This window comes from Nocardia speluncae NBRC 108251 (genome assembly GCF_001613245.1).
Taxonomy (GTDB): Bacteria; Actinomycetota; Actinomycetes; order Mycobacteriales; family Mycobacteriaceae; genus Nocardia; species Nocardia speluncae.
This window is the reverse complement of sequence record NZ_BDBZ01000006.1, coordinates 1-57,091: the sequence shown is the minus strand read 5'-3', so window position 1 is coordinate 57,091 and position 57,091 is coordinate 1. Positions and strand designations below refer to the sequence as shown.

General features: G+C 66.9%; 56 protein-coding genes, 1 tRNA gene and 1 riboswitch (1 of these 58 cut by a window edge). Of the genes, 21 read left to right on the top strand and 36 right to left on the bottom strand.

The window, feature by feature from the left end; all coding sequences use genetic code 11:
• Positions 1-324 carry the 3' portion of a TetR family transcriptional regulator gene (locus NS6_RS08535; RefSeq protein WP_068039177.1) on the top strand. The gene continues 261 nt to the left of window position 1, outside the view, so only the last 324 of its 585 coding nucleotides appear in the window; its start codon lies beyond the left edge, outside the window; it ends in the stop codon at positions 322-324.
• A 62-nt stretch (positions 325-386) separates the two neighbouring features.
• Here NS6_RS08535 and NS6_RS08530 read toward each other — a convergent pair whose 3' ends face one another.
• Positions 387-1,079: an NAD(P)H oxidoreductase gene (locus NS6_RS08530; RefSeq protein WP_084470852.1), complete on the bottom strand. Its 693-nt coding sequence runs from the start codon at positions 1,077-1,079 to the stop codon at positions 387-389.
• 120 nt (positions 1,080-1,199) lie between these two features.
• Between NS6_RS08530 and NS6_RS08525 the strand changes: the two genes are divergently transcribed.
• On the top strand, positions 1,200-2,132 hold the full coding sequence (locus tag NS6_RS08525) for an AraC family transcriptional regulator (protein WP_218024253.1): 933 nt from the start codon (positions 1,200-1,202) through the stop codon (positions 2,130-2,132).
• 58 nt (positions 2,133-2,190) lie between these two features.
• Positions 2,191-2,586, top strand: a complete 396-nt coding sequence (locus NS6_RS08520) for a VOC family protein (protein WP_068039173.1) — start codon at positions 2,191-2,193, stop codon at positions 2,584-2,586.
• A 358-nt stretch (positions 2,587-2,944) separates the two neighbouring features.
• Here NS6_RS08520 and NS6_RS08515 read toward each other — a convergent pair whose 3' ends face one another.
• The 5 genes from NS6_RS08515 to NS6_RS08490 form a co-directional block, all read right to left on the bottom strand.
• Positions 2,945-3,277 (bottom strand): hypothetical protein, encoded by a 333-nt coding sequence (locus tag NS6_RS08515; protein ID WP_157112663.1) that lies wholly within the window; start codon positions 3,275-3,277, stop codon positions 2,945-2,947.
• A gap of 430 nt (positions 3,278-3,707) precedes the next feature.
• A complete protein-coding gene (locus tag NS6_RS08510; RefSeq protein WP_210747329.1) occupies positions 3,708-5,087 on the bottom strand; it encodes an alpha/beta hydrolase family protein in 1,380 nt (459 codons plus the stop codon).
• Between the two features lie 8 nt (positions 5,088-5,095).
• On the bottom strand, positions 5,096-5,677 hold the full coding sequence (locus NS6_RS08505; RefSeq protein WP_068039167.1) for an ArsR/SmtB family transcription factor: 582 nt from the start codon (positions 5,675-5,677) through the stop codon (positions 5,096-5,098).
• 215 nt (positions 5,678-5,892) lie between these two features.
• Entirely contained in the window at positions 5,893-6,501 is a 609-nt protein-coding gene (locus NS6_RS08500) for a hypothetical protein (RefSeq protein WP_068039164.1), read from the bottom strand.
• A 451-nt stretch (positions 6,502-6,952) separates the two neighbouring features.
• The gene (locus tag NS6_RS08490) at positions 6,953-7,423 is read right to left on the bottom strand and encodes a DIP1984 family protein (RefSeq protein ID WP_068039158.1); all 471 of its coding nucleotides are present in this window, start codon (positions 7,421-7,423) and stop codon (positions 6,953-6,955) included.
• 429 nt (positions 7,424-7,852) lie between these two features.
• Between NS6_RS08490 and NS6_RS08485 the strand changes: the two genes are divergently transcribed.
• Positions 7,853-8,782: a DUF3048 domain-containing protein gene (locus NS6_RS08485; protein ID WP_068039155.1), complete on the top strand. Its 930-nt coding sequence runs from the start codon at positions 7,853-7,855 to the stop codon at positions 8,780-8,782.
• A 476-nt stretch (positions 8,783-9,258) separates the two neighbouring features.
• On the opposite strand, the gene NS6_RS08480 is transcribed toward NS6_RS08485, so the two are convergent.
• The 3 genes from NS6_RS08480 to NS6_RS08470 are packed head-to-tail and all read right to left on the bottom strand — an operon-like array spanning position 9,259 to position 11,227.
• Positions 9,259-9,582, bottom strand: a complete 324-nt coding sequence (locus tag NS6_RS08480; RefSeq protein WP_068039153.1) for a hypothetical protein — start codon at positions 9,580-9,582, stop codon at positions 9,259-9,261.
• A 16-nt stretch (positions 9,583-9,598) separates the two neighbouring features.
• Positions 9,599-9,994, bottom strand: coding sequence for a hypothetical protein (locus NS6_RS08475; RefSeq protein ID WP_068039151.1), 396 nt, complete (start codon positions 9,992-9,994; stop codon positions 9,599-9,601).
• Positions 9,995-11,227, bottom strand: coding sequence for an amidase domain-containing protein (locus NS6_RS08470; RefSeq protein WP_068039148.1), 1,233 nt, complete (start codon positions 11,225-11,227; stop codon positions 9,995-9,997). It abuts the gene before it with no gap.
• A gap of 398 nt (positions 11,228-11,625) precedes the next feature.
• On the opposite strand from NS6_RS08470, the gene NS6_RS08465 reads away from it, so the two are divergent.
• From NS6_RS08465 to NS6_RS08455, 4 genes are all read left to right on the top strand, one after another.
• Entirely contained in the window at positions 11,626-13,152 is a 1,527-nt protein-coding gene (locus NS6_RS08465) for a helix-turn-helix domain-containing protein (protein WP_157112662.1), read from the top strand.
• Positions 13,153-13,174: 22 nt separating this feature from the next.
• The gene (locus NS6_RS08460) at positions 13,175-14,290 is read left to right on the top strand and encodes a hypothetical protein (RefSeq protein ID WP_068039146.1); all 1,116 of its coding nucleotides are present in this window, start codon (positions 13,175-13,177) and stop codon (positions 14,288-14,290) included.
• 72 nt (positions 14,291-14,362) lie between these two features.
• Positions 14,363-14,701: a glycosyltransferase family protein gene (locus NS6_RS33740; protein ID WP_245669201.1), complete on the top strand. Its 339-nt coding sequence runs from the start codon at positions 14,363-14,365 to the stop codon at positions 14,699-14,701.
• On the top strand, positions 14,698-15,414 hold the full coding sequence (locus tag NS6_RS08455; protein ID WP_068039143.1) for a hypothetical protein: 717 nt from the start codon (positions 14,698-14,700) through the stop codon (positions 15,412-15,414). Before NS6_RS33740 ends, NS6_RS08455 begins: the two co-directional genes overlap by 4 nt.
• 936 nt (positions 15,415-16,350) lie before the next feature.
• Here NS6_RS08455 and NS6_RS35705 read toward each other — a convergent pair.
• The 5 genes from NS6_RS35705 to NS6_RS08425 form a co-directional block, all read right to left on the bottom strand.
• A complete protein-coding gene (locus NS6_RS35705; protein WP_245669200.1) occupies positions 16,351-16,623 on the bottom strand; it encodes a hypothetical protein in 273 nt (90 codons plus the stop codon).
• Positions 16,624-16,989: 366 nt separating this feature from the next.
• Positions 16,990-18,015, bottom strand: a complete 1,026-nt coding sequence (locus NS6_RS08440) for an alpha/beta hydrolase (RefSeq protein WP_307647238.1) — start codon at positions 18,013-18,015, stop codon at positions 16,990-16,992.
• A 469-nt stretch (positions 18,016-18,484) separates the two neighbouring features.
• Entirely contained in the window at positions 18,485-20,029 is a 1,545-nt protein-coding gene (locus NS6_RS08435; protein WP_068039137.1) for an AMP-binding protein, read from the bottom strand.
• Between the two features lie 67 nt (positions 20,030-20,096).
• The gene (locus NS6_RS08430) at positions 20,097-21,224 is read right to left on the bottom strand and encodes a DUF5938 domain-containing protein (RefSeq protein ID WP_068039134.1); all 1,128 of its coding nucleotides are present in this window, start codon (positions 21,222-21,224) and stop codon (positions 20,097-20,099) included.
• Between the two features lie 31 nt (positions 21,225-21,255).
• Complete coding sequence (locus NS6_RS08425; protein WP_068039131.1) at positions 21,256-22,059, bottom strand: SDR family NAD(P)-dependent oxidoreductase; 804 nt, start codon at positions 22,057-22,059, stop codon at positions 21,256-21,258.
• Between the two features lie 195 nt (positions 22,060-22,254).
• Here NS6_RS08425 and NS6_RS08420 point away from each other — a divergent pair, with 195 nt between their 5' ends.
• Entirely contained in the window at positions 22,255-22,890 is a 636-nt protein-coding gene (locus tag NS6_RS08420; protein ID WP_068039128.1) for a TetR/AcrR family transcriptional regulator, read from the top strand.
• 57 nt (positions 22,891-22,947) lie between these two features.
• Here the strand turns inward: NS6_RS08420 and NS6_RS08415 are convergent, their stop codons facing one another.
• A complete protein-coding gene (locus tag NS6_RS08415; protein WP_068039126.1) occupies positions 22,948-23,904 on the bottom strand; it encodes a LysR family transcriptional regulator in 957 nt (318 codons plus the stop codon).
• A gap of 97 nt (positions 23,905-24,001) precedes the next feature.
• Between NS6_RS08415 and NS6_RS08410 the strand changes: the two genes are divergently transcribed.
• On the top strand, positions 24,002-25,207 hold the full coding sequence (locus tag NS6_RS08410; protein WP_068039124.1) for an MFS transporter: 1,206 nt from the start codon (positions 24,002-24,004) through the stop codon (positions 25,205-25,207).
• A gap of 146 nt (positions 25,208-25,353) precedes the next feature.
• On the opposite strand, the gene NS6_RS36425 is transcribed toward NS6_RS08410, so the two are convergent.
• Positions 25,354-25,608, bottom strand: a complete 255-nt coding sequence (locus NS6_RS36425) for a TetR-like C-terminal domain-containing protein (protein ID WP_371859316.1) — start codon at positions 25,606-25,608, stop codon at positions 25,354-25,356.
• Between NS6_RS36425 and NS6_RS08405 the strand changes: the two genes are divergently transcribed.
• The 3 genes from NS6_RS08405 to NS6_RS08395 all read left to right on the top strand — a co-directional run bounded on the left by NS6_RS08405 (position 25,603) and on the right by NS6_RS08395 (position 30,844).
• Positions 25,603-26,817, top strand: a complete 1,215-nt coding sequence (locus NS6_RS08405) for an SGNH/GDSL hydrolase family protein (RefSeq protein WP_068039122.1) — start codon at positions 25,603-25,605, stop codon at positions 26,815-26,817. The two genes, NS6_RS36425 and NS6_RS08405, sit on opposite strands and share 6 nt — an antisense overlap.
• A gap of 244 nt (positions 26,818-27,061) precedes the next feature.
• Positions 27,062-29,392, top strand: a complete 2,331-nt coding sequence (locus tag NS6_RS08400) for a M28 family peptidase (RefSeq protein ID WP_068039119.1) — start codon at positions 27,062-27,064, stop codon at positions 29,390-29,392.
• A 222-nt stretch (positions 29,393-29,614) separates the two neighbouring features.
• On the top strand, positions 29,615-30,844 hold the full coding sequence (locus NS6_RS08395; protein WP_245669199.1) for a serine hydrolase domain-containing protein: 1,230 nt from the start codon (positions 29,615-29,617) through the stop codon (positions 30,842-30,844).
• A gap of 134 nt (positions 30,845-30,978) precedes the next feature.
• Here NS6_RS08395 and NS6_RS08390 read toward each other — a convergent pair whose 3' ends face one another.
• The 3 genes from NS6_RS08390 to NS6_RS08380 form a co-directional block, all read right to left on the bottom strand.
• On the bottom strand, positions 30,979-32,181 hold the full coding sequence (locus NS6_RS08390; RefSeq protein WP_174552574.1) for an FAD-dependent oxidoreductase: 1,203 nt from the start codon (positions 32,179-32,181) through the stop codon (positions 30,979-30,981).
• Positions 32,182-32,593: 412 nt separating this feature from the next.
• The gene (gene ahpD, locus NS6_RS08385) at positions 32,594-33,133 is read right to left on the bottom strand and encodes an alkylhydroperoxidase, AhpD family (protein ID WP_068039112.1); all 540 of its coding nucleotides are present in this window, start codon (positions 33,131-33,133) and stop codon (positions 32,594-32,596) included.
• A gap of 16 nt (positions 33,134-33,149) precedes the next feature.
• A complete protein-coding gene (locus NS6_RS08380) occupies positions 33,150-33,737 on the bottom strand; it encodes a peroxiredoxin (protein ID WP_068039109.1) in 588 nt (195 codons plus the stop codon).
• 121 nt (positions 33,738-33,858) lie between these two features.
• Between NS6_RS08380 and NS6_RS08375 the strand changes: the two genes are divergently transcribed.
• A complete protein-coding gene (locus NS6_RS08375; protein WP_068039106.1) occupies positions 33,859-34,767 on the top strand; it encodes a hydrogen peroxide-inducible genes activator in 909 nt (302 codons plus the stop codon).
• A 163-nt stretch (positions 34,768-34,930) separates the two neighbouring features.
• On the opposite strand, the gene NS6_RS08370 is transcribed toward NS6_RS08375, so the two are convergent.
• Positions 34,931-36,376 (bottom strand): MFS transporter, encoded by a 1,446-nt coding sequence (locus NS6_RS08370; RefSeq protein WP_068039104.1) that lies wholly within the window; start codon positions 36,374-36,376, stop codon positions 34,931-34,933.
• An 85-nt stretch (positions 36,377-36,461) separates the two neighbouring features.
• Between NS6_RS08370 and NS6_RS08365 the strand changes: the two genes are divergently transcribed.
• Positions 36,462-36,851 carry a MarR family winged helix-turn-helix transcriptional regulator gene (locus tag NS6_RS08365; protein WP_068039101.1) on the top strand — a complete coding sequence of 130 codons (390 nt, stop codon included), beginning with the start codon at positions 36,462-36,464 and terminating at the stop codon, positions 36,849-36,851.
• 89 nt (positions 36,852-36,940) lie between these two features.
• On the opposite strand, the gene NS6_RS08360 is transcribed toward NS6_RS08365, so the two are convergent.
• Complete coding sequence (locus NS6_RS08360; protein ID WP_157112660.1) at positions 36,941-37,189, bottom strand: hypothetical protein; 249 nt, start codon at positions 37,187-37,189, stop codon at positions 36,941-36,943.
• Positions 37,190-37,397: 208 nt separating this feature from the next.
• On the opposite strand from NS6_RS08360, the gene NS6_RS08355 reads away from it, so the two are divergent.
• On the top strand, positions 37,398-38,021 hold the full coding sequence (locus NS6_RS08355; RefSeq protein ID WP_068039095.1) for a class I SAM-dependent methyltransferase: 624 nt from the start codon (positions 37,398-37,400) through the stop codon (positions 38,019-38,021).
• Between the two features lie 23 nt (positions 38,022-38,044).
• Here the strand turns inward: NS6_RS08355 and NS6_RS08350 are convergent, their stop codons facing one another.
• Complete coding sequence (locus tag NS6_RS08350) at positions 38,045-38,914, bottom strand: LysR family transcriptional regulator (RefSeq protein WP_068039092.1); 870 nt, start codon at positions 38,912-38,914, stop codon at positions 38,045-38,047.
• Between the two features lie 79 nt (positions 38,915-38,993).
• Between NS6_RS08350 and NS6_RS08345 the strand changes: the two genes are divergently transcribed.
• The 3 genes from NS6_RS08345 (at position 38,994) to NS6_RS08335 (ending at position 41,797) form a co-directional block, all read left to right on the top strand.
• Complete coding sequence (locus NS6_RS08345; protein WP_068039086.1) at positions 38,994-40,223, top strand: MFS transporter; 1,230 nt, start codon at positions 38,994-38,996, stop codon at positions 40,221-40,223.
• Positions 40,224-40,262: 39 nt separating this feature from the next.
• Positions 40,263-40,901, top strand: a complete 639-nt coding sequence (locus tag NS6_RS08340; protein ID WP_068039083.1) for an NAD(P)-dependent oxidoreductase — start codon at positions 40,263-40,265, stop codon at positions 40,899-40,901.
• Between the two features lie 269 nt (positions 40,902-41,170).
• Positions 41,171-41,797, top strand: coding sequence for a formylglycine-generating enzyme family protein (locus NS6_RS08335; protein ID WP_084470881.1), 627 nt, complete (start codon positions 41,171-41,173; stop codon positions 41,795-41,797).
• Here the strand turns inward: NS6_RS08335 and NS6_RS08330 are convergent.
• Together NS6_RS08330 and NS6_RS08325 are read right to left on the bottom strand one after the other, a co-directional pair.
• The gene (locus NS6_RS08330; RefSeq protein WP_068039074.1) at positions 41,794-42,711 is read right to left on the bottom strand and encodes a DUF5995 family protein; all 918 of its coding nucleotides are present in this window, start codon (positions 42,709-42,711) and stop codon (positions 41,794-41,796) included. The two genes, NS6_RS08335 and NS6_RS08330, sit on opposite strands and share 4 nt — an antisense overlap.
• A 428-nt stretch (positions 42,712-43,139) precedes the next feature.
• The gene (locus NS6_RS08325) at positions 43,140-43,775 is read right to left on the bottom strand and encodes a TetR/AcrR family transcriptional regulator (protein WP_068039072.1); all 636 of its coding nucleotides are present in this window, start codon (positions 43,773-43,775) and stop codon (positions 43,140-43,142) included.
• Between the two features lie 113 nt (positions 43,776-43,888).
• On the opposite strand from NS6_RS08325, the gene NS6_RS08320 reads away from it, so the two are divergent.
• Positions 43,889-44,617: a hypothetical protein gene (locus tag NS6_RS08320; protein WP_068039068.1), complete on the top strand. Its 729-nt coding sequence runs from the start codon at positions 43,889-43,891 to the stop codon at positions 44,615-44,617.
• Between the two features lie 60 nt (positions 44,618-44,677).
• On the opposite strand, the gene NS6_RS08315 is transcribed toward NS6_RS08320, so the two are convergent.
• From NS6_RS08315 to NS6_RS08305, 3 genes are read right to left on the bottom strand one after another with little or no spacing between them, the layout of a single operon-like run.
• Complete coding sequence (locus NS6_RS08315) at positions 44,678-45,688, bottom strand: ABC transporter substrate-binding protein (protein WP_068039065.1); 1,011 nt, start codon at positions 45,686-45,688, stop codon at positions 44,678-44,680.
• A 1-nt stretch (position 45,689) separates the two neighbouring features.
• Complete coding sequence (locus NS6_RS08310; protein WP_068039062.1) at positions 45,690-46,460, bottom strand: ABC transporter ATP-binding protein; 771 nt, start codon at positions 46,458-46,460, stop codon at positions 45,690-45,692.
• Entirely contained in the window at positions 46,460-47,515 is a 1,056-nt protein-coding gene (locus NS6_RS08305) for a FecCD family ABC transporter permease (RefSeq protein ID WP_068039059.1), read from the bottom strand. The genes NS6_RS08310 and NS6_RS08305 overlap by 1 nt, the downstream gene beginning before the upstream one ends.
• Before the next feature lie 109 nt (positions 47,516-47,624).
• Positions 47,625-47,839: riboswitch (cobalamin riboswitch) on the bottom strand.
• A 153-nt stretch (positions 47,840-47,992) separates the two neighbouring features.
• On the opposite strand from NS6_RS08305, the gene NS6_RS08300 reads away from it, so the two are divergent.
• Positions 47,993-48,069 (top strand) — tRNA-Met (locus NS6_RS08300).
• Positions 48,070-48,220: 151 nt separating this feature from the next.
• On the opposite strand, the gene NS6_RS08295 is transcribed toward NS6_RS08300, so the two are convergent.
• The 9 genes from NS6_RS08295 to sucB all read right to left on the bottom strand — a co-directional run.
• Positions 48,221-49,855, bottom strand: coding sequence for a SulP family inorganic anion transporter (locus tag NS6_RS08295; RefSeq protein WP_245669198.1), 1,635 nt, complete (start codon positions 49,853-49,855; stop codon positions 48,221-48,223).
• Positions 49,852-51,729 carry a phosphoenolpyruvate carboxykinase (GTP) gene (locus NS6_RS08290; protein ID WP_084470880.1) on the bottom strand — a complete coding sequence of 626 codons (1,878 nt, stop codon included), beginning with the start codon at positions 51,727-51,729 and terminating at the stop codon, positions 49,852-49,854. The genes NS6_RS08295 and NS6_RS08290 overlap by 4 nt, the downstream gene beginning before the upstream one ends.
• A gap of 103 nt (positions 51,730-51,832) precedes the next feature.
• Positions 51,833-52,165, bottom strand: coding sequence for an ArsR/SmtB family transcription factor (locus NS6_RS08285; RefSeq protein ID WP_068039053.1), 333 nt, complete (start codon positions 52,163-52,165; stop codon positions 51,833-51,835).
• Positions 52,166-52,321: 156 nt separating this feature from the next.
• Positions 52,322-52,609, bottom strand: coding sequence for a putative quinol monooxygenase (locus NS6_RS08280; protein ID WP_068039050.1), 288 nt, complete (start codon positions 52,607-52,609; stop codon positions 52,322-52,324).
• 293 nt (positions 52,610-52,902) lie between these two features.
• A complete protein-coding gene (lipA, locus tag NS6_RS08275) occupies positions 52,903-53,925 on the bottom strand; it encodes a lipoyl synthase (protein ID WP_068039048.1) in 1,023 nt (340 codons plus the stop codon).
• Positions 53,922-54,695 (bottom strand): lipoyl(octanoyl) transferase LipB, encoded by a 774-nt coding sequence (lipB, locus tag NS6_RS08270; RefSeq protein WP_084470879.1) that lies wholly within the window; start codon positions 54,693-54,695, stop codon positions 53,922-53,924. The genes lipA and lipB overlap by 4 nt, the downstream gene beginning before the upstream one ends.
• Before the next feature lie 2 nt (positions 54,696-54,697).
• Positions 54,698-55,225, bottom strand: coding sequence for a GNAT family N-acetyltransferase (locus NS6_RS08265; protein ID WP_068039045.1), 528 nt, complete (start codon positions 55,223-55,225; stop codon positions 54,698-54,700).
• Complete coding sequence (locus NS6_RS08260) at positions 55,222-56,112, bottom strand: TIGR01777 family oxidoreductase (protein ID WP_068039043.1); 891 nt, start codon at positions 56,110-56,112, stop codon at positions 55,222-55,224. The genes NS6_RS08265 and NS6_RS08260 overlap by 4 nt, the downstream gene beginning before the upstream one ends.
• Before the next feature lie 10 nt (positions 56,113-56,122).
• On the bottom strand, positions 56,123-57,091 hold a 969-nt coding region (gene sucB / locus NS6_RS08255), incomplete at its 5' end, for a 2-oxoglutarate dehydrogenase, E2 component, dihydrolipoamide succinyltransferase (protein WP_068039040.1).

The window sequence follows — 57,091 nt, the reverse complement described above, 5'->3', positions numbered from 1 at the left end:
AATGCCGTGCAAGAAGCAACGACAGCGCTGGTCGACGCCTTCGATACCGCCGGGGTCGACGAACTGGCCGACCTGCGCACCGAAATGATCCGCGGTGCCCAGGGGCTGCCCGCCTCGCTCATGGTCCGGCTGCAATCCGTGCACACCACCCTGGTGACCCTGATCCGGCAACGATTCCCGGATCCGGCGCTGGGGCCGGAGATCAGCGCGCACCTAGGGGCCTGCCTCGGCGCTGTCGCCGCCACCGCCTTCAGTGCGCATGGCGCGCGCCGGGCGCCCGCCATGCGCACCGCTGTCCAGCAGGCCGGGGCCGGATTCCGCTGAAGAGGCGGGGCCGGCGGGCCCGCTGTTTCCGTGGTCGATGTGACGCCGTGACCGTGAGCGCCTCAGGCGGCAACCCTGTCGCCGGCAACGAAGTCGTCGACGAAACCGGTCGCCTTCGCCTCCAGCGCGGCGTAATGAGCGTCGCGCGTGGCCCCGGTCAGGGCCTCGTCGAGCCGCAGATTCCCCTCGGCGTCCACCCGCTGCGGTTTTTCCTCCGCGCCGGCCAGTAGTCCTACCGACGAGTGCGCCATACCGCAGTAGTAGGCGATACCGTCGTCGAGTTGTGCGCTCAGCGACTGCTGCATGATGCCGACCAGCTCGTCGTCGTCCGCCGCTCCGGCGAGGCCGAGCCACAGCATGCGTTTACCTGCCAGCCGGGGCTTGCTGCGACCGTAGGCGAACCCGTAGTTCCACACACGGTCGATCCAGCCTTTGAGAATCGCCGGAGCGTGCATCCAGTACACCGGGAATACCGCGACGATCACGTCGGCGGCGAGGACGCGCCGCATATGGCTCTCGACCTCGGGGGAGTAGGTTTTCTCCCGGTTGTTCCAATCCGGTAGATCGGCCTCGGTCATCCGGGGATCGAAACCATCGGCGGCCAGATCGAGCAGATCGATCCGGTAACCCGCGCCGGTGAGCCGGCGGGTGGTGAGCCGGGCGATATGGGCGGTGAGCGAATCGGGGCGGGGGTGTGCGACGACGACCAGTGCGGTGCGGTCGGTCGCGGTGTCCTCGGATGGGGTGTGTGGCACGTAATCCTCCAGGGTGATCCGATGTCTCGGTTGATGTCCTGTTCCATTCCACCCGGAATCGCATGGACGATCTATGGATGAAAGTCCACAATGGATAGGAGTTCGTCTACTCTCGTTACGGTGGACCCTTTGAGTAAATTGCTGGGCGGTATCCGGGCCGAGAGTGCCGTACTCACCCACGCGGTCCTGGAAGCGCCATGGACCATCCGATTCGCCGACCGCGCACCTCTGACGATGATGACCGTGCTCAGTGGGGGCGGCACCCTCCTTCTGGCCGATGGTTCCGAACGCCGCATTTCCGCCGGTGACACCGCGGTAGTGCGTGGTTGCGACCCCTTCCTGCTCGCCGATCGCGCCGATTCGGTCGCGCTGCCGCACGCCGAATACGAGATCGCCTGCTTCACCGAGGGCCCGAAATGCGAAGCGCCGCTCGGGGAAGGGCGCTGGGGTAACGACCCCGCGGGCGAAACCTCCCTGATCGTCGGCGCCTATCGCGCCTCGGGCCGCCGCCACGAACGGCTCGTGCGCGCGCTACCACCGGTCCTGGTGGTTTCCGACGACGCCGAGGTCTGTGCCTGGATGGCCTCCGTCGCCGGGGATGCGGCCGCCCGCCCGGCCGGCGCCCAGGCCATGATGGACCGCCTGCTCGACTGGGCACTGGTATGCACCCTGCGCGACTGGTTCGACGCCCAGGACGCCGACGCCCCCGGGTGGTATCGCGGCCCCGCCGACCCGGTGGTCGGTCCCGCCCTCGAAGCGATGCACAGCAATCCCGACGCAGGCTGGACGGTGGCCACCCTGGCAGCGAAAGCCGGTGTGTCCAGGGCGCTGTTCGCCAAACGCTTCACCGAAGTCATGGGCCAATCGCCGCTGGCCTACCTCACCGAATGCCGCATGGACGAAGCCGAGGAACTGCTGGCCGATCGTGACCTCACGGTCGCGCAGGTGGCCAAGGCCGTCGGCTACGCGGACGCCTTCGGTTTCAGTGCCGCCTTCAAACGCCACCGCGGACTGCGACCCAGCGATTTCCGGGGCAAGGTCGCCAGTTTCTGACCTCGCAGGAGACAAATCTCCAAGCCGGTGCGTATCGCTGCTGCCCATACTCACCTCCATGAGCATTGAGCAGATCACCCCGAAACTGGTCGTCGAGGGAGCCGATAAGGCGATCCGATACTACGGCGAGGTCTTAGACGCCGAGCTCCGGCGGCGGGACGAGGCCGGCGGCCGGGTCGTCTTCGCCGAACTCGGACTTCCCGGTGGGGCGAGTTTCCAGCTGAAGGATGCCGACGCGGTCGACAAGGATCCGTTGCGGCTCGGCGGCCGCGGCCTGTTGCTCACGGTGGTGGCCGAGGATCCCGACCGGCTCGCCGAGCGGATGGCTGCGGCCGGCGGAGAGGTCGTTTTCGAGGTCGCGGACCAGCCGTACGGGATGCGGCAGGGCCGGGTGCGGGACCCATTCGGTCACGAATGGATCGTCGGCCGGCCGATCCCGCAAGACGGCGGGTAGGCCAGATTCTCGACAACGGCCGGAACTCGGTCACGGCGTGGGGTACGGATGCTCCGCGCGATCCTTCGACGGCGGTTTCGGTGGCTGCTCTCGTCGCAGCGAACCGCAGTGTGCGCAGTAGCTTTCCGGTAACCCCCAGGTGAATGCGGCGACCGAGACGCGGCCGCGATCGAGATACGGGCTGGAAAGACCGAACCCCGGACCGCTGGAAAGCGATCCGGGGTTCGGCAGCTCGGGAATCAATCGACCTGAGCCTACGCAGATTTGGGGTGGTGCAGTACGTCCCTCGCTGAAGTGGCCGCGCCGGCGACCCGGGGCCGAAATCGTCCATGGAGGTTCGTACGGGGGTGTTACTTACTTACGGCTGCACAGGAGTCTGGGCGCCGGAGGATCCGGTGGCCAGCAGCTCCAGCAGGGGGCCGAGCGACTCGGCGGAGCCGGTGCCCGGAGCGGGGACAGTGTCGTCGATATGCGCGGCAGTGGGGTCCGCGGTGCCGGCCGATCCGGTGGCCAGCAGCTCCAGCAGGGGGCCCAGCGACTCGGCGGAGCCGGTGCCCGGTGCAGGGGCAGTATCGTCGATGGGGGCCGCTTCGGTGACCTGCACCGGCGCGGCGGAAGCCACGCCTGCGGCGGCGAGGCCGGCGGCAGCGATCGATACGGCAGCGGCAAACGTGCGAAGACTATGTCTCACACCTGTTCCTTTCAATGATGTCCCACGATGGGACTGTTGTGCTTACGCTCGCTTATGTCTGAGAGAGTGCGAAGTGTTACATCAATTTCTCGCGAATTTTTCCGGGCAAGACCTTGCTGCTGATCGCGCAACGATCGTCAAAAGCTCCGTCTCTCAGCAAAACCCGGCTAGGGTCCGCCGGTGAGGCGACATCTGCGATCGGATCGCTCGGCGGACGATCCTGTGGCGGTGCCGTGCCGGGCCGCGAAGCGGGCATCGGCGGCTGGTCGCGACCGCCTCGCCCGGCGTATGGGGAGGCGGTCGTGATCGTTTTCGAGAGGCGGATCAGTCGTACAGGGTGCGTCGAGGTCGGGTGCGGGATCCGTTCGCTCACGACTGGACCGCCGGGAGAGCGAACCCGTAGGGCGGGGCTGCGCGCCGGGCTGTGAAGTCAGGGGAGTAGCAGGCCCCAGTAGATCGCCCAGAGCACGAACCCTGTTCCACCGACAACCGATACCGCCCATCGGGTCCACGCACCTTTCGACATTGTGGCCGGGGAGCGGGGCGTGCGCACCACGAGGTAGCCCAGCGCGACCACCGCGCACACGGCAACGATCTGCAACGCCAGCCACGGCAAGGTGCGTCCGAGTAGTAGCGGGCCGAAGGACGTCGCGCGGCTCATGAGGATATAGCCGAGCTGGACCACCGTGCCGACGATGCCGATCACGGCCGTCGATAGGAGAATGCGGGCGGGGCGCCGGTCCGGTAGTTGCCATGCCCGTACTGTGCCGGTCAGCGCGTAGCCGCCGAACGCGAGCGCGATCACGGCCAGCAGCAGCAGGTTTGCGGGAGCGGATTCCCACCGGGCCACCGCGTCGAGGTCACGCACCGGATGTCCCTGCGCCGCAGGTAAGTCCACCCGTGGGACGGAGGCCGAGTGGGGCAGCCCGGTGATCCACTCACCCATGAGTTCGCCGTATCCCGGCGCAAGTCCGGGCAGCCTGTCGAAGCCGTCGGTGGTCGGTTGCCCACCGTGCTGGGCGCCGGGCAGCGTTACCAGCGTGTAGTTCCGCTTCCCGACGCCGTCGAACGCGGCCTGGAAACCGCGCAGGCTGTCCCCCGGCGGGGTCAGCCGGTCCTTGTCTCCCCAGATGGCGAGGACCGGCTGGGTGATCTTTTGCAGCACCGGTATCGGATCGTAGTCGGCCTGTGCGAACATTCCGGCGCCGACGAGCTGCCGAACCCCGTTGCGCGCCAGCACATCGACCATTGAGCCACGCACGCCGCCCGCACCGAATCTGGTCTCGTTCGCCCATGCCTGCTGGGCGGCCGGCGGGCCCGAGTTCGCGCCGATCGTGATCAGGAATGCCGCCTCGGCCGACCGCGAAGCGGCGAGCGGCGCAACCCACCCGCCCTCGGACAATCCCCACAGACCCACTCGGGCGGGATCGACTTCCGGCCGGCTCCGTAATGCGGCAAGACCTGCCAGCGCGTCGTCGGCCAGTAGTGAATAGTCGCGGTGTGCCGGTGTGTATCCCTCGGTTCGCTTGTCGTAGCTCAGCGCCACGATTCCCGAGCGGGCGAAGGCATCGGCGGTGAGGTCGTAGTGAGAACTGCGGCCGTCGCCCGAGCCGTGGACGAGGACGACGCCCGGTCGTCCGGTGGCGCCGGCCGGTGCGTGGACGGTGCCGGTCGTCGTGGTGCCGTCGCCGCGACTGAACGTGATATCCACCGTGGTGGTGCCGTCTTGTGCGTATGCGGCCGGCGTTCCGTAACAGACAGCGGCGATCATGGCGGTGAGAACCGCGATACGTCGAACGATCGAGAACATCGTTGGACCTACCCGGCCGAGGTGTCGCCGGGCGCCGGGAAGGCGAGAAACCGAGTCAGTACGCGGCGGGTGCCGGGCCGGCCCTGTCGATGGGTCGCTTGAAAACGCTTGAGCAGTGTCAGGTAGTCCTCGAAGAATTCCTCGATTTCCGCGGGCGTCGCATAGACCGCTCCACGCGAGAAGGGCATGATGTCCGCCCACTCGCCCAGCTCGGCGCGCTGCGCCTCGAACTGCTGGAACATCTCGATGTCCTCGGCGAGGTGCTGCGCGAACAGTCCTTCCAATAGTTCGCGCACTTCCGGTGATTGTTCGCGGTCCATCCGGTAGCGCAGATCCTTGGGCGGCGAACGCCACCACCGCTCCTTCCCTTTGGCCAGCTCCGGCGCCTCCTCGATGAATCCGTATTCGGCCAGCTGTCGCAGGTGGTAGCTGGTGGCTCCGGTGTTCTCCCCGAGTAGGGCGCCGAGCGCGGTGGAGGTGGCCGGGCCGTTTTCGGCGAGGGCGCGCAGGATGCGCTGGCGCAGCGGGTGCGCCAGCGCACGGAGTGCGGCCGGGTCGGTGATTTCTCTGGGAGGTATCTCCGCGGACATTCTTACAGAATAATCTTTGCAAACTAATATATGCAAAGGTTTCTTTGTAACAGCTGCGACCAGTGGGCTTCGTCGACTCGGCGGGTGGCATGAGGTCCTTCTCGCTGCCGCGGCGCGAGACATGGGTGAGTTCGGGTAGAGCACCGGAGACGGTCGGTAGTGGCCAGGAACTCGCGGATCGGCGTCGGCTTACCGGTGCCGGCTGCCGGTGATCGTCACATATCGCCGTCGGCGGGGGTGTACCCGAACGGCGGTTCGGGTTTGACGCGATCGGCGAACACCGTGGGGAATACCGCGATGGCCGGGCTGTTCAGTTCCTCGGGCATGATCCACGGGGTCTTACCCGACTTCGGCGCCACAGTCCGCCGGACCCGCTGCTCCTCGGTGTACAGCCACGCCGACCAGACTTCACCCACGTAATCGGCGACCGCCAAGGCGCGGAATTGCGGTGCATCCCGTTTCGGTTCGGTCGGCGTGGGGATCGGCGGGAAGCCCGGCACCACCAGATTCGTCTTGTTGCGCTGGGAGTAGTCGTCGACCGCCCGGCAGATACGCTCCTGCTGGGCCGTGGTCTGTTCGATCAGATCCACGAATACGCCGATCCGGTTGGCATGCGTGAAGGGGAGCGGCGGGCCGGTGCCGTCGGTGAGAACGACGAAATGCTCTGCCGTGAGCGACCGGATCTTCCTGTCGTGGTCCGGATCGTCGTGCCGGATCACCGCCGCGTTGGTGTTGCGGACGATGGTGGTGTCGATACGACTGGTCAACCAGACTGCGGTGGCGTCGGCAGTGGGTTGTTTGTCGACGATTGCGAACCCGAGCATATGTCTCCCGTCCGAAGCGGCGATGAGCAGTGCTGCTGTGCCGGGGCATGTTCGAGCCGGCCCCGACATCCGTGCTCTTCGTTCACGGGCCGGATTGTGTTACACATCACGTAAAAACGGAGGTCGAGCCCACATCTATGGGCTCTGCCCGCGATGTCCGGCCGGCTTGCCCGGCAAGTTCCAGGCCCGCGATTTCGGCAGCGCCGGGTCTTCTCGCACGACTACAAGATTTCAGTGGAGTACCCCGTACCCGCCCTCACCGTGACGGATCCGCACCCGGTTGTGTGTTGTGCACTGTGCACTTTCACCTGTGCGCGTTGCTGGGCTGCGATGTCGATAGAGGAGTCGAACCCCTCGCACTGCCCTTCGTGCGCCAGGAGGTGACCGAATGCCCGTCGGTCCAGCGGGTCGGTGCGCGCCTCCGTGCCGGCTACCTGCTCCACTGCTGCGCTCAATCCAGGAGGTCGACCTCCCAATTGGCGCGCTGGATCCGCACATCCAGTTCACGTAGCTGTGCGGCGAGCCCGTCGGCCTGTGCGCGGAGTTCGGCGACCGGCAATGCGGACAGGATTTTCAGCTCCGACCGCAGCTGCCGTGTGTAACCGCCGCGGTTCCTGCCCACGGCGGCGTCGGCCGCGTCGGTGATCACCGAATGCTGAAGCCGTAATGTGTCGCGGCGGGCGAGCGCATCGGTGAGGGTGCCGTCCGCACCGATGGTCGTGGCGGCATTGGTGCGGTTGATCCGGCGGATCAGTGCTTCGTACTCGGCGAGCACCTCGCCGGCTTCGCCGAGTAGCGCCGCGGCGTTCTCGGCGGGTTCCTCGCCCTCCTGGTACCGGGCGTTGCCCACGATCCGGGTGCGCAGTTGTTCGATTCGGCGCACCGCGTCCGCACGCAGCGACAGAGCTTCTGCCAGCTTCACATCCCCCTACTTTCTGTCGCGACAGGAAGATTCGATTATGGACCAAAGGTGCCGGGTGGTCTATTCGGTAAATGTGCGGCGCGACCACAAGCGCCCGGCACGTCACGGGTACTTCGTCGTCCAGCGGCCCGAGCGAAGGACAGCTACGGATTCCACGATCCCTGCTCGTTCGAGTACATCCTCGGCCGGTCGGGTTGCGCCGGGAATCTGCGATCTGCATGGGCACATGCCCGTACTGGTCGGTCGTCGATACCGATCTGTTCGGGGGAGGAAACCATCGGGGCTCTTGGCTTCGACCTGCCATGGGGTGTCGGTAGGCGCTGCTGCCGTCAGCGTCCGCCGGAGCGTAGCCGCGGCCCGCGGCCGGCTCGACTACTCCTGCCACGGTCGGGTGCGGCGTAAAATCGGGTGCGTTAGGGAGTTGCCTCTATGCGACAGCGATGGTGGGTATGGATTGCCGCATTCCTGACGACACTGGGAATGTGCGCCGTGGTCGCGTGCGGTAACGGCACCCGACCCGAGAGCGCTACATCTTCCCGGGTAGGGGTGCCCGTGCTGGTCGCGAAGATAGACAACAGCCCGCAGGCCCGGCCACCGGTCGGCCTCGGAGCCGCCGATGTGGTCTACGTCGAGCCGGTCGAGGGCGGTTTGAGCCGGTTGGCTGCGGTGTTCTCGACCGACAAACCCCCGGTGATCGGACCGGTCCGAAGTGTGCGGGAAACGGATCTGACGCTGTTGGACCAGTTCGGCAACCCGACGTTGGCATCCTCTGGTGCCGCACCTGAGCTGGTCGCCTCCGTCGACAGCTCATCGCTCCAGAACGCCTCGGCCGATCGGCAACCTGCGGCGTACTACCGCGACTACAGTCGCGAGGCTCCGCACAACCTGTTCGTCCATTCGGACCAGTTGCCCGTGGGCGGCGGCTGGCCTTCTGCGTCACAACTACATTTCGGTCCGGCGCCTGCCGGCGGCATGCCCACGCAGTATCAGGAAGCGCGGTATCCGGGCACGGTGTTCGGTTTCGACTGGTCACCCGAACAACAGCGGTGGCTGGTGTCCATGGACGGTGCCGCCTACACCGTTGCCGATACCGGACAGCTCATGGCGAGTACGGTCGTGCTGCAGAGTGTGCAGGTGCAGAACTCGGCCGTCAGCGATATCGCGGGCAGCGTCTCACCCCTGGCCCAGACGACCGGTAACGGTCCGGCACTCGTCCTTCGTGACGGTCAACAGTTCCCGGCCGAGTGGTCCCGGACCTCCCCACAGGTAGGCACAACCTATACAACCCCCACCGGAACAGCCATTCCCTTCGCGCCGGGGCAGGTCTGGATAGTCCTGATTCCCGCGCAGCTCTGGTGACTGAGGCCGCGCTGCCTCAACGTCCTGCCGGCACGCCGTCGAGGCCTTCGGGATCGGATGTAGTCCGTCTCGCCGACTGTGATGACCCATTCCGGGTCGACGATAATCGAGAGCGTGCAGGGTGTTCCGGACGGCGACTACATCGCCTCGAGCCCACTGGTGCGCACCATCACCGACCGTGTAGATATCCAGGACCTCTCCCGAACACACTGCTGCGCCGTCGGCCGGCGCCTGTCAGCGTGGCGTCCGCAAGTAACACAGAGTTCGATCACGCGACCTGAACCGCGAGCCGGTTGGCCTAGCGGGGAAGGTGAAATCGCCCAGGTCGGGTTGTCGGTGCTTCTCGGGCGGGGACAGGTGCCGTGCCTCATGTGCCGACTCCGCTGTCCGGCCCTGCGGCCCAGCAGAGCCGAGCCTTTCATATCGCATCATCCGCGCATCTCGGTGGACTCCGCTGCCGGTCGAATCGAGGAGACCTACTGGGACATCGCGTCCACCGCTTTGCCGACGCGATCGAGACTCGTAGCGTACCGTTCGTCGACGGTCATCCGGCTCGTTACGACCTCCACGATTTTCTGGCCTATGCTATCGAGCTCTGCCAGGCTCGACAGTATGTCCGTCTTGCGCATTTGAGCGAAATCAGCCAAGGCAGCTCCGGTCTGCCAACCGTCGTTGGCCTGCTTCGCGGGTTCGATTTCGTCGAATTGTTGTTCGAGACGGAGGCGGGAATCGTTGCTATCGGTGGAGATCGCCGTCCCGGCCTGGCGGGCCGATTCGGGATCGATGCATATTTCGCCCATGGTGAATCCTGTTCTGTCAGAAGCGGCCGGTGCACGGATGGTATTCGGTCGAGGTCGGTTCCTCGGAGCCCGGATCGACGAGTGCGGACCCGACAAGCAGCGCGTAACCGACGGTGATAACGAATGCGAGGCCCCCCATCATAATGGCCGGTACTTTGATTGCGATGGATTCGAACCGGAGGACCGAAATAACGAATATGATCGCCGCGGCTCCCGCGACGAGTAATAGGATCGTGGCCGACCAGTTGAAAACTATTGCCGCCATCGGTACGTCGATATCTCGTGCGCAATGGGATTCGAGCAGAGCTTCCGTCCGCTCGTCCAGTTTTCCGTCTGCTGCAACGAGCAAAAGTACAGCAGAAATGAAACTCACAGCAACGACCAGGGCGGAGGACAGAGCGAGGCGTTTCAACTACCAGGTCTCCTTCGGGCGGATGACGCGAACGTTCTGTGTGCCGCCGTCCTGATCGGAGAATCCCATCCGGTTGGTCAAGCTCAAGTCTCTTCCGTTGGTGGTGTGCTGGGAGTACAGGACATCTCCGTTGGGCAGCACCGCAGTGACCACCGCAGTGTGGTGGGCTTCACCGGCGTTGTAGTCGCCGACCTCCTGCGTATGTTCCCAATAGAGCACGTCGCCCGGTCTCACGCCGCCCAAACCGACGTCCTCCGCACCGTTGTCGAGAAAGAGGTTCTTCTGCTTTTCCGCATTGAACCACGTGTCGGTGTAACTCAGGCCCTGAAGGGAGCCCGGGCCCGGAGGGTCGAAGTCGATCCCCGCCGTTCGGCTCCGGTTCCAGCCGTCCGAATCAGTGGTCATGTCGCCCTTGGGATCCAGGCCGGCGGCTGCCAGCGTCGTGGACACGAAGTGTGCGCAGTTGTTCTCGAATATGTCTATCGAGGTGTCGTCCGCATGTTCACGGGCGAACTCCACCGCCGCGACTGCGTTGTAGCCGTTCGATCCTTCGAGTTCTTTCTTGACACTCTCGGGGATGCCCTCGAGCCCATGGAGTTCGACCGGCGTCGCCGACATGAGTTGCTCTCGTCGTTCAACGGAGAGCGAATTCCACCATGCTTCGACTACATCGGGCGGCTGGCCTTGGGGGAGGGTTTCGCGGATTGAGTCCAAGGCATCGGCCACCGCAGCGGATTGTTGGGCGGTTGCATCCTCCAGTGAGGCGGTGTCGACATTGATGCTCAGCTTCCGGAGTGCATCCGCGACTTCCTGATCGGCGCGATTTGCTGCATCGATCGCATCCTTGATCAATGTATTGTACCGGTTGCAGTCGTCCAATGCAGTATCCGGATCATGATGACCGTCGGGAACGACCAATACGTCGACTTCGAGTCGCAGACCCGCGACAGCACCGGCGGAAATCGCGGAGCTTGCCTGCCCCTGAGCAATTCGGGCGGTGTCTTCCAATGTGTCCAGTGCCGTTACAGCTCCGCGCAGCAGTACCGCGACTTCTTCCAGTTTGCCGGTGACGTCTGAAATCCGATTCCGAGCGATGTTGCCCAGGTAATCCGTCCATGATTCCTCGAGGCGGCGAGAGCCGTTCGCGTGGATCGCAGCGACGGCCTCCTCACAGTCCTTGGCTGCGGCGAGCAGGTCGTCAGCTGCTGCTTGCCACTTGCCTGGATCGGCCATTCGGAGTTGATGTAGATCCACAGGCCCCCCTTCTGCTCCCGGCCGCACCCAGCATAGGGCTGGCGATCGACACACATCAAGCCCGGGGGATCGCTGTATTCTCGCTGGTGGTGGGGATGGAACATGGCTTGCCCCGCGTTCGGGGAGGGGTCCAGCCACGACCAGGACGGCCAGTGGCAGGCCGATTGCGATGGCAAATCCGAGCGCGATCACTGTCGACGTGAGCCGCTCATGGTCGACGGTTGTGCATCAGGTATGCCGATTCAACGTCCGGCGAGCATGAAGATCCATATGGGAGGTGTCGAAGGAGTACGTGACACGGCTCCCGGATCGAGCCACGACCTGAGCGTGTCGGCGATGGACCGGAGCAATCGGGCGGTCGACGGACTCGTCGTCGGGTGAGTCCTACCAGATGTGTCATCGAGGTAGGGAAGTTCGTGGATATGGTCACCGACCGCAACAGTTTCGGGAAGGATTCGACCGTGGACGGCACTGAGGAGTTCGCGTGGCTGCGACGCAGCGATGGGCCGAGCTCGGACCGTCGGGTAGGCCCGTTGGTTCGTGAATACCGACTAGCGAAAGGGCTGAAACAAGCAGCGGTTGCCCGTGACCTGGGAATCACACAGCAGTTCCTCAGCCAGGTGGAGACCGGTGCGCGGAACCTTACGCTGGATCAGCGTCAGGGATTCGTGCGCGTGCTGGGGATTCCCGCCGAAGAGCTCGGTCTCGCCGGCCGAAGACGCAGTGGCCCCATGCCGCGGGAAACTACCGCGGCCGTGGCGGAAAGCCGGGGGCGGTGGCGAGTTCAGCGCCAGTGGCTCAATCAGCATCGCGCCGAGCTCGGAAATATGGCCGTCGAATGGCATGCCGGTGAGAATCCGGTAGCCAGAACGGCTCTCATTACGGGAGAAGACTGGCTGGCCGACCGGCCGGTGGAGCTGGGCTCGGTGCGGCTGCGTTTGGACGAACGACCACAGCCGGCCCACCTCACCGGAGCCGAGTCGGTGACTACACCGATACGGCCGCTACGAACCCCGGACGCGGCGTTCGAAACCTACTCCTCGGCGGTGAAGCACCTGGATCCCCCCGAGCTGTTCGAGTCCAGACCGAGCTACCGGTACCTCGGCGGTTCGGTATCTGCACCTGAGATGCACTTCGGATTGGCCGCATATTTCGACAAGATCGACGTATCCGAAGCGCTCGCGCACGAGTTGGCCGCAGCAACCATGGACGGCTCTGTGCAAGACGCGGCCGCGCTACGGGGAAACCTGCCCTTCCGAGAGCTGATCGGTGACCCTTTCGATGCAGCGCGCAGGGCGATCATTCCCGCAATCACGACCTTGACCGTGCGTTTGCGTCGGTATCCGGCCGAACCGTCGTTCCTACTGCATTGGCGTGATCCCCATCGTGTGGCGACCGCTGCCGGTATCTACGATGTTGTTCCGGCCGGCGAGTTCCAGCCTTCCAGCGTCGCATTGTGGGACCGGGAAAATGACTTCTCGCTGTGGCGAAATATTGTTCGCGAGTTTTCGGAGGAACTGCTGGGGCGGCCCGAGCACGACGGTAGTCGAAGCGCGCCGATCGACTACGTTCGATGGCCGCTGTATCAGCAGCTGGGCGCCGCGCGGGGCCAGGGGAAATTGACGGCATTCGTTCTCGGCATGGGATTGGACGCCCTCACTTTGGCGGCAACGATCCTGACAGTAGTCGTCATAGATGACGATGTTTTCGAAGAGGTGTTCGGTGCGACGGTGCGGTTCAACGAGGAAGGCGAGGTCGTCGCGTTCGGCGACGGCTCTGCTGCCGACGGCATACCGTTCACAGCCTCCGCTGTCGACCGGCTTCTCGACAGGGAACCGCTCGCGGCGCCGGGAGCCGCGTGCCTGGCCCTGGCATGGAAGCATCGGCACAGTCTGTTCAGCTGAGACCGAGCCTCAGGAGTATGAGATGAGCGTGAGCGGGACCGCACGTCAACTGACCGAGAGCGAGCGTGCATGGATAGAAACACGCTCCTACCTGCGTGAGAACCGGACGATGCTCGACGCCGCCGCCGCGCGGAGATACCCGGCGCTTCATCGGGTAGCCGACTCCGCGTTACTCGCGGACACCGAATGGCTCCCGGTTGCTCCGTTCAGACTAGAAGATCTGGTACTGGAGCTGGCCTCGAGCACTGAACAGGCGGAAACCCATCTCGTAACAGTGAGTTCCGCTGTTCCGGCTCGCGCGACGGGCGAGCGGTACGCGGGCTACGCCGAGGCCATAGGAGAACTGGTTGCACCCGCAGTCTTCGAGGACCGGCCGACCTACCGGCTTCTTGCGGCCGACCTCACCGCTGAGTCACCGTGGATGCGATTCGGGCTCGGGACATATTTCGACAGCATCGACGTCGGAGAAGCGGCGGCACATGAATTCGTTCTCGACCTGCGAGGAAATTGTGGCGTTCCCGGGGTACGGTCGAGCATCGATAACCCGTGTGACCCGAAACAGCGGCCGGTGAACCTGGCGATTACGACTGTTACCATTCGTCGGGACCCGGCCTCCGACGAGAAGTCGTTCCTGCTGCACTGGCGTGACCCCCGAAAGGTCGGCCACGCCGGGGGCATGTATCAGGCTGTACCTGTCGGTATTTTTCAGCCTTCGGGGTACGCGACATGGAATATCGAGAACGACTTCTCCCTGTGGCGCAATATGACTCGTGAGTTTGCCGAGGAGCTGGCGGGCGCCGGGGAAGATCATGGGAGCGAGAACGCACCTATCGATTACGAGGCATGGGAGTTCGCGGCCACTCTCGATCGGGCTCGGCGGGACGGAACTGTGACCGCCTACTGCCTCGGACTCGGTGCCGACCCGCTGACCTTCGCAACCGACCTGCTCACAGCGGTCGTTATCGACGGGCCGGTGTTCGATGCCCTCTTCGGTGATGTGGTGAGCGGTAATGACGAAGGCCAGGTCCTGGAATGGCAGCCCTTCGCTGCCGAACACGTGCAAGCTCTTATCGATGAGTACCCGGTGCAAGCGGCGGGCGTCGCGGCACTGAGGCGGGCGGTCTCGCTTCTGTGCTGAGGCGATACAACCCGCTGTTGTACAGCTTGTAGTTGTTGGAAGCGACGTACGGGTACAGGCGACTCTGCTGGTATGAAGTCCACCGATCAGTCGGATGACCAACGCCGTGCAATCGGGTTCGTCCGGCGGGATATCCCCTTTCATGGAGTAGATCTGGACGCGCTCGCCCGCCGTCACGGATGTCGTTTGGTATTCACAGTTATCACGGACACGGGTCCGGTGATATCAGGCATTGTTGTGGCGCAGCATTTGAGCGAGTACGCCGCCGACGCGGTGGTCGTGCCAGGGTTTGAGCACGGCGAACCGATCCGGTGCCTCATTACTGATCTCGCTGTACTCATCACACCGATGCGAGTGTATCCACTCGGCTACCGCTGGCCGGTCGTCGGACGCGACAGTGGCCCGCGATGATCTGGGATTTGCAGCTGGTTCTGTTGGCCTTCGCATTGCTATGCCTGACGGCGGCACTCTTCTGGCCCGTGCTCGTCGATCGGCCCGATGGCTTCGACGTGGACTCGCCTCGTCCGCCGTGTGCTGCCGGTGTGCGGAAGCACTCGATCGGCCATGCGATGCCATCATGGTCGTGCTTGGAGACGGATGGGTTCGTGAACGGGAACAACGACAGCAGCGGAGGCCTCATCGTGGAGAGCGACAACCAGCTCGGGTTCGACATCGACTTCGATGACAAAACCCAGGCATGGCTGGATTGGGTGGCGCCCGAACGTATGGAGTTGGGCATCCGAGCGTTTCTGGCCGAAGTGGCTCCCGACGTCACCCCGGATTCGCTGTGGTGGAAACCGCCGTTGTCCACGAAGGTGCTGGAGGCAGCGGAAAAACTCTTCGGTGACTGGGCAGGTTTCGTAGCACCGGAAAACTGGTATGTCGCTGATGGTTTCGTTCGCTTCCTGGGAGAGTGCTACGTGCGGCGCTCTGGAATGACCTGGGCGAACCGTCCAGAGTGGGGAGTTTTGCTGTACTCCGATTTCGGGCCGGCGGTGCGGTACGGCGACGACATTCGGGATGTGGTCGCGATGTCGGAGACCTTGTTCAGAAAGAATTACGGCCCTCGAATGGTCGAATACAACATGACCGACGCCGGTCCGCAGGGCCGGAATTCCACATAATTCCCCATTTCTGCGGGAGATTACGCCCTTTCACACTGTAATTCCGATTGATGGGGGTGGGTGCTCCTGTGCCCGAATACGATGCCGTGCGGCGGCAACTGTCCAGATATGAACGAGGTTTGTACTTCGAGCTCGGCCGGGCTCGGGAGCGGGGGGAAACGGCTGAGAAAGGCTGGGTACGCCAGTTTGCCTTGGTCACCGGCAAAGGTGCGCGTGTTCTGGATTCGGCGCGGTCGGACGGCCGCGGAACTCGAGGCGTCGAACGGAAATCCGGCCGAATCAACGAACGGGAGGCGTTGCGGCAGCTCGAGCGCGAGCGTTCCGGGCTGTCGTCCGGCCAACTCACACACAGCCGGTGGGAAACTGTGGCCGGCGAAAAAATTCCGGCCACAGTACACGACGAAATGCAGGCTATGGCCCGCGATTTTCCCGGCCGGTTTCATCATGAGATGGTCTCCCGAGCGGATGCACTGCGTGCGATTCGAATGGGTCGATCGCTGGCGAGTAAGCAACTCGAGCTGGTGCGGATCCATGAGTTGGATCGCGCGGATCGTGCTCGTAAACGGCTGGAAAGGATCAGGGAAATCGCCCGAGAGCGGGAGGCCGAACAACGGTCGAGAGATCAGGCGGTGGCGTGGCAGCGACAGCGGGAAGCCGCGCAACGGGTGGCGGAGTCCGCACGTCAGGCACGGGAAGCAGCACGAAATGGGAAGCATCTACCCATGACCGGCCGTGAGGCGGCAGATCTATTGATCGTCAACAGGCCCACCCCCGGGATCGCCTCACCTCACCGCCAACCACCGTCACCGGAGAGGACTGGGCGAGGGCGGGACGAGCGTGGCCGTGATCGTGGGATCCAGTGTGAGCGGTGAACGAAGTATCGGAAACGATCAGGGGGCGGACGATCGAATCCGCCGCCGCAGCCCGGACTCGGTGCTACTCGTTGAGGGTGAACCAGGCCATGCCCGAGAGTTGTTCCAGTTCAGGATGCTGTGGGTACAGGTCGGCCGTGGCGACAATGGTGGCCTCCACCCGCCCGACCCCGGGTCCCAAGCCCATACCCGTGATCACACTGTCGGGGCCGGTCTCGATTACACCGTTGGCGCCGACCTTCTGGGATTGCCCGCCGGTGGTGCCGCTGTCGAGGTTCTTCCACCGGATCGCCACCCGGTAGGGCTCGCAGGACGACCCGGTCTGCGTGATCTTCACCCTGACCCCGAGATGCCCCGCCTGCGGCTGCGGGGCCGTTTCGGCGTTGATAATGGCCGAGCAGCCGTTCCCGGTATCCGGGCGAGTGCGGAGTTGAACTGCGTGACCTGATTCCACGGCACCGCCGCCGCCGAGCCACTGAACCCGGTGAGTGCGGCGGCAGCCGCTGCCGCGGCCACTCCCACCAGGGTCGAAATCGGCTTACCACGTGTGCGTTTTCAGATTCATGATTGATCTATCGGGGTTCACGGAGCTTCGTTGATGGCTGATCCGTTTCGGAACGGCAACGGCTTGTCTTCCTGTCGGTCATACCGTTTCGAGCGCTTGGCCGGCCCTCCTCTGGTGTGCTCCACCGGCTGCCGCCGCTCAGGCGGTGATCCCCAGCGAGCCGGCGAGGAACGGCCAGGAGTGGTGCAGGTCGTCCTCCCAGTAACCCCAGGAGTGGGTGCCGACCGGCCGATCGTGCAGTGTCACGGGAATGTTCAGTTCCTGTAGCCGGTTGGTGAGGTTCATCGTGCAGTGCTGAATGGCCGCTTCGATGGGCGCGCCGAAGACGATCTGGACCGGGAGCGGGATCCGGCCCTCCTGGACCCGTTTGTCCGCGGGAGTGTCGTGCGGTGCTGCGGGGATACCGCTGCCCGTGCTCAGATAAATGGCGGTGCCGCGCAGCCGGTCCGCGTGTACCAGTGGATCATTCGCGCGCCACAGTGGTCCGTTGCGTGGGCCCCACATGTTTTCGACGCTCTGCCCGCCACCCCAGTTCTCGACGGTGATCCGGACGAATTCCTGCCCGATCGGGTCGGAGGTCTGTGCGCAACCGCTATAGGACGCCACGCTTTTCCAGAAGCCGGGTTTGGCGATGGCGAGGTTCAGGACGGAGGTGCCGCTCATCGATACACCCGCCAGCGCCCGGTTACCGTCGGCGCCCAGGAATTCCTCGATCACCGGGGGTAACTCTTCGTTGAGGAAGGTCTGCCATTTGTTGCGGCCCAGCGCGGCATCGTCGCGGATCCAGTCGGTGTAGTAGGAGCTGGCACCGTCGAACGGGGTCACCACATTGACGTTCTTGTCGCGCAGGAAGCCGACGGCGTCGGTTTGCACATCCCAGCCGCTGCCGCCGGGGCCGCCCTGCGAACCGTTGAGCAGGTACAGCGTGGGGTGCGGTCGTGAACCGTCGGCGGCGCGGATCACTTGCAGCTGGATCGGCCGGTTCATCGCCGGTGAGAACACCGATACCAGTTGCTGCCGGTCGTTCACCTGCTCCACCGAGACCACGGCCGCCGCGTCCGGGGCCGCTGTCGCGGTGCTGCCGGTGCCGATCAGGCAGGCGGTGGCCAGGGCGGCGGCGAGGGTGCAGCGTGCTGCGGTGGTGCGTAGGGATCGCGTTGTCAAAGTCGGGGCCTTTCGTATGCCTCGCGCGGTCACTGTCGGCGATGACGCCGGGGCCGCCGTGTTCGCCGGGGGTCCGGATCGACATCGGAAGGGGTTCGTGCTGCCACGGTCTCCGGTTTGGTGCGACGCGATTTCCGGCGAAAAGTGCAGCCGGACAGACCGCGCGGCCGGTGCCGCCAGGCGAACGTAGCCTTACCGGCGGCGGCCTGTGGATGTGCCGCGCCGGGAATCGCCGAGTAACTGCCGTCCGGTCCCGGTGATCGATATGCCGCACGTCCAGCACGTTCGAGGTGTGCGGCCGGTGGACCGTGCGCCGACGGGGATCGAATGAGCTCGGCCGCGCAGCGGCGCCGGTTACCGACTTCGAAGGGGGAGTGCTGAACGGTGACTCGACGGGCGCGCGCCGGACCTGAGGCAGCTCGCGCGACAACCGGGGTTGCTGCGCGAGCTGCGCCGCCTGCCGGAGTGACTACTGGGTGTGAGGGGCCAGCGTCTTCCGGATCTCCGGCTTGAGAACTTTGCCGACCTTCGAACGTGGCAGGTCCGGCCAGATCTCCAGCTGCTTGGGCGCTTTCACACTGCCCAGCCGTTGTTTCACGAAGTCGATCAGTTCCGCGCTCGTGGCCTGCTGTGCAGGGCGCAGCTGGACCACGGCGGTGACTCGTTCGCCCCACTTGTCGTCGGGCAGGCCGAGGACGGCACTGTCCTGGACTGCGGGATGCGCGGACAGCGCGCGTTCGACCTCGGCCGAGTACACATTGAAACCGCCGGTGATGATCATGTCCTTGGCCCGGTCGACGATGTAGAGGAAGTTGTTCTCGTCCAGGTATCCGATATCGCCGGTGTGGTGCCAGCCGTGCGTGCTCACTGCCGCGGTGGCCTCGGGATCGTTGTGATAGCCGGCCATCACCAAGGGGCCGCGCACCACGACCTCCCCGCGCTCGCCCCGGTCCAATAGATCGCCGGCCTTGTTCATCACCGCGACCTGGGTCAACGGGGTGGGCCGGCCGGCGCTGGTGAGCCGTTCGGTGGCGATCGTCCCGTCGGGACGGAAATGCTCGGCGGGAGCGAGAGTGGAGATCATATTGGGTGCTTCGGTCTGCCCGAACAACTGTCCGAGCACCGGGCCGATCCGGTGCAGCGCCTCCTCCAGGCGCGTCGGTGACATGGGCGCGGCCCCGTACCAGAGGCAGCGCAATGAGGTCAGGTCGGTCGTCTCGAGGTCGGGATGATCCAGCAAGCCGTAGATCACTGTCGGCGGCAGGAAGGCGTGGGTGATGCGGCAGCGCTCGATCAACCGGAGGAACGCGCCGAGGTCGGGAGCAGGCATGATCACGACCTCCCCGCCCAGCGACAGAATCGGGAAGGTGAGCACCCCGGCGGAATGAGTGAGTGGTGCGAGCGCGAGGTAGCGAGGCCGGTCGCCGAACGGGTAACTCATCAGTGCGGAGGCAGTGGAGACGGCCATATTGGTACCGGTCAGCCGGACACCTTTCGGTTTTCCGGTGGTGCCACCGGTTCCGGCGAGCATGCAGACCTCGTCACCACCTGGCACGACCTCCGCCAAGGGGCCCTCGGGAGCGGCGGCGATCCAGTCGGCGAAGGTGAGCGCACCGTCGACCGTGCCGTCGAGGCAGACCAGGGTGGTCAGCGCGGGCAGCGCGGCACGGATGGCGGTCACCAGCGGCGCGAACTGTTCCTGGAACAGCAGGCAGCGGCAGCCGAACAAGTCGAGCAGTTGCCGGTTCTCCTCGGCCTCGTTGCGGGGGTTGACCGGGCACCATACGGCGCCGCGGCGGGATATTCCGAAAACGCAGGTCAGTGCCATGGGGTCGTTACCGGAAAGGATGGCGACCCGGTCGCCGCGGCCGACACCGGAGGCATGGAGTGCAGCGGCGATCCGCCGGGACGCATACTGCACCTCGGCGTAGGTGAGGGACGCACCGTTCATGGTCAAACAGGGGGCGTCGGCGCCCAGGGAAACGCCCTTGTCCAGGTAGTCGGCCAACCGCACGTTTCTGTACCTCGCTGTAGGAGTGGGGAACCCGGGCCGGCCGCCGGGTGACGGCCGGCCGGGCGGATCAGTGGTGGACTTCCAGCTTCGGTTCCAGGACGAGTCCGAACGCGCGCAGCGTGCCGAGCAGTTCCCGGTGCCCGAAAGCCTGGCAGCTGGAGGCGAAACCGGTCCTGCGCGGACGGGTCTGCAGCAGATGCGCTGCCGCGTGCGCGTTGAGCAGCGCGGTCTGCTTGTAGTTGCAGTTGCCGTGGATCACACAGTGCGCGCGGCCCAGCGGGCCGGAGGCATGGACCGAATCGAGTGAGGTGTTGATCCGCGGGTTCTCCCGCGGCGGCATCTCACTGCGGACCTGCGCCGACTGTTCGTCGATGATTCGGTACTTCTCCTCGGTGGTGCGGCCCTCCATCTTTGCCAGGGCCCCGGCCACGATCTGCGGTACGGCCTGCATCAACGGACGGTTGAACACCCCGCCGAGGGCACGCACATTCGCTACCCGAGGGTCGTGGCGGAACCACACCGGATGCGAGGTGCCCCCCCACGGCAGTGCCAGGCCGAGTTCGTGCTGCCCCGGGACGACGAGCTCGTAGAGCCCGCCGTCGGCCGGCCATTCCACGTACTCGTTCTGTTCCAGGTAGTACGCCGCGGCGAAGGCCGCGTTGGTCAGGATCGTATTCGTGGAGGCCACCGTCGGATGGCCCTTCCAGAACACCTCGATATCGAGTGTGTCCAGTCCGGGAGTCTCCAGGCAGATATTCGCCGCGATCTCGCCGATCGTGTACATCTGGGCCAGGCCGGGAGTGAGGACGAGTTCGCGGGCGGTGAACTCGGCGCCGTAGCGTTCCTCGGCGTCGAGCATCCAGTTCTGTTCGCCGTTGGTATCGGTGTAGTGCGCCCCGATCTCCAAGCACGCCTGCACGACTTCGTGCCCGAACCGCGCGAACGGGCCCACGGTATTCAGTACGACCTGCGCGCCGCGGAACGCCTCGGCCAGCGCGGCCGCGTCGTGCTCGACCTCGGCCACCTCGTACTCGACGGTATCGATACCGGGGACCGCGGCGACGGCCTCCTGTACGCGGGCACGGTTACGCCCGGCCGCGAGGAACGGGATGTTGTACTCGCGCAGATATTCACAGATCAGACGGCCGGTGTAGCCGGAGGCGCCGTAGACGACTACTTTTTTGTCGGTTGCCACGGGGGTTTCCTTCCATTCGAGGGGAGAGTGCTCACATGCCCATGCCGCCGTCGACCGGAAGTCCTGCCCCGGTGATGAATTTGGCGGCGTCGGAAGCCAGGAACACCACCGCGTCGGCCATATCGTCGACCTGTCCGAGGCGTCCTTGCGGGGTCAGTTCGGTGACGGTCGCGACGGCGTCCTCGGGCGAGGCGAACAGCCCGATTTCGGCGCAGTCCACGGCGAGCTGGGTGCCCATCGCGGTGGGTGTGAGTCCCGGGTAGATGCAGTTGACCCGGACGCCGTAACCGAGTTTGCCGGACTCGGCGGCGGCTACCCGGGTGAGCCGGTCGATACCGGATTTGGTGGCCGAGTAGCCGGCGATACCGGGAAACGCGATGGTCGCGGCGACCGAGGCGATATTGATGACGGCGCCGCCGCCACCGGCCGGGCCGCCGGGGCGCATGGCCCGGAACGCGTGTTTGAGGCCGAGCGCGGTGCCGAGCACATTCACCTCGAGCATGGTGCGCAGGCCGGCCGGGTCGAGATCGGCGAGCAGGCTGGTGATCTCGACGCCGGCATTGTTCACCACCAGATCCAGACCGCCCAGCGCATCGACGACCGCCGGTACGGCGGCGGCCCAGCTCGTATCGTCGGTGACATCCAAGGCGACGAACTCGGCGGTGGCGCCTGAACTCCGCAGGGACTGCACGGTCTCCGTCCCGGCTTCGGTGAGCACATCGCCGACGGCCACCGCGGCGCCCGCAGCGGCCAATGCCTCGGCCATTCCCGCACCCAACCCGCGTGCGCCTCCTGTGACCAGGGCCTTTCGGCCTGTCAAGTCATAGCTCGTCATCCGGAACCTCCTCGTCGAGAAACCTGAATCGCCGGGCTCGCCAGGGCGAGAATGCGGCGTGGATCACACAGTAACAGCGTTTGGACAGTCGTCAAGATTTTCTTTGACAGTTGTCAAGATCGAGGGAAATGGTGCACGATAGACTGCTGCCGGGTACCGCTGCCACGAGTTGTACCGAGCTGACGGGACGAGTGGGTGACCGAGGTCGTCGAGACGAAGCAAGAGCGAATAGCGCGCCGCCAGGTCGACAAGTTCGATGCGCGGCGAACCGAACTCGCCATCGCTACGCTGCACACACTCGCCGATCTGGGCTACGCCCGCACCAGCCTGCGGGAAATAGCGCAGAATTCGGAATTCACGCACGGAGTCCTGCACTACTACTTCGCCGATAAACGCGACCTCATCACCGAGGCGGTCCGTCAATACGAAGCCGTCTGCGTGACCCGCTACGACGAAGTCGTCGCCGGGGCGGAAACGGCAGAACGGCTGCGTGGCGAATTCACCACGATGTTCTTCGCCACCCTGGACGCCGACGCGCCGCTGCACCGGCTCTGGTACGACCTGCGCAACCAGAGCCTGTTCGACGAAACCTTCCGCCGCGACGTCCTGGAAATCGACGAACGTCGCGAAGCCATGATCTGGCGAGTGGTGAGCCGGTACGCCGAACTCGCCGGGACGGCGCCGGCGCTCTCGTCGGCAGCGGCATACGCCCTGCTGGACGGGGTTTTTCAACGAGCACTGCTCTACGTGCTGTCCGGGATGCCGGACGCGGCCACACAGCTGCGCGAGGAGCTGCCGGGATTGTTCGACCTGATGGTGCCCCACCACTGACAACTCGGCGCCGAACCTTCCGGCCGGCGACTGCCAGGGCCTGTGCCGACCGCCTCGTCAGGAAACCACCGGCAGCGGCGAGCTCGCCGGGGCGAACAGGTCGGCCGGTTCTGCCGGGGCGCCGGGAAGTTCGCGCAGCAGCGCCGCCAGATTCGTCAGCTCTGCCCGGCGGTGGCCCGAACGCCAGATCAACGCCATTCTCGACTCCTCGTCGAAACCGGTGACGCGGACGTAGCGCAGGTCGGCGCGCTGATTGCGCTCCGCGACCGGGCGGCAGGTCAACAGGGCGTACCGGCCGGTGGCGGCGAGAGTCATCCCCTCCTGGAGGGTCGCCACCCGGGTCGTCGCCGTGATCGGTGCGCCGAGCGGTGTGAAGCGAGGGAAATGTACGTCCCGCCAATACTCGGGTGCAGGCCCCGCCGCGGAGACGAGGTCCACGGTTGCGAGCGCTTCCGCATCGATGCGTTCGGCTCCCGCCAGCGGATGGCTGTGTCCTACAGCCAGCATTCGTGGCGCGTGCGGGAACACGAACCCGACCGAGAGTCCCGGCTCCCGCACCGGGAGCAGTGCCACCGCCGCGTCGACGCGCCCGTCGAGCAAGGCCCCGAAGGGATCGCCGAGCGGTATTTCGTGCAACGACAGGCTCACGTCCGGGTTCTCGCGGGTGAATCTGTTGAGGGTCCAGGTGACGGTTTCGTAGGCGATGCCCTGGAAGCCGAGGCGGATCGGGGCGGGCTGCTCGCGCCGGGCTTCACGCCGCGCGCCACCGACAAGATCGGTCAGCTCGGTGTATACGGGCCGTACGCGTTCCACGAACTCGGCACCGAAATCGGTGAGAGCGACCCGGCGGCTGGTGCGGTGCACGAGTTGCGTGCCGATGCTGCGTTCCAATGCGGCCACGAGCTGGCTCACCCGGCTCTGCGAAACCCGCAGCCGCTCTGCCGTCCGGCCGAAATGCAGCTCCTCGGCGAGTATCAGCAGACATTCCAGCTCGCGGACAGGTAGGTCCGGCATGCCGCTCCTCCCGGTCACCGCGATCGATCAGTTCAGCTGATCGAACAATGAGCTGATCACTGTTGTTCCGCGATACCGCGCAACATTGACTGGATTCATGTCCATAGTGAGTGAATCGCCGCCGCCCGCGGCCGAACCCGCGCAACGCTGGTCGTCGGTCGCCGTGCTGGCGCTGTCCACATTTCTCGTCGTGACGGCGGAAATGCTGCCGGTCGGCATTCTCACCCCGATGTCGGAGGGGCTCGGTATCTCCCCGGGAACCGCGGGGTTCAGCCTGGCCGTCACGGGTGTCGTGGCCGCGTTGGCCGCGCCCTTCGTCGCGCGGGCGATCGGTGGCCTCGACCGCCGCCGCGTTCTGGTGGCGGCCGCGCTGCTGCTCGCCGCGGGCAACCTGATCACCGCGGTAGCGCAAGGGTTCGCGGTGCTCGCCCTCGGCCGGGTTGTGGTCGGGCTTGCCATGGCGACCGTATGGGCGCTGGCGGCCGCGCTGGTCACGCGGCTGGTGAGCGAACGCCGCGCGAGTCTGGCGGTGACGCTGGTGGTGAGCGGTGTCGCGGTCGCGTCCGTACTGGGCGTGCCCATCGGGACCGTGCTGGGCGATATCGCGGGGTGGCGTAGTGCCTTCGGGTCGCTTGCGCTGGCGGCTCTGGTGCTTGCCGCGGGGCTTGCAGTGCTCCTGCCTCCGCTCCCCGCACAATCGGAGGTGACCGGCAACGCGAAGACCGGATCGTTACTGGCGATTCCGGCGGTGCGAAGAGGGCTGGTCGCGGTAAGTCTCCTCGTCACGGCGCATTTCGCGGCCTATACGTATGTGCGGCCCGCGTTGGAGGAGTTGTCCGGTGTCCACGGTATCGCGATCTCGTTGCTGCTCCTGCTCTACGGGCTCTGCGGGATCGTCGCGAATTTCGCGGCGGGCGCAGCGGCCACGCGACGAATTCGTTCGACCTTGCTGGTCCTGGCGATCGGGATCGCCGTCGCCCTGCCGGCTCTGCTGCTGCTCGGAACCACCCCGCTCGGCGCCGCCGCGGTACTCGTGCTGTGGGGAGTGTCCTACGGAGGTGTCTCGGTGTGTGCCCAGCTCTGGGCTGTCCAGGCCGCGCCGGATCGGCGGGAAGCCGTCACCGGCCTGTATGTCGGTGCCTTCACCGGAAGTATCGCGCTGGGGTCGTTCGCGGGCGGCGTGATCCTCGACGGCGCCGGGTTGACCGTGTTGCTGTGGGGGGCGGCCGCGGTGGCTGCGGTGGCTGCGCTGGCCACGGTCTCGGGTAGTGCCGGCAAGGGGTCGCCGCCGAGCACGAAGTAGGCGCGGACCTCGAACGGCTGCACGGCCCTGGCGTACCGCCGCTGGTATGGCGAACACGTAACCGACGAGGACTGCGATGAGCGCCGGGACTGCTCACCTCGTGAGTCTATCGACGCAACGATGGAGAGCCCGGCCCGTGACGGGGTCTACTGCTGTTGGACCGGCCAGTTGGTCAGGGTGAAATCGAGGACCTCGAGCAGCCGTGACCAACTGGCCGCGGCGGAAGGTTCACTGTGGTCGAAGCCGCCGCTGAGTTCCAGGGCGGGGTAGCCGTGGAAAACGCTGCCCAGTAGGCGCACCGCATGCGCCCGGAAATCTACTATGGCCTGTGCTGAGCGCCGCGAGCCCGTTGTGGGGTCGGCGCAACCTCCGAGAACCGATGTACAGGTGAAACCATGCACTGCGACGCCGAGTGGACAACGACCGCGATCACTGCGGAGATCGTCCGCGGGGCCCTCGAACTAGAGCGCACCGAACGCGGCATCCTGCCGCATCGGCTGCCGGCCTGGGCCCGTGCACAAGGCGACGGGCAGCTGGTGACGGCAGAGACCCAGCCTTCGGGTGTCCGGCTGGTGTTCGGTACCTCGGCCACGACGATCGAACTCGACACCGTGGCCACCCGGCTGGGGTACGCGGGCGCTGCCCGCCGCCCGGCCGGCGTCTACGACCTACGTATCGATGGCCGATTGGCCGCCCAGGCCCATGCTCCGGGCGGCGATACCGTGACCATCGATATGGCCACCGGAAGCACCACCCGGCTACCGGGTCCGGTGGGTACCGTGCGTTTCGCCGAGCTCCCCACCGGATTCAAGAACGTCGAAATCTGGCTGCCGCACAACGAAATCACCGAACTCGCCGGTTTGCGCACCGATGCGGCCGTCGAACCGGTGCCCGACGGCGGCCGCGGAGTCTGGCTCCTGTACGGCAGTTCGATCAGCCAGGGGTCCAATGCGGGTAGCCCGTCCACCACCTGGCCCGCGCTGGCGGCTGCCCGCGGGGAGGTCGAACTGATCAATATGGGGCTGAGCGGCGGCGCCATGCTCGACCCGTTCGCTGCCCGGATAATCCGCGATACACGGGCCGACCTCATCGGCCTCGAGATCGGCATCAACCTCGTCAACGCCGACGTGATGCGGATGCGTGCCTTCGGGCCGGCCGTGCACGGTTTCCTCAGCACGATTCGCGACCGCCATCCCACGACGCCGCTGCTGGTGATCTCGTCCATCTACTGCGCTATCCACGAGAACACTCCGGGGCCCGGGGCGTTCGATCTCGAGGCCCTGAGTGCGGGAGAAATGCGCTTCGTCGCCACCGGAGACCCGGCCGAACAGACGGAAGGAAAGCTGACGCTCCGCAGCATCCGCGACGAGCTGTCCCACATCGTGGCCCAGCGCTCGGCGACGGATCGGAATCTGTTCTATCTCGACGGTCGCGAACTGTACGGCGAAGCCGATGCCGCCGACCACCCGTTACCCGACCGCCTCCACCCGGACCCCGCGACGCACCACCTGATCGGCGAACGCTTCGCCGAGCGGGTCTTCGACGCCGAGGGCGTATTCGGCGCCTGCCGAGGGAGGGTGCACAGCCCGGCCGCCGGTGTCGGGGGCTGAACGTAGGAATCCCTGGTCGCCGTGACCGGCGCGCCGGTGGGCGGGGCGATCGGATTCCGTCTCACCGAGGCGCCGGGGCGGGGGCCTGGGCGCTGCTGTGACATCGGGCAACAGGTGCGGGTGCTCGATCGTTCACCGAAACCCGCGGGTGAAAGGCGTGTGGCAGGTGTTCATCCACTGTGTCTCGACCGCCCCACAGTACCGGGGGCGTGACCTCGGTCGTCGGGACCTCTAACGTCTGATCGTGGTTCGAAAATTGATCGGCACGCAGCATCGCGTGCTGGGCGCCGTGGTGCTACTGGTTCTCGCGGGCGTGGCGGCGCTGGCGGTCCGGGCAGAAGGCAACGACCGGGAACTGGTCGCTGCCGCGCAGCCCGGGCAGTTCAGTGCCGAACGGGGGCTCGCGCACCTCGCGCGGTTCGCGACCGAACCGAGACCGCTCGGCAGCCCGGCAAGCGACCGGGCCGAGGACTATATCGCCGGGGAGATGCGGGCCGCCGGGTTCGCGGTGGAGATCCAGCACGCGGTCGGATCGCGGGCGGCGCCGGGCCTGGTGACCTTCGGCCGGGTCGACAATGTGATCGCGACCCTCCCGGGCCGCGACCCGACCGGAACCGTGGTGATCGCCGCGCATTACGACTCCGCCACCACCGGGCCCGGAGCATCGGACGACGGGGCCGCGATCGCGGCGATGCTGGAGGTGGGGCGGCTGGCCGGTGCGCAAGGCGGGGCACGCAACGATCTGGTGCTGTTGTTCACCGACGGTGAGGAGGACGGGCTGCTGGGGGCGGAGGCGTTCGTCCGTGAGCACCCGCTGGGCCGGGCGGGCGGTGTGGTGCTCAACTGGGAGGCGCGCGGCGTGAGCGGGCCTTCGCTGATGTTCGAAACGTCGAGGGGGAACGCGGAGTTGTCGGCCCTGTTCGCCGATACCGTGCCCGATCCCCGAGGCGACTCGTCGATGGTCGAGATCTACCGGAACCTGCCGAACGACACCGACTTCACCGAGTTCAAGGCAGCCGGTTTCGACGGGATGAACTTCGCCTACATCGAACAGCCGGCGTTCTATCACACGGCCGGTGATTCGCTGGCCAACCTGGACCCGCGCAGTCTGCAACACCACGGCGACAACATGCTCGCACTCACCCGGGCGCTCGGCGACGCCGATCTGCCGGAGCTGCGCACCGACCGCGACGCCACCTATTTCCGGATCGGCCCGGTCTCGATCCACTACCCGAATGCGCTGGTCTGGCCGCTGGCATTGCTGGCCGCGGCGTTCGTGGTGGGACTGGCCGTACTGGCGCGACGCCGGGAGCTGGCCAGTACGCCGCGCATGGCGCTGGCAGCGATTTCGGTGGTGCTGCCGATCGGTGTGGTGATGGGGCTGGGGCAGGCGCTGTGGTGGCTGCTGGTGGCGCTGCGGCCGGGATATCACATGATGAACGGTCTGCTGTACCGGCCGGGTTTCTACGAGGCCGCGCTCGCCGCGCTGGCCGGCACTGCGCTGTTCGTCTGGTACCTGCTGTTGCGGGTGCGGCTGGGGCCGGCCGCGCTCGCGGTCGGGGCACTCGCCTGGCCGGCGGTGCTGGGCCTGGTGTGCGCGGCGGTGGCGCCCGGCGGCGCGTTCCTGTTCACCTTGCCTGCCGGGCTGGCCGCGGCCGGTGTGTTGTCGGCGATGATCCCGGTGCGCTGGGCCGGTTGGCCCGCCGTGGCGCTGGTGGCCGGGCTTTCGATCTCGGCCATATTCTTTCCGGTGCTCGCGCGCGGCGTATTCGACGCCGTCGGGATGGTCTACGCCGGAGCCGGCGCGGCCTGTCTGGCGCTGTTCGGTCTCATGCTGCTGCCCGCGGTGGAACTGCTGCTGCCGGAGCCCGAGGCATTCACCGGGAAGATCTGGGCAGTACCCCGGACCAGGCTCTGGGCGGTGCCCGCGACCGTTGCCGTGCTGGGGATCGTTTCGGTGGCGGTGGGTCTGGTCGTCGACAGGACCGATCCGGCGCATCCCCAGCGCAGCCATCTCGCCTACGTTCTCGACGCCGAAACCGGCCAGGCGCACTGGGTGAGCGCCGAACTGCATCCCACCGAGTGGACCGGACGGTACGTCACCGGACGCGATACCGCCGTTCTGCCTGCCGGTTACACAGCCGAACCGCTGTGGACCGGGCCCGCGGACCCGATCGATGCGCCGGGGCCGCGGGTCGAATTACGCCACCGCGACGGCGATACCGTGACGATGCGTGTGACATCTGCGCGCGCGGCGTCCTCGCTGATCCTGCGCTTCGATCGGCCGATCGATCTCGTCACCACGACGGTACCCGGCGCCGCCCCGGTCGCCGTCCCGGTCACGGGTACGCGGCCGGACGGCCTGCCGGGCGAGATCCGCTTCCGCGATCTGCCACCGGAGGGGGTCGATTTCACAGTGCGCACTCCCGGTGCGGACCGGGTTGCCGTGACCGCGGCGGACGAAAGCCTCGGCCTCACCGGCGCACCCGGTTTCCGGCCACGACCGGCGGACACGATCGCCTCGATCCGACCGGACAGCGATGTGATGGTGGTAGTGCGCACATATCGGATGTGAGCCGGCTGCGGCTCGGCAGCCCTGGGCGGCACGCGTGAGCGGGGGCCGATTGCGAGGCAGGCTGACAACCCTTCGCCGTGTGAAGTCGTGTGGGGATGCGCTACGCCGAATACGGCGGTCGGCGTAGCCCGCGCACTGAACTCCTACGACCGTCGTCGTGGTCGGCGCAGCCTCCCGGCCGACGCGCAACCTCCCTGATCGGCGCGAAGGTTGATGCGTTCGATGCCGATTCGAGAGGACGATGACGTGAAGATCCGATCCCTGGCCGTATTGCTGACCGCCGCGCTGAGTATCAGCGCTTGCTCGATGGCATCCTCTGTCACCCCCGAGCCCGCGGACGCGTTGGACACCGAACGCCTGCGCGCCGCGCTGACGGCGATCGAGCGTGCCGGGATGCCGGGAGTTTTCGCGGAGGTGCGCGCGGGCGATCAGGTGTGGGGCCACGCTTCCGGAGTTGCCGATCTGGCTTCCGGGCGCCCGGTCAGCCCGGACATGCGGCATCGCATCGGCAGCGTCACCAAGACCTTCACCGCGGTCGCGGTCATGCAGCAGGTCGAACAGGGCCGGATCGATCTCGACGCGCCGATCGGCGACTACCTGCCGGATGTGGTGCCGGGGGAGCGCAGCCGGAAGATCACGGTGCGGATGCTGATCGACCACACCAGCGGACTGCCCGACTACCTGCCGTACGCGTTCCCGTCGGTCGCGGGCATGTTTACGGGCGGCGAGGTTTCGGCGCAAAGCCTGGACGACAACCGGTTCCGGAAGTGGGATGCGGCGGAGTTGATCGCGTTGGGTGTGAACGCGCCTGCCGGGGAGCCGGGCGCGCTACCGGGCGTGTACTCCAACACCAACTACCGCATCCTGGGCGAATTGGTGCGGCACACGACCGGTACCCCGTTCGAGCAGTACATCGCCGAGCAGGTGATCGGCCGGGCGGGGCTGGAGCACACCTACTTCCCGGACCGGCCGGAACTCGGGGAACCGCACTCGCGGATGTACGAGGCGCTGTACGGCGCAATCGATCCGCCGCGGGATTACAGCACCTACGACAACTCCTGGCTCGGTCCCGGCGCCGGTCTGGTCTCGACAATGGCCGATGTGAACACCTTCTACCGCGAGCTGTTCACCGGTGCGCTCGTCGGCCGGGAGACGCTGGCGCAGATGCGGCAGACGGTTCCGGTGACAGCGCTGGACGGGCAGCCGATCGAGTACGGGCTCGGATTGCACAAAGTGCAATTGCCGGGCTGCGGCACGTTCTGGGGCCACGACGGTTCGGTTTTCGGGGCCTCGATGATGTCGCTGCATTCGGCCGACGGGCAGCGGCAGATGTCGGTTGCGGTGAACCTGGTGCGCGCGAACCGGCCGGACGCCACCGGGCGGCCACAGCCGCACCCGACCGACGACGCGCTCGCGGCGTTCTACCGGACCGCGATGTGCCCGGCGGTATAGCCCGCGCCGACACGGCGGCGGAAGGGCTTTCGGACGAACCTGTGTGCCGGCCGGACGGTCATCCACCGTCGGCCACTTGTGCCCGCGGGGCGGTGGAATACGCCTCGTACCTATCCCCGACTGTGGGTTCCACGCTAGTTGTTCGCGCGCCGGATCGAACGCTGGACCAGGCCGCGGATACCGGGTAGCCCGATCGCCCGCAACATGAGTTCACCGGCCCGGACGTGAGCGCGGGTCGGGGGAGCGAACCGGCTGATTCCTTTGCGTGCCAAGGTTTGTCGTTTGTCCACTTCCGGACGCAGCGACGACTCCCAGGTGGTGAGGGCGCCGGGGATATCGTCGCGGTGGTCGTCGAGGGCCGCGCCGAGCCGGTCGGCGCCGTCGAGGGCCAGGGCCGCGCCGTAGCCGGCGAAAACGGTGACACACCAGGCGGCGTCACCCAGCAGGACGATACGGCCGTCGCTCCAGCGGTCCATGACCACCTGGCCCACGGAATCGAAATAGGCGCCGGCCGGATCGGTCCCGAGCTGGTGCAGGGCCTCGGTGACTCCACCGCCGAGATCGCCGAACGACCGGCCGAGCGCGGCGGCGGGCCCGAGCTCCAGCTCGGCGCGGGTATCGGGGCAGCGGTAGGTGAAGAACGTCGAGGAACGCTGTGGGCCCAGGTTCATCACCGCGGCGGTGCGGCCGGGGCCGATGAACGTGGTTCCGGCGCCGTCGGGTACGTGCTCGGGGGCCTTCTCGAGCGGGAATGCGCCGACCATATGCCCCAGGTCCACCAGGTATTCGGTTTCGGGGCCGAAGACGAGTTCACGAATCCGGGAGTGCACTCCGTCGGCGCCGATGAGCAGATCGGCCCGGATATGTGTGCCGTCACCGAGCGTGGCCTCGACCTCGTCCGCGGTTTGGCTCAGCGCGCGCACCGTGGTGGCGAACCGGATATCGGCATGCTCGGCCACCGCGTCGTACAGCGCCGATTCCAGGTCCCCGCGGAAGATACTCAGTGCACGATTGCCGACGGCTGCCTCGGCGACGGCGGCCGGTAGCCGGAACTTCTCGCGACCGTCGGCGCGGACCATGATCGAGGTGAAGAAGCCGATATCTGACGGGGTCAGAGCGGGCACCAGTCCCAGCCGTTCGGCCGCGTCGTATCCGGGACCGTGCAGGTTCACCAGGTAGCCGCTGCTGCGCCGGGCCGGGGCTCGTTCGACCACCACAACGTCCCAGCCCTGCCGGTGCAGCCGTAAGGCGGCGGCGAGTCCGGCGATACCGGCGCCCACCACGAGTACGCGTTTCTTCTTCGTATCCGCCGTATCCGGCGCTTCGATGGCTGCCACTGCCACTCCCGTATCGGTCCTCCGCCGGTGTGGACCACACCGGCCGTCGTCAACCTTAGGTTGACGATCGGCATGCGTCAACAGTTGGTTGACGCGCGGTGTGCTGGGCTCGGGTCCCCGCCGTGCGGCTGCCGCGATCCCGCCGGTCTTTCAGCCGGCGGGATCGCGGTCGACCTCGGGCAGGGGTGTGCCGGTGGTGGGCGCTGTGGTCCTCGGCGGTGCCCCTCCGGCCCGGCCGGGTTCGCCGACGTGAAGGTGTGATCGGAGCCTTGGCGAGCCCGGGTGGTCGGCTCGGCTGTGCCGGGCCCGTCGAGTGTGTGAGCCGGGCTGTACTTCCATTGAAAAGCCCTGTGGGGCCACCGAATCCGGTGGCCCCACAGGGTGGTGAAACGAAATCGTGCCGGGCGGCGGATCAGACGGCGGCACCCGCCAGGGCCTCGTTCGTCTGCACGGCCTGGCCGACGCCGGCCACGATGGCCGCCGCGCGCAGGGCCTCGAAGATCACCTCACGTGACACGCCGGCCTCCCGCAGGGTGTGCTCGTGGGCCTCCAGGCAGTGCTGGCAGCCGTTGATCGAGGACACGGCGAACGACCAGAGTTCGAAATCGTTCTTGTCCACGCCCGGCGTGCCGATGATCTGCATCCGCAGCCCTGCTCGCAGGTCGTCGTATTTACCGCCGAGGAAGGATTTTCCTCGGTAGAACACATTGTTCATGCCCATGATCGAGGCGGCGCCCAGGGCCGCGTTGTACGCCTCCGCGGACAGGGTGTCGGCCGCTTCCTCCGCGATCTCGCGCAGGGTGGTGGCCGAACGGGTGGCCGCGGCGGTGGCCAGCAGGGTGCCCCACAGCTGCTGCTCGTTGAGCACGGTCGTGCGCGCCAGCGAGGAGAGGTTGAGCTTCAGATCCTTGGCGTACTCGGGAAGCGAGTTCTTCAGATTGTCGACGCTCACTGCGTTACCTCGTCTCTCAGACGCTCGCCGACAGCAGTTCGCCGGCGTCGAGGGTGGGATCGCCCTTCTTCCAGTTGCATGCGCACAGCTCGTCGGACTGCAGCGCATCCAATACCCGCAGCACCTCGTCGACATTGCGGCCCACGGAACCGGCGGTCACCGAGACGAACTGGATCTCGTTGTTCGGGTCGACGATGAAGGTGGCGCGGTCGGCCACGCCGTCGGCATTGAGAACACCGGTGGCGGCGGCGAGTTCACGCTTGAGGTCCGAGAGCATCGGGAACGGCAGGGTCTTCAGGTCCTCGTGCTGGGCCCGCCACTGGAAGTGCACGAACTCGTTGTCCACCGAGGCGCCGAGCACCTGGGCGTCGCGATCGGCGAACTCCTCGTTCAGTTTGCCGAAGGCGGCGATCTCGGTGGGGCAGACGAAGGTGAAATCCTTCGGCCAGAAGAAGACGATCCGCCACTTGCCGGCGTAGTCGGAGCTGGTGACCCTGGTGAAGTAGTCGTCGGGTTGCTGGGCGTCGACCTTCGACAGGTCACCGCCGATCACCGCGGTGAGGTCGTAGGCGGGGAACTGGTCGCCGATGGTCAACAGGGGCATGGTCGACTCCTTGTCGTATCGAAAGGCCGGCGGACTCGGCCGGCGGGGTGAACGTTCGGCTTCGATCTTGCCAATCAATTCACAAAAGGCAAAAGTGATAGGTCGCACTAGACTGATAGGTATGTCCGATCAGTCTTATCAGCCGACCCTCTCGCAGCTGCGTGCCTTCGTCGCCGTCGCCGAACATCGCCATTTCGGCGCGGCCGCCACGAGCCTCGATGTGAGCCAACCCACGCTCTCGCAGGCACTGGCCGCGCTGGAAAACGGGCTCGGACTGCAGCTGATCGAACGCAGCACCAGAAGGGTCCTGGTGACCGAGGCCGGCCGGCGCCTGCTACCGCAGGCGATCGCGACACTGGACGCGGCCGACCGATTCCTGTCCGCCGCCAATGGCGATACGCTCGGCGGTGTCCTGCGGATGGGCATCATTCCGACGGTCGCACCGTATCTGCTGCCCGCCTTGCTGCCGGCCCTGCGGCGCCGGCTCCCCGCGTTGACGCCGCGGATCGTCGAGGACAGAACGGCGCGCCTCCTCGACGAACTGCGCACCGGCAGTCTGGACGTCGCGGTGCTCGCTCTTCCCGCCGATGTTCCCGGGGTGGTGGAGATACCGTTGTACACGGAGGATTTCGTCGTGGTGGTGCCGGCGGAGCACGAGCTGGCGGGTCGGATCGATCTCGCCCCGTCGGCGCTGGACACGCTGCCGATCCTGCTCCTCGACGAGGGGCACTGCCTACGCGCCCAGACTCTCGAACTGTGCCGTTCCGCAGAAATCCGGCCGGGCGCGGTGGGGGATACCCGCGCGGCCTCGCTGTCGACGGTGGTGCAGTGTGTGGCGGGCGGGCTCGGAGTGACCCTGATCCCGGAAATGGCGGTCGCGGCCGAAACCGGTCGCGGTGCCCTGGAAATCGTGCGGTTCGCCGCGCCCGCTCCCGGGCGCACGCTGGGTTTGGTGTACCGCGCATCCACCGCCCGCGCCGACGATTACGCCTATCTCGCAGAGGTCATCCGCGCGCAGCGGCCGGTCTGAGAAACCGCCATGATGTTCGACCCGAGTGCCCGGCGGTGTCCGGACCCGCTGCGGCGGTGCGCGCAGGACTGCGGGACCGTCGGGTGGACGTCCCTGCCCGCACCCGGATCGGGCTGCGGGCAGGGGTGATCCGGAGCGGCGGACGGATCACGGTGGCAGGTCCTTACACGATCGTGGCGACCGCCTGTTCGCGCTTCAGTACGGCCGCGATCGACGCCACCAGGCCGACCACCGCGACTGCGGTGACCAGGTACAGCCCCGGCCGGTACCCGGCGATACCGTCGGTGGTGGCGCCGCTGATCAGGCCTGTGGCGATGGCCAGTACCACCGCGCCGCCGATCTGGAACGAGGTCTGCACCAGGCCGGAGGCCAGGCCCTGTTCGTGGTCGGCGATACCTTCGGTGGCCTGTACCATCACGGCCGAGAAGCCCAGTGCGAAACCGAGTCCCAGCAGCAGGAACGCGGGCAGGTAGTCGAGGGCGTAGACCGGGCTGGGGTTGCCGCCGCGGGTCAGGAACCACGTGTAGCCGGCCACGAAGGAGGTGAGCGCGGCGAGGATCATCGGGGTGGTGCCGAAGCGGTCGATGAGTTTGCCCGCGATCGGTGAGATGACGGCCACGATGATGCCGGTCGGTGCCATGGCGAGCGCCATCTGCAGCGGCTCCCAGTGCAGTGTGTTCTGCAGGTACAGCGAGACGATGGTCTGGAAGCTGAGGTAGGAGCCGAAAATCGCCAGCGCGGCCAGATTCGCCCGCACGATCGACTTCACCTTGAAGATGCTCAGGCGCACGAGCGGGTGGCCGACCCGGTTCTCGACCACGAAGAAGCTGCCGAGCAGGCCGACCGCCAGGACAGTGGTTGCGATGACGGTGGCGGTGAAACCGGTCTCCGGGGCTGTGACGATGGTGTAGATCGCGGCGAGTGTGCCGCCGGTGAGTAGTGCGGCACCGGCGAAATCGATCCGGCCCTCCTCCTTTTCGGTATTGCGCGGCACCACGAGGTAGGCGGCGAGCACGACCCCGGCGACCACGACGACGGGCAGGTAGAAGGTGAGCCGCCAGTCGATACCGGTGAGCAGGCCGGACACGATGAGCCCGGAGGCGTATCCGGTGGCGCCGAAGATCGCGAAGATCGACAGTGCGCGGTTGCGGTCGGGGCCCTCCTTGAATGTGGTGGTGATGATCGACAGCGCGGCTGGGGCGGTGAACGCGGCGGCGACACCCTTGATGATCCGGGTGGCGATCAGCAGCCAGCCTTCGTCCACGAGCCCGCCCACCAGTGACGCGATACCGAAGACGACCAGGGCGGTCAGGAAGACCTGTCGGCGGCCGAGGAGATCGGCGGCGCGGCCGCCGAGGAGCAGCAGGCCGCCGTAGCCGAGGATGTAGCCGTTCACGATCCATTGCAGTGCGGAGGTGTCCAGGCCCAGTTCTTGGCCGATGGAGGGCAGCGCCACGCCGACCATGGAGACGTCGAGGGCGTCGAGGAACATGGCGAGGCCGGCGACGAACAAGATTGCCCACAGCTCGGGGCTCCAGCGGCCGGGGGTGGGCGCGGGGGATATCTCGGCCGGGGTGAAGTTCTGCGGCGAGGTGGCAGTCGGGGTCACGACGGCAAACGTAAATGCACGCACATTAAATGTCAACGCATGTAATGTGTGAGCATAAAATGTCTTGACATGATAACCTCGGGTCATGTACCACGACACCGACAAAGATGTCTGCGCGAAGTGGTCCGATACGCTCCGCCGGTACCACGGCACGTCCTGCGAGCTGGAGAACGCGCTGCAGGCACGGCATCAGCTCGGGCTCAGCGAGTTCGAACTCCTGCAGGTCCTCGGCGGTCGCTGCGGTGCCGAGCAGACCGAAGAGGTCAAGATGAAGGACATCGAAACGGAGATGTACCTCAGCCAGAGCGCCCTCTCTCGAACCGTGACACGGCTCGAGAAGGCAGGTCTGCTGGAGCGCGCGGCCTGCGATTTCGACCGGCGCGCCAACTTCCTGAAACTCACCCCGGCGGGCCGGGCACGGCTCGACGACGCCAAACCGACCCATCTGGAAGTTTTGCGCAGGCACCTGGACTGACCGCGCGCACGACGATCTCGCCTGTGCGCCGCGTCCCGTCGGCGGCAAGCCGGTTCGCGCTCTCCCGAGGAGTGGCCAGTGGCGCGCGGTTACCAGCGAAAAGCTTCGGGGTGATCGGTGGCTTCGGCGCGGATCTTGTCCAGATCGGTCGCGAAGATCTTGGTGTGACCACAGGTCAGGCAGGTGACGGCCGAGAGCCGCGACAGCGGTTTCCCCCACAGCTGGCGCCCCGCGGGGTGGATTCCGACGTTGTATTGGCTCATCACGGCGAGGTTGCCGACCTGCCGGCCGCCGCACAGCTCGCACGGTGGCAGGCCCTCTGGATTCGAAGAAGTCATGCCGCCCACACCTATCACATGTGCGAGCACTGAAGCCGGGTCCGGCCGGCGGCCACCGGCTGGATATTCGAGTCGCACCCTGCCGTACCGCGAGCGAGGCGTTCTACCCGAGTACGGGTGGTCCGACGCCGCGGCCGATCGGGCTCCCGCAGGCCGTACCGTGTGGTGACGGTTGCCTACCGTCGTGGCCGAGCCGAGGAGGAAACCGATGAACGCCCACATCCCCGAGGGCCGCGTTCCGAGCAAATGGGAGGAGCTCGTCGCCGCCGACCCGCAGCATTCGCAGTGGTATGTGCAGCGATTCCGCGATCTCGTTGCCGGCGGCCAGGACATTTTCGGGGAGGCGCGGCTGATCGACGCGATGCTCGGCCGCCGGGGCCGGGTACTCGATGCGGGCTGCGGGCCCGGCCGGCTGGGCGGGTTCCTGCACAATTCCGGGCATGCGGTGGTGGGTGTGGATGTAGACCCGGTGCTGATCGCCGCCGCCGAAGCCGACTATCCCGGCCCCACCTGGCTCGTCGGTGACCTGGCCGAACTCGATCTTGCGTCCCGTGGAGTCGCGGCCGATTTCGATGTGATCGTCTGTGCGGGCAATGTTGTCACGTTCCTGGCGCCGGCCACCCGTTCGGCCGTGCTCGCCGGTTTCGCGCGACATCTGGCGCCGGACGGCCGAGTGGTCATCGGCTTCGGTGCCGGCCGCGACTACGAATTCGAGCAGTTCCGCGCCGATGCCGCCGAGCAGGGCCTCCACGAAGATCTCTTGCTCTCCACCTGGGATCTGCGCCCGTTCACCGGCGAATCGGATTTCCTGGTGGCCGTACTCTCGCGCTAGCGCGGACCTCCGCGTCCGGAAATCTACGATACGTCGAGCGCTGAAAGGTAGGCCGCCGCGGCCGGACCGGGGTTGCGGCGACCCCACACGACGTACTCGACGCGGCGCGGCGGGTTTCGCAGGGTGGCGGTCCGCAGATCGGGAAAGGCCCCCACGACGGATTCGGGTAGCAGGCCGATGCACAGGTTGCGCCGGATCAGTTCGGCGAAATAGTCCACCGCGACCACTTCGAATGCCACCTCACGGTGCACCCCGGCGGCAGTGAAGGCCTGATCGGCCTGTGCCCGCCCGGGGGAGCCGGTGGGGAAATCGACGAAAAGTTCCGCGCTCAACCGTTCCGCGCCGACCCCGCGTTCACCGGCCAGCGGGTGGGCGGGGGAGACCACGGCGACCAGCTCGCCGCGGGCGAGTTCGCGCGCTACGACACCACTCGGTTCGGTACCGGCCGGAAGACCGAGGAAAGCGATGTCCAGCCGACCCTGGCGGACATCGTCTACGAGATGGTCGCTCATCCCCACCTGCAAGCTGATCTGCACCCGGGGATGGCGGCTGCGGAAATCGCGCAGTGTCCCCAGCAGATCGATCGCGCCGACACTGGGTATCGCTCCGATGGCGAGGCGGCCGCGGATCTCACCGGACACTGCGGTGACCTCGGCGCGCGCCCGCTCGGCGGCTTCCAGGGTTTGCCGGGCCGCCGGCAGGAACGCCGCCCCGGCCGGGGTGAGTTCGACGCGGCGGCTCGTGCGTTCGAAGAGTTTCGCACCCAGTTCCCTTTCGAGGCGTGCGATCTGGTGACTCAGCGCCGACTGCACCACCAGGCATTGCCGGGCTGCCCGGGTGAAATTCTTCGTCTCCGCCACCGCGAGGACGTACCGCAGCTGCTGTAGTTCCATCGAACTATCTTGAATCACGATTGTTACGCTGACAAACATGTGTTGGACTCATTGATCACGCGACCGCAGGGTTGAGGTCATGCACCTGACGACAGCGGCCCGCCCGCACCCCGTAGCCGACCCGTCCGAGGCCCGCGGCCTGTCCCGCGGACTGCTGTTGCTGATGTCGGTGGCGACCGGCCTGATCGTGGCGGGAAACTATTTCGCCCAACCCCTGCTGAACGCCATCCGCGGCGATTTCGGACTGAGTACCGGTACCGCGGCGCTGATCGTCACGGCTGCCCAGGCGGGGTATGCGCTGGGCCTGTTCCTGCTGCTGCCCCTGGCCGACCTCTTCGAACGCCGGCGCCTCGCAGTGACACTTTACGGCGCCACAGCGTTTTTCCTGCTGGTCTGCGGTATCGCCGGAAACAGTGTGGTGCTGCTGGCCGCGACGGCGCTCGCCGCGTTCACCTCGGTCGCGGCCCAGGTGCTGGTGACGTTCGCCGTGGCGCTGAGCACGCCGCAACGGCGTGGGCGGGTGGTCGGCACCGTGATGAGCGGTTTGCTGATCGGCAGCTTGCTCGCCCGTACCGTTGCGGGGCTGCTGAGCGAAGTCGGTGGCTGGCGCACCGTGTACTGGTTCGGTGCGGCTGCCCTGGCGGTGGTGGCCGTCGCGCTGTGGCGGTCGCTGCCCACGGTGTATGCACCGGTGGGGATGTCGTATCCGGCGCTGCTGTGGTCCACGGTGGGGCTGCTGCGCACGAATTCCGTACTGCGCCGGCGGGCCGGGCTCGGCGCGCTGTCGATGGCGGCGTTCACACTGTTCTGGACCGGTGCGACATTCCTGCTGGCCGGTCCCGGCTACCAGTGGTCCGAGGCCACGATCGGGTTTCTCGGGCTGGTCGGGATCGCCGGCACCGTCGCGACGCTCCTCTCGGGACGCCTGGCCGATCGCGGTCAGGTGCACCGCGTCGCGGGGGCCGGCGCAGCCCTGCTGGTGGCGGCCTGGATCGTGCTCGCGGCCGGCGCGCACTCCCTGCCGGCCCTGATCGCCGGCGCGATTGTTCTCACCGTGGGCCAGCAGTCGCTGCTCAACAGCAACCAGAACGTCCTGTACGCGCTTGCCCCCGAACTCCGCAACCGGCTGAATTCGGCCTTCATGACGGCCTTCTTCCTGGGCGGGGCGGCCGGGTCGGCGCTCACCGCCGTCGCGTGGAACCGGGCCGGATGGATCGGTGTCGCCGTGGCCGGGGGCGGGCTGGCGACCGCCACGGTGCTGCTGTGGGCCGCCGACCGGATGCTCGGCCGGTCCACTCGAACCCAGTAAACGCAGTTCGCCCAGTTGATATTCGGAGAAGGAAAACCTATGCGTATCACCATTTTCGGGGCAGCCGGACAGGCCGGCAGCCGGGCCGTCGCCGAAGCGCTGGACCGCGGCCACCGGGTCACCGCGGTACTTCGCAGACCGGACCGGGCGCAGGAGATACCGCGCGCCGCGGAGGTCCGGATCGGCGATGCCGCAGACCCCGAGGACGTCGTCGATCTCGCCGCCGGCCAGGACCTCGTGATCAGCGCGACCCGTCCGGCTGCCGGACGGGAAAGCGAGCTGATCACTACCGCCGCGAACCTCACGGCCGCCACCGCGCGTACCGGGACACGCTTGCTGCTCGTGGGCGGTGCGGCCACGCTGACCGTGCCCGACGCCGGTGGGGCGACGGTGATGGACGAGCCGGGATTCCCCGAATCCCTGCACGCCATCGCCCGCGCCTGCGCCGATCAGCTCGCGGTGTGCCGTGCTGCCACCCGCACCGACTGGACCTATCTGAGCCCGCCCGCGCAATTGCATACCGGCGCCCGCACCGGACGTTATCGGCTGGGAAGGGACGCGCTGGTGGTCGATCGGCACGGGCGGTCGGCACTGTCCTATGCCGACCTCGCGGTGGTGCTGCTCGACGAAGCCGAACGATCCGCGCATCGCGGGATGCGATTCACCGCCGCCTACTGATCCGTGCGGAACGTAGGTGGCCCGAACCGGGCTCCGATCAGGCATTGTGCGGGGCTGCCCTGCGGTCGCTGCCGGCGACCGACGGCCTGCTCCGGGACACCTGGTTCGGCGGCCGGGCCCTGGGCGGCGGCCGGCGGCTGCTGCCCGGAATCGGGTAGCAGCCGCGTATCACCGATGGGGTGCCCGAGCCGCTGACCATGCCGGTTCGGGCCGGCGTCCCGGTCCGGTCTCGCTGCTGGTAGACACGGCGGGTGGCGACAGGAATTCAGCTGGTGGATATTCGGCCCGGCCGCGTGGAACTGGCGGATCGCCGGACCCAGCGGCGCTGGCAGGTGGAGGTCGCGGCCTATCGGATCGCGGCGCTGCCGGTGACCCGGGCGCAGTATGCGGCGGTCGCGGGGGGCGATGCCGGCAACGGGCTGCCGGTCGACAGTGTGTCCTGGGAGGACGCGGTGCGATTCTGTAATCGCCTGTCCGAGCGGGAAGGCCTGACCCCGGTGTACCGCCTGGCCGGCGAGAATACGGAAACCGTGGCCTCGGCCGACGGGTATCGCCTGCCCGCCGAAGCCGAATGGGAATACGCCTGCCGAGCGGGGACCACCGGCCCCCGCTACGGTGAACTCGACGAAATTGCCTGGTATCGCGAAAACTCCGGTGGCACCGCGCATCCCGCAGGCCGGAAACAGCCCAACCCGTGGGGGCTCTACGACATGCTCGGCAATGTCTGGGAATGGTGCTGGGATTTCTACGATCCCGCCGTCTACGGCGAATACCGGGTGCTGCGCGGTGGTGGCTGGTTCGACGAACACTGGAGTTGCCGGGCCTCGGTGCGGCGGCGCAGCCATCCGACACTGCGCCTCGACGATGTGGGGTTCCGGGTCGCCCGTTCGGTCTAGAGCGCGCCGCGGGCGGCCAGTACTTCGAAGGCGGCGTCGGCGCTGCGCCACAGGACATCGATCTCCGCCCGGACCGCCGGCGCGGCCGCCGGGTCCTGCAGGGCCAGGCCGTTACCGAAGATCACGACATTGGCACCCGCATCGGCCAGGCGCAGCAGGGGGCCGGTGGCCACACCGGCACCGAGGACGGCGTCGAGTCCCTCGCCCACGAAATAGAACCGCCACAGCGGGCCCAGATCGCCGCCGTAGACGGATTTCGTGAGATCGACGATGAGGGAGCCGTGGCGCGCAATCGCATCGACGAGGGTGAAATAGTCGCGCGCATGGGCCGGTGTCGCGTGCGTCGCGGCGACCGAATAGGCGAGGTCGACGGTGAGATGGGCGTTGTAGCCCGCCATCGCGACCCGGGCCGCAGACAGTTCGCACTGCCGGGTGAGCGCGAAGTAGTGGGCCCACTGCGGCTCGGCCGGTGCGCCGGTGAATTCGGCGTGCAGGTTGCGCAGGAACCTGGCCAGCAGATCGAGGCTGATGCGATGCGCCCATTCCGGATCGTCGAACGCGCCGGGGGTGCGCTGCAACGGCATGACGGCGGCCCGCTCTACGGCATCGAGCCCCAGTGCCAGTAAACCTCGCCGGTCCCGATGCGCCACCAGGACCTCGGTGATCCGCCGATGCTGCTCCACCGCACGTTCGAGCCGGTCCAGCGAGGAGCCGGTGCTCTCGTCCAGCAGTTCGGAGGTATCGGAGAGTTCGACGATCTCGGCGACAGCGGCGGGTGCCGGCGGCGCGCCACAGGCGCTTTCGGCGACGACGGCGTCGGCGCGCGGTGGGACCATCAGGCCGGCCACGGCGAATACGAAGACCAAGGCGGTGCGGCCGGTACGACGCCGATGGCCGGGGTTTGCGCTGGACATGGTCACACCACCTTCATTCGGCGAACAAGTGGGCGTGCACGACTGCGAGGGAGAACCGGATGAACGGATCCGTGCCCGAGGTCTGCCGGGGCGCGGCTACACACTAGCTCCGGGCGCAGGGGGATTGTTCCCGCCACGCGGACCGTGGCCGGCGGACCGGCCATGATCGGGTCCGGTCGTGATTCGCCGGGTGTTCCGCCCGCTACTCGGTGTGTGTCCGGCAGCCGGATGCGGCCTACTGAGCCGCAGCCCGGAGGTCGCGCACCCCGAACCTGCTGTGGTGCAGACTCTGTGGTGCGCCATGCGTGCGGGTCCGGGATCCACCGCACGGCCGCGAGGAGTCGGCGGTGCGCTATTCTGCGCCGGGCCCGGCCGGCTCCGGCCGCTCTGCGCGGACAACCGAACCGGGGCCGCCGCGCCTGTGCGGCTCATTGCTCGGGACGGCTCTGGACGGGTGTTCGTGCGAGGGCAACAACGATGCCGGTGGCTGCGTCGACCAGGCGCTCCCGCGGTACCGGGAGCCGGCCGTCGATCCAGTCGACGTAGAGCGCGACCAGTGCGCCGCTGAGTGCGGTCGCGCTGATGATCAGGGCTTCTTCGCTGTCGGGCAGGAGTGCGTTCACCTCGTCGCCCAGGGCCGGGAGCATCGTGCGGAGGAAGACCGGGAGACGGTTCGCGCTGTGCCGTCGCAAAGTGTCGTCGGTGAGCGGTTCGCGAAGCAGAACCCGGGCCCGGCGCGGGTCCTCTTCGAAGTAGGCGGCACAGATTTCGAGTGCCGAACGGATGATGGTGTGCGTATCCGCGGCTTCGGTGGTGGCGCCGAGCCTGGCCAGGAGTTCGGTTTCCAGGCGGTCGTAGACGGCGGTGAGCAGCGCTGTGCGGTCGGTGAAGCTCTCGTAGAAATAGCGAGGACTCAGGTTCGCCAGGCGCGTGACCGCCCGCATGGTGACCGCCGCCGGCCCGTCGGTGCCCAGCAGATCGAATCCGACATCCACGAGTTGTTCGCGGCGTTCCGCGGACCTGTCGTCCAGGGTCCGGCCGCGCCACAGCTTGGGTGCGCTCATCGGTTCATCCTCGCATCGACCGCCTCCATTGACATCGTATGATTCAACATGAATCATACGATTCAAGTTTATGCCGGGTGCGGCCGGTCCGCGCCTGTCGAAAGGTTGCCGCTGTGTTCAGTGAGGAAAAGTTCCAGCAGGCGCTGCGCCGCCCCCGCCTCGCCCGCCCCGCCCCCGAGTTCCTGGACGGTAATCGCGCGGTACCGATCCGCGTGATCCCCGAAGCCGAGCTGCAGGCCACTACAGCGGAGTGGTTCGTCCAGTTCGACCGGAAACTCGAGTTCTACGGCAAACTCGGTCTCGACCTGTCCTGGCTGATGGAGTGGGCGAAGAAATACTGGTGGAGCTTCCTGGCCCGGGATATGAGCCTCAACCATGAGCTGTACGCGGCGGATATCCGCTACACCGATGTCACGACCTTCGGCCGCACCATCGTCGGTATCGACGAATTCGTGACGTACAACTTCGCCTTCTTCGACGCCATCCCGGACTGGCGCTACGATCCGCTGCCCGGCCAGGTCTATCTCGACGTCACGCCCGACGAGAAGGTCCGGGTCGTCATCCGCTACATCGGCAGCGGCCACTGGGACGGTCCACTGCGGCTCTACCCTTACGACGACGGCGCCCCGGTTCTGTACGGCACCGGCCGTTTCATCCAGTGCCCGGCCGTCGACCGCTACCACTTCAACGCCGACGGACTCATGGAGGAAGGCGAAACCCTCTACGACGCTTTCGATGTCACCCAGCGCGGCGGCATCCTCCCGCGGGACGACAGCTGGCAGTTCAAGGCCCTGATGTCGGCGTCGAAGATCCCGGCACTACTGCAACGGTTCGGGCTTTGACGTCCTCCCGCCCCGAAGGCCGGCGCACCACCCCACATTCCGGTAGTGAGCGGGGCCCCGCTAGTAGCCCTTCGATCGGAGGAAATCTGCCACGGTGACAACGGTTTGCGGGTTGCGTGGGCCCTCCACCAGCGCGGCGTAGGGCAGGGCGAGGATATTGCCCTGCCGGACCGCCGTGGTACCGGCCATCAGCGGCTGTGTGCGGAGCTGCTCGATCTTCGCCTGCACCGAGTTCTCGGGGCCCGCACCGTAGTCCACGATCAGGATCACCTGTGGATCCCGAAGCGCGGCCGCCTCCCACGACGCACTGGTCCAGGAATCGTTCAGATCGTCGAAGATATTGCTGCCGCCTGCCTCCCGGATGATCTGCGACGGCGCCGCGGTCCGGCCGGACGTGAACGGTTCGGGAGTTGCACTGTCGAACAGGAACACCCGGGCCGGCTGCTGCCCGGCGGGGGCGCTGTCGGCGGCTTTCGCGACCTGCTGCCGGTAGTGCGTGATGAGCTGATCGGCCTTCGCGCGCACACCGAAGATATCCCCGAGATTGGCCAGATCCGCGTACAGCGCATCGAGCGGTTCCATCACGCCGCGGCGATCCGTTCCGGGTTGCCGGCACGCCTCGGTCAACTGATACGGCACCGCGCCGATCGAACGCACCCACTCCGGGGTGAGACCGGTGGACTCCTTGAACCCGTAGCTCCACCCGGCGAAGACGAAATCGGGATCGGCCGCCTGGACGACCTCGCGGGTGAACGCGTGGCCGAGCAGCGGCGTGCGGTCGAAATCCGCCTGCCACGGCGAGGAAGCGATATCACGTTCCTTACCGCGATAACTGCTGTGCCCCACCAACCGGTCGGCCAGCCCGAGCGCGAACATCATCTCGGTGATACCGGTGTCATTGGTGACAACCCGCTCGGGGACTCCGTGGACCGTCAGCGGCGCACCGCAGTTGGTGACCGTCACCGGCGTGCCGGTGGTCGCCTGCGCGGGTTGCTGCACCTCGGCGCCACACGCCGTCGAAACGACCGCGGCCGCGACGGCCAGTGCCACAAGCAATCGGGGAGATCTCATCTCACCTGTCCTCCTCGTCGAAGATGATCTGCGGAACACCCAGTCGGGGATGGGGGACGATATGGCCGCCGATCGAGAACCAGCGGGCGATCACCTCCGCGGTGATCACCTCATGCGGCGTGCCCGAGCAGGCTATTCGGCCGCCGTGCAGCACGAAGAGCCGATCGCAGTACTGGGCAGCCAGATTGAGGTCGTGCAGGGCTGCGACCACCGTGATCCCGAGATTTCGCGCCGCGGACAGGACGCTGTACTGGTGGTGGACATCGAGGTGGTTGGTCGGTTCGTCCAAGACCAGCACTCGCGGCTGCTGGGCCAGTGCCCGGGCGATCAGGACACGCTGGCGTTCCCCGCCCGACAGCGACAGGAAACCGCGGTCGGCGAGATGCGCGATATCGGCCGTCGCCATCGCTGCCGTGCAGATCTCGGCGTCGCGCCGGTGGGTGCCGCGCAGCAGTGCCGCATGCGGTAGCCGTCCGGTGGCGACGACCTCGGCGGCGGTGAAATCGAACGGTGTGGTGGTGTCCTGGGTCAGCGCCGCCACCTGGCGGGCGTTCTCCCGCATACCGACCGTCGCGATATCGGTGCCGTCCACCAGGACCCGCCCCGAGCCGGGGGATACGGCACGGTACAGACAACGCAGCAGGGTGGATTTCCCGCTGCCGTTCGGACCCACGACGCCGATGAACTGCCCGGCTTCGGCGGCCAGGGCCACCCCCTCGACGATCGTCGTACCGCCGATCTCCACGGTGACATCGTCGTAGTCGACACGCATCAGTTGCCTCCGCTCAACGCGCCACGACGCCGCATCAGCAGAACGAACACAGGCACGCCCACCGCGGCCGTCACGGCCCCCAGTGGTAATTCCTGTGGCGGCAGGAGAATACGGGCCACGAGATCGGCGGTCACCAGGAAGACCGCGCCCAATAACGGGGTCACCAGGATCAGCCGCCGATGGTCGGCGCCGACCAGCAGCCGGGCGACGTGCGGCACCACCAGGCCGACGAAACCGATGGCCCCGCAGACCGCGACGAAACAACCTGTCATCGCTGCGGAGACCACGAACAGCAGCAGGCGGAAGCGGGAAGCGTTCAGGCCGAGGGCGGCGCTGACCTCGTCGCCCATCGACAAGGCATTCAGCTGCCGGGCGAACGCCGCGATGATCGCCAGGCCCACCACGGCAACGGTGACCACCAGCGGGACCATCTGCCAGGTTGCGCCGGCCAGACTGCCGAGCAGCCAGAACATGACCGAACGGGCGGCATCACCATGGGGTGCCATGAACACCAGCACTGTTGTCGCCGCGGAAAAACCGTAGCCGACAGCGGTACCCGTGAGCACCAGCCGCAACGGCACCAGCCCGGCACTCGACCGGGCCATCAGGTAGACGAGGACGGTGGCGCCGAGGGCCCCGGCGAAGGCCGCGGACGACAGTGCGTAGACACCCAGCGCGCCGAAGGCGCCGAAAAGCACGACTGCGGTGGCGCCCACCGACGCACCCGACGAAATACCCAGCACATACGGATCCGCGAAGGCATTGCGCACCATGGCCTGAACCAGCAACCCGACGGCACCGAGCCCGGCGCCGACGGCGGCGGCCAGCACCACCCGCGGCAACCGCGAGTCGACGACGATCCGATACTCGGCGATATCCGCCGTCACGACGACACCGCCGGTGAGTTCGGCCCATAGGAAACCAGCGGTTGCCCGCCACGGGATATGCACCGCGCCGAGCATCAGCGCGAGAACGGAGACGATCACCAGCGCCACGGTGAGACCGGCGATCAAAGCAGCTACGGGCAGCCGCCGGATCGCGTGTGCACTACTCATCGAGCGGGAGCCGGTCGTCCGTTCCCGTTGTCGATGCAGGCAGACGTGCGCGCGCCACGAAACCCATCACTGGTCAACCGCTCCCTCGGAGTCGACACCGGACCCCGCGGTCGGCGAGGTCACGCGGGCAGGTCTTCGGGCTCGTGAACGTGATACCGGACTCCGGTATCGCCTACTGGCGGTCGCTTCCCAGGCTCGAGGCCCAGTGCTGATGACCGCGGTCGTTTTCACATACCGCTGCGGGGCAGCTCCGGATTCCCACCGGATTCCCTCTTACGAACCGCCCGTCGTCGACGGGCGGTAACCAGCGCGCGGTCACGGTAGCACCCTGGATTTCCGGGCCGGAGATTCCGGGCGGGAATGTGCAGCACCTCACTCGGGCAGAGGCTTCGGCGACCGATTCCCCAGATGTGCGGCGGGAAGGCGGAGGGCCGTTTTGGTCCCGCGGCAGTTCGTGCGCTACGGTTGTCGATGCAACGCGGGGTGGAGCAGTTCGGTAGCTCGCTGGGCTCATAACCCAGAGGTCGCAGGTTCAAATCCTGTCCCCGCTACCACCGGACCGGGCTCGAACGGGTTTCACCGTTCGAGCCCGGTCCATTTTCGGGAAGTGATCTGTATCCCCTCGACACGGGAAGCGTGGTCCACCGGCCGTCCAGCCGTCACGCTCTCGCCGGCTTCGTCCGAACCCTCATCTGCCGGAGTCGGTCACGCACGTGCCGGGGTGGGGAATCGGCCACGGGCATAGGCGATGGCGTCGTCGGTATGGGCGAACTGGTGATCAGCCGCGGGGAGGGCATCGAGAGCGGTCAGCCGGCGGCGGTGGTCCGCACGCAGGCCCGATATCAGCACTGTGATGTCGCGGTGCCGGAGTGTGGTGACAGCGTCTTTGAGTACAAGGGCGCCGGTGGTGTCGAGGGCGGTGATGTGGGACATGCGCAGGACGACGACGTGGACATCGGAGACCTCGGCCAGTTCGAGCAGGAAGCGGTGCGCGGCCGGGAAGAACAGCGGACCGTCGATGCGGTAGGCGACGATGTGATGGCGGGCCGGATCACGCTCCTCGGCCGGATGGTTGCTCTCGTCGAGCGGTACCTGATGTAGCCGGGCCTCTTTCGCCACCGCACGCAGCGCGAGCAGGACTGCGATCCCGACGCCGACGGCGACAGCGGTGACGAGGTCGAACGCAACTGTTGCGGCGAAGGTGACCACCATGATCGCGGCGTCGCCACGGGACGCTCGGGCGATCGCAGCCACGGACGCGGTTTCGACCATGCGCACGGTCGTGGCCAGCAGCACGCCGGCCAGGGCGGCGAGCGGGATATCGGCAACCAGGGGCGCGGCGAGGTAGAGCAGTGCGGCCAATACGACTGCGTGAGTGAGTGCAGCCAGCCGGGTGCGTGCTCCGGAACGGACATTGACCGCGGTGCGGGCGATCGCTCCGGTCGCGGGTACACCGCCGAACAGAGGTGCAGCGATATTGGCCAAGCCCTGGCCGAACAGCTCGCGGTCGGGGTTGTGGCGCCTGCCCACCGTCATCGAGTCCGCAGCGGTGGCCGAGAGTAGTGATTCCAGCGCGGCCAGCGCGGCCACGGCCAGCGCGGGCGCGATCAGCGAGCCGAGGCGGGCGGGATCGAAGAATTCGAACGAAGGGGCGGATAGCCCGGCGGGCAGGGCTCCGATGCGAGTGAGGTCGAGCCCGGCGAGTTCTGCGACGGCGGTGGCAACCGCCACGGCCACGAGCGCGAACGGGAGTTTCGGCAGGTAGCGGCCGCCGATCAGGACTGCTGCGGCGACCAGCACAGCGGTGACGGGCGCGGCCGGGGCGGGGTGATCGAAGTAGCGGCTCAGCGAATCGGAGGCCAGCCGCCACATCTCTTCGCCCTCGGCGTCGGCGATGCCGAGGGCGGAGGGGAATTGCTGTAGCGCGATGACTACGGCGATACCGGCGGTGAACCCTTCGATCACCGGGGCCGGCATGTAACGAACCGCGCGACCGACCCCGGCCACGGCGAGAGCAACCAGGACGACCCCGGCCATCAGTCCGACGGCGAGGACGCCGGGGCCGCCGTGTTCGGCCACGATCGGCAGGAGTACCACGGTCATGGCGCCGGTGGGGCCGGAGACCTGGAACCGGGAACCGCCGAACACCGCGGCTGTGACGCCCGCGATGATCGCGGTCGCCAGGCCCGCGGCGGCGCCCAGTCCGGAGCTGATCCCGAAACCGAGCGCCAGCGGCAGCGCGACCAGCGCGACGATGACGCCGGCGAGCAGGTCCGGTCCCGGGCGGCGCAGTGCAGGCGCCCAGTCTGTGCGAGTGGGCAGCAGGTTGCGCAGAGTCACGACGCCCCGGGGATGCTGGTGCGGGCGGGTCGAGCCGGGGTGTGGGCGAGGCGGTTCTTCAGCGCGGCGAGTTGATCACACAGTTGTGTGGGCAGGGTGCCGGAGCCGATGCCGGCATACCAGTCCTCGATCGAGGCGATCTCGTCGATCCATTCTTCGTGGCGTACCTCCAGTGCGGCATCGGCACGGCGCTTGGCCGCGGCGGAGAATCCGGACAGGTCCAGCGAGCTCGGCACCGGAACGTAGCCGACCGCGGTGGTATCCGCTGCCGCGGTGCCTTCGATTCGCTCCAGCGCCCATTTCAGGACGCGCACGTTGTCGCCGAATCCGGGCCACAGGAACTGTCCGTCTTCGTCGCGGCGAAACCAGTTGACCTGGAATATCTTCGGAAGTGCGGCCGGGTCCGCCCGGTTGCCGAGGCGTAACCAGTGGGCGAAGTAGTCACCGACGTGATACCCCAGGAACGGCAGCATCGCCATCGGATCCCGGCGCACCACACCGACCTGGCCCGCCGCCGCGGCGGTGGTCTCCGAGGACAGCACCGAGGCCATGAATACCCCGTGGTTCCAGTCGAAGGATTCGGCGATCAACGGGATCGTGGTAGCGCGGCGGCCACCGAAGAACAGCGCCGAAAGCGGCACGCCGGCGGGGTCGTCCCATTCCGGCGCCACTGACGGGCACTGGTCGATCGGGGTGCAATACCGTGAGTTCGGGTGTGCGGCAGGACCGGCCGCGGTACCGGGTTTCCAGTCGTTGCCGCGCCAGTCGGTCAGATGCGGGGGTGGGGTTGCGGTGAGCCCTTCCCACCACACGTCACCGTCATCGGTGAGCGCGGTGTTGGTGAAGATCGAGTTGCCCTGCTCGAGGGTGGCTATCGCGTTGGGGTTGGTCTTCGTGCCGGTGCCCGGCGCGACACCGAAGAACCCGGCTTCGGGATTCACCGCATACAACCGGCCGTCGGCTCCGAAGCGCAGCCAAGCGATATCGTCGCCGATGGTTTCGGCTTTCCAGCCCGCCAGGGCAGGCTCGAGCATGGCCAGGTTGGTTTTGCCGCAGGACGACGGGAACGCCGCCGCCACATAATGGTTGCGTCCCTGCGGGGAAGTGAGTTTGAGGATCAGCATGTGTTCGGCCAGCCACCCCTCGTCGCGGGCCAGTACCGAGGCGATCCGAAGGGCGAAACACTTCTTGCCCAGCAGAGCGTTGCCGCCGTAGCCGGAGCCGTAGCTCCAGATGGTGCGGGATTCGGGGAAATGTGCAATGTATTTCGTGTGGTTGCACGGCCACGCGACATCCGGTTGCCTCGGGCGCAACGGTGCGCCCACGGAGTGCAGGCATGCGACGAACTCCGCGTCCGCACCGATCCGGCCCCATACCGGGGTTCCGGAGCGGGTCATGATCTGCATCGATACCGCCACGTATTCCGAATCGGTGATCTGGACACCGTACTTCGGGTCATCGGCATCGACTGGGCCCATGCAGAACGCGATCACATACATGGTGCGTCCGGCCATCGCGCCCCGATAGTGCTCGGTCATCACCGTACGCATATCGACCGGATCCACCCAGTTGTTCGTCGGTCCCGCATCCCGCCTGCTGTGCGAGCAGATGAACGTGCGGTCTTCCACCCGCGCCACGTCCTCGGGATCGGATACGCACCAGAACGAGTTCGGCTTCGCCGCCAATGCCACGAAAGTGCCCTTGTCGACCAGTCGAGCGGTCAGGCGATCCCATTCTGTCCGGGACCCGTCGCACCACACCACGTCCTCCGGTGTCGTCACATCGGCGATCTCGGCCACCCAGTCCAGGATCCGGGTATGACCGGTGGGCGCGGGCGTCGCCTCCGCTCCGGGTCCGTGATCGGTCTCCACCATCGTCTCCTCCATCAACAACTAGATGACTATGTAGGGAAATATGCAAACAGCAGCCGCGTGGGGCCGCTGCCGCCGCGGAAGACACCTGGCGGCGGTGTATCCGTCAGGCGGGTTGTTCTTCCAGCGCCTCCGCCTGCCCCGCCACGACCCCGGTCAGAATGGCGCGCGCCGCGGTCAGCAGCTGCGCCACCTGGGGTGAGGTGATCTCGTATATCACCGACAGTCCCTCGCGACGGCTGGTGATCAACCCTGCTCGTCGCAGCACGGCCAGTTGCTGGGACAGGTTCGCCGGTTCGATATCGATATCGTTCAACATCTCCGACACGGCGTGCTCGCGCTGACTGAGCAGTTCCAGCACCCGGATCCGAACCGGATGACCCAACGTCTTGAAGAACTCGGCCTTCATCTGATACAGGGGTCTACTCGAACCCGGCATTGATTCCGCCTTTCGTCGATGCACCCACCGTAAACAGGCATGCTACTTGCGTAGCTTAGCAAGCAGAAAACTAGATGGCGCCGACGAGGTGGTGATCAGGGCGTAACTCATACCCGACAACCTCACCGGCCGGGCACGTGCAGTACGCACCCGCGGTCAGGTCAGCGAACGGATATCGGCGATATCGTATTCGGCCACCGTGGCGCCGACTATCGCCGCGCTCTGCTCGGCACCGGTGCCGGAGCCGCGGAACTGCTCCACCGATTCCTGGGATTCCCAGCGTTCGAGGATATTGATACGCCCGGGGTCGGTGAGGTCGGCGCTGATCGCGAAATCGAGACAGCCCGGCGCGGACCGGGCTTGCCGGACCACACCGACACAGCCGGCGAGATAGGCCTCGCGGGCTTCCGGTGCGACGAGAAGGTGTCCGGCGACGATGACCATGGGTGCACTCCTGTTCGGTCGATTCACCGATACGGACCGGTTCGCGCCGCTCGAATCATCGGTGTAATCCGGAATACAGGGCGATATCGGCTCGGTCCGGCAGACGACTCTCCTCGACCGAAGGAAAGGTGATGCGATTCACCTGGGCGCCGAGAGTGGTTCGCCGACGAGGTCGCGCGGGATCATGCGGCTGCTCGGCCACTGCGCTGGGGGCGGGGCAACAGTTTTCGTGCGCTCGCGGGTCCGGCGAACGGTCCTGCCGGACCCGCGAGCGTTACGCGACTGCAGAAGACTCAGGCCCGCGACCCGAACCGTTCCAGCACGGCACTGGCTTCCTGAGAGGCGGTGCCGCCGTCGGCGAGATGCGCCATGGCATCCGGGATGGGACGGCCGTGATGCGCCATGGCCTGGGCGTAGAGGCGGCCGGCACGGTAGGAGGAACGGACCAGGGGGCCCGCCATCACACCGGCGAAACCGATCTCCTCGGCAACCTTCGAATGTTCCACGAACTCTTCGGGTTTCACCCAGCGATCCACCGGGTGATGCCGCGGCGAGGGGCGCAGGTACTGGGTGATGGTGAGAATATCGCAGCCGGCTTCGTGCAGGTCGCGCATGGCCTGGGTGACTTCCTCGGGGGTCTCGCCCATGCCGAGGATCAGGTTGGATTTGGTGACCAGGCCATCGGCGCGGGCCGCGGTGAGCACCGCGAGCGAGCGCTCGTAGCGGAACGCCGGCCGGATCCGTTTGAAGACGCGGGGCACGGTTTCCAGATTGTGCGCCAGCACCTCCGGACGCGCGGAGAACACCTCGGCGAGCTGATCGGGTTTCGCGTTGAAATCCGGGATCAGCAGTTCCACACCGGTGTTCGGGTTGAGCTTCTTGATGGCGCGCACGGTTTCCGCGTACAGCCAGGCGCCGCCGTCGTCGAGATCATCACGGGCAACACCGGTGATGGTGGAATAGCGCAGGCCCATGGCCTGCACGCTTTCGGCGACCCGGCGCGGTTCGTCCCGGTCCAGCGGGGACGGTTTACCGGTATCGATCTGGCAGAAATCGCAGCGCCGGGTGCACTGCTCGCCACCGATGAGGAAGGTCGCCTCGCGATCCTCCCAGCATTCGAAGATATTGGGGCAGCCTGCTTCCTCACAGACGGTGTGCAGGCCCTCCCGTTTCACCAGGCCCTTGAGTTCGGTGTATTCGGGGCCCATCGTGGCGCGGGTGCGGATCCAGCCGGGTTTGCGCTCGATCGGGGTCTCGGCGTTACGGGCCTCGATGCGCAGCAGTTTCCGGCCGGTGGGGGCTTGGGCGGAGGTCATGTGGTGGGACCTTTCGAATCGCGTGCCGCGGTGGCGGCGGCGGGCTCCGCGACGGCCGGGATCGCGGCCTGCGGAATATCGTGCTCGGTAACCGGAAGCTCACCGTTGAGCGCGGCCGTTATCGCGGCGGCCAGCCGCTGCCGGACCTCGGCAACGGTGACCGTGCGGCCTAGTTCCTGGCTGAGGCTGGTGGAACCCACATCCCGGATACCGCAGGCAATGATGGCGCCGAACGCACCCAGATCGGGGTCGCAGTTCAGCGAGATCCCGTGCAAGGTGACACCGCGCTGCACCCGGATCCCGATGGAGGCGATCTTGCGTTCGGGTATCAGGCCGGCCGCGGCCAGCCATACGCCGGAACGCCCGGGTACCCGCCCACATTCCACACCGAGATCGGTGATCACCTGGATGAGCGCCTGCTCCAGCCGCCGGACATAATCGACCACATCGATCGGCTCGGCAAGCCGGATGATGGGATAACCCACCAGTTGTCCGGGGCCGTGCCAGGTGATCTTGCCGCCGCGGTCGACGTCGATCACCGGGCTGCCGTCGGTGGGGCGGTCGGCTTCCTCGGTGCGGCGGCCCGCGGTGTAGACGGACGGGTGTTCCAGCAGCAACAGGGTGTCGGTGCCGCGGCCGTCGGCGCGCTCGGCGGCGAGTTCGCGTTGCAGATCCCAGGCCTGCTGATACTGGATGAGCCCCAGATCGCGCACGTCGACGGGGGTGCTGTCGTAGCGTGCCGACCGGGTTGCGGTGCGGGTGTTGTTCACGATCACGACGTTACGCTCATCGCCAGTGTGAGCTGCATCAGTGTCAGATCCATCCAGCGGCCGAATTTGCGCCCCACTTCGGGCAGTTGACCTACGGTGCGGAAACCGAACCGTTCGTGCAGCGCGATGGAGGCGGTATTGCGGGATTCGATCACCGCGATCATGGCGTGGATATCGCCGCCGGACCGGGCGCGCTCGATCAGTTCTGCCAGCAGGGCCGCGCCGATTCCGCGCCGCTGGAAGTGGTCGGCGATGTAGATGGAGTTCTCGGCGGTGTGCCGGTAACCGGATTTGGGCCGCCACGGGCCGTAACTGGCGTAACCGGCGAGCTCACCACCGACCTCGGCCACCACTACCGGCCGGCCGTGCGCGGTTCGGTTGTCGAACCAGGCCTGCCGGTCGGCCAGGTCGACGGGTTCGTCGTCCCAGATGGCGGTGGTTTCGGCGATTGCCCGGTTGTGGATCTCCAGGATCGCGGGCAGATCATCGATCCGCGCATCACGGACCGAGGTGGCAGTCGCGGGGTTCATCGGCCCACCGCGGCAGTGAGTGCCGCACCGACCGTGGGGTGGCGGAACTCGTAACCGGTCGACTCGAGCACGCCGGGCAGCGCGCGGGGGCTGTGCAGGATAGCCTCGTCGGCGAATTCGCCGACCGCCAGTTTCAGTGCGAAACCCGGGACCAGCAGGGGAGTAGGCCGATGCAGGGCCCGGCCCAGGGCGCGGGTGAATTCGGCATTGGTGACCGGTGCGGGGCCCACCGCGTTGAGCGGACCTTCCACCGACGGGACGGTGAGGGCGTGCCGGATCGCGCCGACCTCGTCGTCCAGAGAAATCCACGGCTGATACTGCCGGCCGCTGCCGAGCCGGCCGCCCAGGCCGGCCAGGAACAAGGGCTTCAGTTGCGGCAGCATTCCGCCGGTGCCTGCGAGTACGACCCCGCTACGCAACAGTACGGTGCGGGCTCCGGCTTCGGCGGCCGCGTGGGTGGCCGCTTCCCAGTCCACGCACAGGGTGGCCAGGAAACCGGTACCGGGCGCACCACTTTCGTCGACCGCGCGGGCACCGGTATCACCGTAGTAATGCACGCCGCCGGCGTTCACCAGCGTCGCTACCCCGGCCCGCGCGACGGCTGTCGCCAGCACATCGGTGGGGGTGATACGGCTGTCGCGGAGTTCCTGTTTATACGCACCGGACCAGCGTTTATCACCGATCCCGGCGCCGCACAGGTTCACCACCGCGTCCGCGCCGTCGAAAACGGCCGGATCGAGTTCGCCGCGAGCGGGATCCCAACGGCGTTCATCGGGCGCGGCGGCCGGGCGCCGGACCAACCGGAGCACCTGATCTCCTTCACGGCGCAGTGCCGCGACGAGAGCAGTGCCGATCAGCCCGGACGAACCGGCCACCACAACCAGCATCTACGTGACCTTACAGCCCGAGATCGGCCTCGAACGCCGCCTCTTCGAGACGGTGCCGGATGGTAGTGAGGAACCTTCCGGCGTCCGCGCCGTCGATCAGACGGTGATCGTAGGTCAGCGGCAGGTAGCACATCGAGCGAACGCCGATGAATTCGCTACCGGAATCGTCGGTGACCACGGTGGGCCGCTTGACGATGGCGCCGGTGCCCAGCATTCCCGCCTGCGCCGGCATCAGGATCGGAGTGTCGAACAGGGCACCCTGGCTGCCGATATTGGTGATGGTGAAGGTGCCACCGGCCAACTCGTCCGGTTTCAGGCCGCCGTTGCGGGCCCGGTTGGCGATATCGGCGATCGCGCGCGCCAGCCCGGCCAGCGACAGGTCGCTGGCGTTGTGGATCACCGGCGAGATCAGGCCCTGCTCGGTATCCACGGCGATCCCGAGATGCACCGACGCGTGGTAGGTGATCTCTTTGCTGTTCGCGTCGTAGCTGGCGTTGACGTTCGGATGTGCCCCGAGCGCCTCCACCACGGCCTTGGCGAAGAACGGCAGGAAGGTCAGGTTCACGCCCTCGCGCTTGGCGAATTCGGCCTTTGCCTTCGCTCGCAGGGTCGCGATCCGGGTGACATCGGCCTCGTGCACCTGGGTGAGCTGCGCGGTGGTCTGCAGCGATTCCAAGGTCTTGGTCGCGGTGATCTGCCGGATCCGGTTGGCCTTCTGCGTGGTGCCGCGCAACGCTGCCAGCGCGGGGCTGGGTGAGGGTGCGGCCGGAGCCTTCGCCGCGGGTGCGGCGGCCGGAGCCGCGGCCGCGGCCGGGGCGACGGGCGCCTTCCCGGCTTCGGCGGCGGCGAGCACATCCTGCTTGCGGATCCGCCCACCGACACCGGAACCGGTGACGGTGGCAAGGTCGACGCCGTTCTCCTCGGCCAGTTTGCGGACCAGCGGTGTCACGTAGGGGGTGGCGCCGTTACCGGACGAAGC

Bases quoted from the DNA above. Each gene is read 5' to 3' on its own strand.
- NS6_RS08520 (WP_068039173.1), top strand. From the start codon at position 2,191: ATGAGCATTGAGCAGATCACCCCGAAACTGGTCGTCGAGGGAGCCGAT.
- NS6_RS08395 (WP_245669199.1), top strand. From the start codon at position 29,615: ATGCCGATTCGAGAGGACGATGACGTGAAGATCCGATCCCTGGCCGTA.
- NS6_RS08355 (WP_068039095.1), top strand. From the start codon at position 37,398: ATGAACGCCCACATCCCCGAGGGCCGCGTTCCGAGCAAATGGGAGGAG.
- NS6_RS08265 (WP_068039045.1), bottom strand. From the start codon at position 55,225: ATGAACCCCGCGACTGCCACCTCGGTCCGTGATGCGCGGATCGATGAT.
- NS6_RS08315 (WP_068039065.1), bottom strand. From the start codon at position 45,688: ATGAGATCTCCCCGATTGCTTGTGGCACTGGCCGTCGCGGCCGCGGTC.
- NS6_RS08505 (WP_068039167.1), bottom strand. From the start codon at position 5,677: ATGTCCGCGGAGATACCTCCCAGAGAAATCACCGACCCGGCCGCACTC.
- NS6_RS08365 (WP_068039101.1), top strand. From the start codon at position 36,462: ATGTACCACGACACCGACAAAGATGTCTGCGCGAAGTGGTCCGATACG.
- NS6_RS08455 (WP_068039143.1), top strand. From the start codon at position 14,698: ATGATCTGGGATTTGCAGCTGGTTCTGTTGGCCTTCGCATTGCTATGC.
- NS6_RS08285 (WP_068039053.1), bottom strand. From the start codon at position 52,165: ATGCCGGGTTCGAGTAGACCCCTGTATCAGATGAAGGCCGAGTTCTTC.
- NS6_RS08330 (WP_068039074.1), bottom strand. From the start codon at position 42,711: ATGTCCAGCGCAAACCCCGGCCATCGGCGTCGTACCGGCCGCACCGCC.
- NS6_RS08290 (WP_084470880.1), bottom strand. From the start codon at position 51,729: ATGGTGGAGACCGATCACGGACCCGGAGCGGAGGCGACGCCCGCGCCC.
- NS6_RS08410 (WP_068039124.1), top strand. From the start codon at position 24,002: ATGTCCATAGTGAGTGAATCGCCGCCGCCCGCGGCCGAACCCGCGCAA.
- NS6_RS08360 (WP_157112660.1), bottom strand. From the start codon at position 37,189: ATGACTTCTTCGAATCCAGAGGGCCTGCCACCGTGCGAGCTGTGCGGC.
- NS6_RS08310 (WP_068039062.1), bottom strand. From the start codon at position 46,460: ATGCGTGTCGACTACGACGATGTCACCGTGGAGATCGGCGGTACGACG.
- NS6_RS08415 (WP_068039126.1), bottom strand. From the start codon at position 23,904: ATGCCGGACCTACCTGTCCGCGAGCTGGAATGTCTGCTGATACTCGCC.
- NS6_RS08350 (WP_068039092.1), bottom strand. From the start codon at position 38,914: ATGGAACTACAGCAGCTGCGGTACGTCCTCGCGGTGGCGGAGACGAAG.
- NS6_RS08375 (WP_068039106.1), top strand. From the start codon at position 33,859: ATGTCCGATCAGTCTTATCAGCCGACCCTCTCGCAGCTGCGTGCCTTC.
- NS6_RS08260 (WP_068039043.1), bottom strand. From the start codon at position 56,112: ATGCTGGTTGTGGTGGCCGGTTCGTCCGGGCTGATCGGCACTGCTCTC.
- NS6_RS08425 (WP_068039131.1), bottom strand. From the start codon at position 22,059: ATGACGAGCTATGACTTGACAGGCCGAAAGGCCCTGGTCACAGGAGGC.
- NS6_RS08340 (WP_068039083.1), top strand. From the start codon at position 40,263: ATGCGTATCACCATTTTCGGGGCAGCCGGACAGGCCGGCAGCCGGGCC.
- lipA (WP_068039048.1), bottom strand. From the start codon at position 53,925: ATGACCTCCGCCCAAGCCCCCACCGGCCGGAAACTGCTGCGCATCGAG.
- NS6_RS08405 (WP_068039122.1), top strand. From the start codon at position 25,603: ATGCACTGCGACGCCGAGTGGACAACGACCGCGATCACTGCGGAGATC.
- NS6_RS33740 (WP_245669201.1), top strand. From the start codon at position 14,363: ATGAAGTCCACCGATCAGTCGGATGACCAACGCCGTGCAATCGGGTTC.
- NS6_RS08500 (WP_068039164.1), bottom strand. From the start codon at position 6,501: ATGCTCGGGTTCGCAATCGTCGACAAACAACCCACTGCCGACGCCACC.
- NS6_RS08380 (WP_068039109.1), bottom strand. From the start codon at position 33,737: ATGCCCCTGTTGACCATCGGCGACCAGTTCCCCGCCTACGACCTCACC.
- NS6_RS08480 (WP_068039153.1), bottom strand. From the start codon at position 9,582: ATGGGCGAAATATGCATCGATCCCGAATCGGCCCGCCAGGCCGGGACG.
- NS6_RS08325 (WP_068039072.1), bottom strand. From the start codon at position 43,775: ATGAGCGCACCCAAGCTGTGGCGCGGCCGGACCCTGGACGACAGGTCC.
- NS6_RS08345 (WP_068039086.1), top strand. From the start codon at position 38,994: ATGCACCTGACGACAGCGGCCCGCCCGCACCCCGTAGCCGACCCGTCC.
- NS6_RS08280 (WP_068039050.1), bottom strand. From the start codon at position 52,609: ATGGTCATCGTCGCCGGACACCTTCTCGTCGCACCGGAAGCCCGCGAG.
- NS6_RS08510 (WP_210747329.1), bottom strand. From the start codon at position 5,087: ATGTTCTCGATCGTTCGACGTATCGCGGTTCTCACCGCCATGATCGCC.
- NS6_RS08485 (WP_068039155.1), top strand. From the start codon at position 7,853: ATGCGACAGCGATGGTGGGTATGGATTGCCGCATTCCTGACGACACTG.
- NS6_RS08470 (WP_068039148.1), bottom strand. From the start codon at position 11,227: ATGGCCGATCCAGGCAAGTGGCAAGCAGCAGCTGACGACCTGCTCGCC.
- NS6_RS08305 (WP_068039059.1), bottom strand. From the start codon at position 47,515: ATGAGTAGTGCACACGCGATCCGGCGGCTGCCCGTAGCTGCTTTGATC.
- NS6_RS08460 (WP_068039146.1), top strand. From the start codon at position 13,175: ATGAGCGTGAGCGGGACCGCACGTCAACTGACCGAGAGCGAGCGTGCA.